Source organism: Streptomyces sp. NPDC127100 (genome assembly GCF_042724095.1).
Taxonomy (GTDB): Bacteria; Actinomycetota; Actinomycetes; order Streptomycetales; family Streptomycetaceae; genus Streptomyces.
The window spans coordinates 1-48,450 of sequence record NZ_JBHXFL010000023.1 but is presented as its reverse complement, the minus strand read 5'-3'; the positions used below and the strand labels follow the sequence as shown (position 1 = coordinate 48,450).

The following is a 48,450-nucleotide window of genomic DNA, read 5'->3' as shown; positions in this document are numbered from 1 at the left end:
GGTCTCTAGGGGGCGGCGCGCACCCGCCCCCACGGCGGGGGGGCGCCGCCCCCGTCGCGCCCCCCCGCCCCGGTGTGCGGTGCGAGGGGGCCGACGCCCCCGTGGGGCGCGTCAGCCGAGCCGGACGCGGGCCAGCTGGCGGGACTGGGCCACCAGGCGGTCGGTGCTGTCCCAGACCTCGGCGTCCTCCTCGAGGAAGCCGCCGGCGAGGTTGCGGGTGGTGATGGAGACGCGCAGCGGACCCGGCGCCGGGCGGCAGCGCACGTGCACGGTCAGCTCGACCGTCGGCACCCAGCCCTTCAGCCCGAGCTCGAAGGCGGTCGGCGGCAGCGCGTCCACCGCGAGGAGCAGGGAGAGGGGATCGGAGTCGCGGCCGTCGGCGAGCCCGAACCAGGCCCGCATCTCCCCCTTGCCCGAGGGCTGCCCGAGGGCCCAGCCCAGGGTGGCGGGGTCCAGCTTGAGCATCAGCCGGTCGGCGATGGCGGAGCTGCCCTCCACCGGGGCGGGGCCGTCCTCCGGGCCGAAGCACTCGCTCACCGGCGGGAACACGGGCGCCTTCGCGGACGTGCGGACGTCGTCGGGCAGCGTGTCGAGGTCGCCGTACGAGGCGAGCACGCGGATGCGCTCGACCTCGTTGCCCTCGTCGTCGTACTGGAAGAGGGACGCCTGCCCGGTGGAGAGCGTGCGGCCGGTGCGGACCGTCTCCGTGCGGACGACCGCCGGGCCCGGCTGGGACGCGGTGAGGTAGTGCGCCGAGACGGTGAAGGGGTCGGGGTGCGGCAGGGCGTCCCCGAGGGCGCGACCCAGGACGGCCAGCAGGTAGCCGCCGTTGACGGCGTTGATGATCGTCCAGCCGGCGGAGAGGTCGATGTCGTAGACACCGGGTGCGCGCCGGGTGACGCGGGTGTCCCGGTCGAACTCGCTGTCGCCGATGGTGGCCCGAGTGGCCGGTGCGGAGGCTGCTTCTGGCATGGCTGCACGGTACAACAGGAAACTACTAAGCGGTAGCTTTTCCGAGGTCCCGGGCGCGGACGGTGGCGAGAGACCTCTCACTCCCCCTCGACGACCGTCGACCGCCGGTTCCACGCGCGCGGTGCCCGCCAGTGGTAGCGCAGGGCCAGCAGCCGCAGGACGAAGGCGGTGACCACCGCGAAACCGCTCGTGAACGGGCTCAGCGCGTCGAAGCGGATGCACAGGACGACCATGGTGGCGCCGACGATGGCCGGGACGGCGTACAGGTCGCGGTCCCAGCGCAGCAGCGAGGGCACCTCGTTGGCCAGCACGTCGCGCAGCACACCGCCGCCCACCGCGGTGGCCATGCCCAGACAGGCGGAGGCGGTCAGGCCGAGCCCGTAGTCGTACGCCTTGGTCGTGCCGGCGACGCAGAACAGGCCGAGGCCGGCCGCGTCGAAGACGTTGACGCCGGTCTGGAGGCGCTCGACGTGGGGGTGCAGGAAGAAGACCAGCGCGGTGGCGAGCAGCGGGGTCAGGAAGTAGCCCAGGTCCGAGAACGCGGCGGGCGGCACCGCGCCGATGACCAGGTCCCGGAAGAGCCCGCCGCCCAGCGCGGTGACCTCGGCGAGCACGGCGATGCCGAAGACGTCGAAGTTCTTGCGGACGGCCAGCAGGGCGCCCGAGATGGCGAAGACGAAGATGCCGATCAGGTCGAGCGTGTGCTGCACGGTGGGGCTGAAGAGTTGCTCGTACACCCTGCCATTCTCACCTGCCCGTGAGCCCCCGCCTTACAAACGAAGGCGGGGGCTCACGGGCCGGGCCGGGCTACTTCTTCTTCTTGGCCGGGGGCTCGGCGTCGCCGTCCGTCTCCGCCGCACCGGACGCGGCGGCCTCGGGCTCGTCCGAACCGGCCTCGTCCGCCTCGGGCTCGTCCACCGCCGGCGCCTCGGGAGTGGCCGTGGCCTCGGGAGCGGCCTTCGCCTTGGCGTCGGCCTCCGGCTCGGCGTCGGTCTCCGGCTTCGAGCCGGCTTCCGCCTCCGAGCCGGCCTCCGCTTCGGGAGCGGCCGCCTCGGGCTTCTCGTCCGCGGCCTCCGCCTCCGCGGCCTTCGCCTCCGCGACCACCGCCGCCGAGGCCTCCGCCTTCGCGGCGACCGCGTCGGCGGACTCCGGCTCGGCGCGCTCCGCGTCGGCGGACTCCGGCTCCGTGGCGACCGCCGCCGGGGCTTCCGCCTCCGATGCCTCCGCCTCGGCGGTCTCCGCCTTCACGGGGTCCGCCTTCGTTCCCTCCACCTCCGCGGCCACCGCCGCGGAGGTCTTCGCGGACTCCGCCAGGGCCTCGTCCGGGACCGACTCCGCCGCCTCCTTGGCCGCGGTGAGCAGGACGACGTCCTGCGGGGCCTGGTCCTCGAAGTTCTCCGGGTGGTGGCAGGCCACCTGCTGGCCCGGACGCAGCTCCTTCAGCGGCGGCTCCGTGGTCTTGCAGATCTGCGTCGCCTTCCAGCACCGCGTGTGGAAGCGGCAGCCGCTCGGCGGGGAGATCGGCGAGGGCACGTCGCCGCGCAGCAGGATCCGCTCGCTCTTGGCGCCCCGGCGCTTCGGGTCCGGCACCGGCACCGCCGACATCAGCGCCTTGGTGTACGGGTGCATCGGCGCCTCGTACAGCGAGGTGCGGTCGGCGAGCTCGACGATCTTGCCCAGGTACATCACCGCGATCCGGTCCGAGACGTGCCGGACGACGGACAGGTCGTGCGCGATGATCACGTACGTCAGGCCGAGCTCCTGCTGGAGGTCGTCCATGAGGTTGACGACCTGCGCCTGGATGGACACGTCCAGCGCGGAGACCGGCTCGTCCGCCACGACCAGCTTCGGCTTCAGCGCGAGCGCGCGGGCGATGCCGATGCGCTGGCGCTGACCGCCGGAGAACTCGTGCGGGTAGCGGTTGTAGTGCTCGGGGCTGAGACCCACCAGCTCCAGGAGCCGCTGGACCTCCTTCTTCACCCCGCCCTCGGGCTCCACGCCCTGGAGGCGGAACGGCGCCGAGACGATGCCGCCGATGGTGTGGCGCGGGTTCAGCGAGCCGTACGGGTCCTGGAAGATCATCTGGATGTCCCGCCGCAGCGGGCGCATCCCGGCCGTGTTCAGCCGCGTGATGTCCTTGCCCTCGAAGTGGATCGAGCCGCCCGTCGGGTCCTGGAGCCGGGTGATGACCCGGCCCATGGTCGACTTGCCGCAGCCCGACTCGCCGACCACGCCGAGGGTCTCGCCCTTGCGCACCTCGAAGTCGATGCCGTCGACGGCCTTGACCGCGCCGGCCTGGCGCCGGAGAACGCCCTTGTGGATCGGGAAGTGCTTCTGCAGGCCCTCGACCTTCAGCAGCACCTCACGCTCCTCGGGTGAGGACGCCTGGGCCGGGACCGTCTTCGCGTCCGTCTTCTTCGTATCGCTCACAGCTTCGGCGCAATCTCTTCGGTCCAGATCCGCGTGCGGTCCTCCGGCGAGAGGTGACAGGCGGAGAAGTGCCCGCTGCCGACCACCTCGAGTTCCGGCCGCACGGTACGGGTGACATCGCCCTTGGGGATGTCCGCGTACGGGCAGCGGGGGTGGAAGGCGCAGCCCGAGGGGACGTTGATGAGGCTCGGCGGGGAACCCTTGACCGGGATGAGCCGCTCGGAGGTGTCGCGGTCGATGCGCGGCATCGAGCCGAGCAGGCCCCAGGTGTACGGGTGCTGCGGCCGCTCGAAGACGTCGTCGACCGAACCGCGCTCCACGCACCGGCCGCCGTACATCACCAGGACGTCGTCGGCGATCTCGGCGACCACGCCCAGGTCGTGGGTGATGAGGACGACCGCGGAGCCGAACTCCTTCTGCAGGTCGCGGATGAGGTCGAGGATCTGCGCCTGGACGGTCACGTCCAGGGCGGTCGTCGGCTCGTCCGCGATGAGCAGCTCGGGGTTGTTGACCAGCGCCATGGCGATCATGGCGCGCTGGCGCATACCGCCCGAGAACTCGTGCGGGTAGCTGTCGACCCGCTTGCCGGGCTCGGGGATGCCGACCCGGTCGAGCATCTCGATCGCCCGCTTGCGCGCGGTCTTCCTGTTGACGTCGTGGTGGACCCGGTACGCCTCCACGATCTGGTTGCCGATCGTGTAGTACGGGTGCATCGCGGACAGCGGGTCCTGGAAGATCATCGCCATCTCGCGGCCGCGCAGCCGGCGGACCTCGTCCGGGTCGGCGGAGACGAGCTCCTTGCCGCCGAGCCAGATCTCCCCTGACATCTGCACGTTCTTGCCGCGCGAGCCGAGCCGGTGCAGGCCCATGATCGCCAGCGAGGTGACGGACTTGCCCGATCCCGACTCGCCGACGATGCAGAGGGTCTTGCCCTTCTCCACCTGGAAGCTGAGCCCGTCGACGGACTTGACCAGGCCGTCGTCGGTGGGGAAGTGCACCTTGAGGTCACGGACCGCGAGGAACGCGTCGGGCGCGTTCGACGGCGGGGTCGTGGGCTCACCCACGGCGGCCCCGGTCTTGGAGAGTTCGGTCACGAGAGCCTCACGCGTGGGTCGGCGGCGGCGTACAGCAGGTCCACCAGGAGATTGGCGATCACGACGAAGAAGGCTGCGAGCAGGGTGACGCCGAGGATCGGGGGCAGGTCGTTGTCGGTGATGCCCTGCACCGCGTACTGGCCGATGCCGGGCAGCGAGAACACCTTCTCGGTGATCACGGCGCCGCCGAGCAGCAGGCCGAGGTCCATGCCGAAGACGGTGATGATCGGCGTCAGCGCGGCCCGCAGCCCGTGCCGGGCCACGACTCTGCGCTCCCGCAGGCCCTTGGCGCGGGCCGTGCGGATGAAGTCCTCGTTCATCGTCTCCAGCATGCCGGAGCGGGTGAGCCGCGCGTAGATGGCGGAGTACAGCAGGGCCAGCGAGCACCAGGCCGGGAAGAGCGTGTTGGCCCACTGGGCCGGGTTCTCCGTGAGCGGCACGTAGGTGCGTCCGAAGATCGGCCACTGGAAGGTGAACAGCAGGAGCAGCAGGTTGCCCGTGAAGAACATGGGCAGCGACACACCGGCGAGCGCGACGCCCATGAAGGTGCGGTCGAAGACGCTGCGGGGCTTGAGCGCCGAGATGACGCCGATCAGGACACCGGAGACCAGCCACAGCACGGCGGCGCCGCCGGCCAGCGAGAGGGTCACCGGGAGGCGGGAGGTGAGCTGCGGCCACACCTCGACGTGGTTCTTGAAGGAGTAGCCGAAGCAGGGCGCGTCGCACTGCGCCGTGGTGGGGCCCAGGTTGTAGGTGGCGCCGCTGACGATCCCCTTGATGAAGTGCCAGTACTGGACGTACAGGGGCTCGTCCAGACCGAGGTTCTGCTTGACCGCGAGGATGTCCGCCTTCGTCGGGCTCTTTCCGATGTACTGCTGCGCGAGCTGGTCGGCGGTCTGACCGGCGAGCCGCGGCAGCAGGAAGAAGATCGCGAAGGTGACCGCGGTGACGACCAGCAGCAGGATCACTGCCGCGAACGTCCGACGGAGGATGTACGAGATCACGGGGACCGGCGCTGGTGCCCGCGGGCCGCGAAGCCCGCGGGCACCAATGCCTTCACCTGCCTTCCGGGGCTACTTCTTGGTCGTGCCGATGTTGAGGTAGTCGTACTGACCGCTGAAGGCCGCCGTGGACACCAGGTTGGTGAAGTTGGACGGGCGGTACAGCAGGACCTTGAAGTAGGTCAGCGGGACCATGGTGGCCAGGTCCATCGCACGCTTGTCGATCTGGCCGTACAGCGCGTTGCGCTCGCTGTCGCTCTCGGTGGCGATGGCCTTCTCGAGCGTCTCGTTGATCTGCTTGTCGTTGATGTACGACAGGTTGGTGTTGCCCGAGGCGCCGATGGCGTCACCGTGCAGGATCTGCTGCAGGAAGCCGTAGCCGGACGGCCAGTCGGCACCCCACTGCATCATGTGCAGGCCGATGTTCTGCTTCTTGTCGAACGTCGGCACACCCGCGTAGTCGGTGAAGTACTTGCCCGACGGGTACTGCTTCAGGCTGGCGTTGATGCCGACCTTCTTCAGCGAGGCGATGATCGCGGTGGCCGCGTCGATCTCCTGCGGGCGGTCGCTGCGCGCCGAGATGTTGGTGTTGATGCTGGTCTTGCCGCAGGCCTTCAGCTGCTCCTTGGCCTTGGCGACGTCGCCCTTGTTGCCGTCCGTCGCGTAGGTGTCGGCCTTCGCGTAGCCGGTGATGTCCGGCGGGAGGACGGTGGTGGCGATCTCACCGCGGATCGGGCCGCCGAGGGCGGTCTGCACGGAGACCTTGTCGATGGCGTACTCGACGGCCTTGCGGCACTCGACCTTGTCGAACGGCGCGACCTGCGAGTTGATCGCCATGTAGACCAGGCGGCCACCGTAGGTGTTGTCGGTGTTGGCCTTCAGGGTGGTGTCGTTGACGACCTTCGCCTGCGTCGCGGCCTGGACACCGGTGCCGCCGAGGTCGATCGCGGTGCCGGCCTGGACGTCCTGGTCGATCGTCTCGGCGTTGACCTTGAGCTTGACGACGATCTTCTCCGGGTACTGCTTGCGCAGCGGGTCCGTCTTCGGGTCCCAGTTCTCGTTGCGGACGAGGACGGCCTGCTTGCCCTCCTCGTAGCTCTCGAACTTGTACGAGCCGGAGGACACGATGCTCTTGACGTAGTCGATGCCCTTGTCCTTGGACTGGGGCACCGGCGCGGTCTGCGGAGTGGCGACCAGGTAGTCGAACTCCTGGAAGGACCGGTTGAGGTGGAAGACGATCGTGGTGTCGTCCGGCGTCTGGATGGACTTCAGGCCCTCGGGGCTCTTGTCCTTGTACGGGCCCTTGTACTTGTCGCCGTCCTGCATGAACTGCTGGAAGTAGTTCGGACCGAGGGAGAGCACGTCACGCGCGAAGTTGGAGCGCTCGACCGCGTACTTGACGTCCTTCGCGGTGATCGGGGTGCCGTCCTGGTACTTCAGGCCCGGACGCAGCTTGTACGTCCAGGTCTTGCCGCCGTCGCTCGGCACGCCCTTGCTGGCGGCGAGGTCCGGGACCAGGGTGTTGCCCTTCTCGCCCGCGCCGGGCTGGAAGGTCATCAGCGGGCGGGCGTACAGCCGGCTGAGGTTGTACATGTACGCGTAGTACGTGTTGCCGGGGTCGAAGGAGTCCGGCACGTCCGAGTACTCGTACGTGACCGTTCCACCCTTCTGGGTGGAGGCGTTGACGACACCCTTGGTCGCTGCGTTGGCCTCAGCCGACTTCTTACCGTTGTTGTCCGAGTTGTCATCGGCCTTGCTGCAAGCCGAAAGCAGCAAGCTCGCACTGCCGATGGCCGCGACCGCGGCCAGCGCTGACCTTCGCATGATGGTCTGCTTCCCCTCCATTGTTGGCAAAATCTTTGGGACTCTCGCGGCAGTCGCCGGTCAGCGGCTGCGCGGGTCGAGAGCGTCACGGAGACCGTCGCCGAGCAGGTTGAACGCCAGGACGGTCACGAAGATGGCGAGACCAGGAACGATCATGAACTGGGGGTCGACCTGGTAGAAGGCGACCGCCTGGTTGATCATGCCGCCCCACGAGGCCTGCGGGGGCTGGATGCCGACGCCGAGGAAGCTCAGGGACGCCTCGAAGATGATGTTGGTCGGGATGAGCAGCGTCGAGTAGACGATGATCGGGCCGACGAGGTTCGGCAGCAGCTCCCGGAAGAGGATGTACGGGCCCTTGGCGCCCATCCCCCGGGAGGCGTCGACGAACTCCCGTTCACGCAGGGCCAGCGTCTGGCCGCGGACGATGCGGCCCAGATAGGGCCAGTTGAAGAAGCCGATGACGAAGACCAGCACCATGATGTGCAGCGGCAGGCCCTCCAGTCCGAAGGCGCCGCCCTGCAGGGTCGCCGAGATGGCGATCGCGAACAGCAGGAGGGGGAAGGCCAGGAAGGTGTCCATCAGCCGGCTGATGATCGTGTCGACGCGTCCGCCGTAGTAGCCGGCCACCACGCCGAGGACCGCGCCGATGGTGTTGGACAGGATCGTGGCGCCGAAGGCGACGACCAGCGAGACCCAGGAGCCCTCGAGGATGCGGGTGGCGATGTCCCGGCCGAACTTCGGCTCCACACCGAGCGGGTGGTCCCAGCTCATGCCGCCGAAGTCGCCCTTGGGCAGCGAGGTGTTGGGGTCGATCAGGTCCTGGTTGAGGGCGTTGGGGTCCAGGCCGAAGATCGCCTGGATGGGGCGGGAGAGGATCGCGAGGAGGATCAGCAGGATCACGACGACCCCGCCGGCCATGGCGACCTTGTCCTTCTTGAAACGGGACCAGGCGATCTGCCCCAGGGAACGGCCCTCGATCTGCCCCTTATCGGCACCGGCGAGGACAGCCTCGGGCTGTGCCTCGGCTTGCGCCCCGGTGGTCTCGATCGGTGCGGTCACAGTGACCCGACCCCTCTCGCCGGTGGTGACCGGCCTACACCCGCCGTGGATTACGGCTTTGTCGACTTGCTCTCGAGCACGGGATCGAACGATCCGGTGTCTGTCTCGGGAGTCTTCAGCGTCGTCACGATCACCCGCCAGGCCTGACCGGGAAAGTATGCGCAACCGTGATGCACTGCTAGGGATTCCGTTATCCGAACAGTGGGTAACGGCCTTCGGACGAAGGACAGTTGGGACAGAACGGCGAAATCGCCGACCTTCGCGACCTTCCGTCGCCGTCTACGCGCGAAGAAATGTGTTCGTGACGTGAAGAGCACGGAGCGTCGCCGGCACCGGCGGCGCGACCCGACGCTCCGTCAGAAGGCCCCGCGAGCGGGAGGGTAGCCGTACCCGGCGCCGGGCGCCTGGGCGGGGGCCGCGTGGGCCTCGCGGTCGTAGAAGGGGCGGGCGTTGACGCGCAGCCACATGGCGACCGGGTCGTGCGCGTCGGTCATCGCGACCGTCGACACCGGCAGGCCCTCCGGTACCGCGGCGACGGACTGCTGCATCATCGCGCGCACGGCGTCCACGGCCGGCGGCGACGTGTCGTAGACGTCGAGGCCGATGGCGAGGTACGGGGCGCCCAGCGACGGCTGCACCCAGGCGCGGCGCAGCGCGCGCACCGCCGGGGTGCGGTGGGCGTTCTGCGCGAGCAGGGCGTAGAACTGCGGGATCTCGATGGCCGGTTCGGACAGGCGCAGCGGCCCGGCGGGCTGGCGGTCGAGACCGGAGGCGATGCGGCGCAGATCGAGCCAGGGGATGCCGACCCCGCCGCCGGGGGCGTGCGGGTTGAGCCAGAGGCCGAAGTGGTCCGGGTAGAGGGCGCGGGCCACCTCCAGACCGTCGACCACCTCGTACGACCGGTTCCAGCCGCTGGCGGAGAGCTCCTGGGCGGAGGTGACGCAGGGCGCGTAGCCGAACCCGTCGACCTCCATGCTCCCGTACTGGGCGTCCGGGGAGCCGGCCTGACCGTGCCACAGCAGCATCCAGACCTGGCCGGAGGCGGGGGCGGCGAGCGCGCGGAGCAGGGCCTCGTAGGCGTCGTAGCGTCCGGGCGTCACCTGGCGCAGCATGTGCTCGACCTGCCCGGTCGCGGCGGTACCGCTCGCGCTCACCTTTTACCGACCCTTCGAGAATCGTCCCCTGTTGTGACACCAGCTTAGGGCTCCGCCGGCGGCGGCGGTTCGGAGCGCGGGGCTCGTCGTCCGCCGGCGGGTGCGGGTGCCTCCCGGCCTGTCGCGCTCCCGCGGCGGCGCCGTCCGGGTCACGGCCCCGCGCCCCGACGGGGCGCTCCCCCCGCGGGCGCTCACAAGGCCTGGTCGTAGAAGGGGCGTACGTGCGCCCGCATCCAGTCGCAGACCGGGTCCTGGGCCGCCTCCAGGAGGACCAGGTTGACCGGCCACGCGACCGGGACCGCGCCGAGGGCGCGGCCGAGGGCGTCGAGGGGGAGCGCCTGGGCGTCGCCCTCCCAGTGGGAGAGTTCCACGCCGACGAACATCACCGGGTCGGCGGTCTCGACGGCGGCCAGGCAGCGGCGGGCGGTGCGGACCACGCCGGTGGCGGCGAACTCGGCGGAGGCCGCGGCCAGGAAGTCCACCGGGTCGTCCTGCCAGTCGGGTTCGAAGAGGCGGACCCGGCCGCCGGACGCGGGCCCGTCCAGCGGGGTGCGTCCGGCCCGGCACAGCTCGGCCACGGCGGCCGGCGGCAGCGGGACGCCGACGACGCCGTCCGGGTTCACGGCGATACCGACCTGCGGGGGCAGACCGCGGGCGAACTCGACGGCGGGGGCGACGGTGTACGCCATGTGGGGGCCGGCGACCAGGCGGAGCTGCTCCTCGGAGCTGAACACCGGCACATGGGCCTGGCCGTCGATCTCCACCGTGGGCAGGTCGAGGGGGCCGCTGTCCGGGCCGCCGCCGTTCGGCAGCGGGACCCAGACGAAGCTGCGGCCGAGCACCTCCGTGATCCGGCCGCCGGCGCCCGGCACGCCGAGGGAGGCCGACAGCACCTCCTCCAGCTCGTTGCCGGGCCATCCGCCGTGCGGGTGGGGATGCGGCCGCGCCGGGAACTCCGGTGAGAGGTCCGCCGGGAAGTCCGCTGGGAAGTCCATCTGCCTACCGCCTGCCTGGGTACCGCTGCTGTGGCTGAAAGGCTAACCCGTTCGGCCCCACCGGCCCACGGTGCGTCACCTCAGCCGGTGAAGGCGATCCGGTGCAGCGTGTCCGCCGCCGCCCGGTCGAGGAGGACCGCCGAGGCGCACCCGGCGGGCAGGGTGGCCCCGGTCACGGCGGCCAGCAGGCGCCGGGTGGCCGCGCGGTGCCGCAGGAACGCGTACCGCGACACGCCCCGGCCCCGCTCGCGCTGGCCGGCCAGGGCGTCGTCGGCGCCGACGTCGAGGAGCAGCAGGTGCAGGGTGCCGCCGCGCCGGCGCGCCTCGCGGGCCAGCCAGCCGCGCACCCAGGCCTGCGTGCCGCAGTCGTGCACGACGACGCCCTCGCCGGAGCGCAGGGCGCGGCGCAGCCCGGCGTAGTGGGCGAGGCGGACGAGGGGCCGGTAGAGGGCGTACGGGAGGAGGCGCGGCATGCGGCGGTCCCAGCGGTCCCGGGTGTCCTGCGAGTCGACGCGCAGGCCGCGCACCGTGCGCCGCATGAGGGTGGACTTGCCGCTGCCGGGCAGGCCGGTGATCACCACCACGTCCCGGGGCCCGAAGAGCAGGGCGTGCGGGCTGCGGCCGTCGCGGTCCCGCAGATCGCGGACGACGGGTGCGGCGGGTGCGGCGCACGCCGTCCCGGCCGGGGTGGGCCGCTTCGGCAGCGCGATGCCCGAGGTCGTTGCGTACGCCGTGGTCCTGTTCACCGTGATCGTCCTCCCCTGGGGCGGTTCACGAGTTCCCGTCCCCGTCGAGTGTAAAGAGAAGGTAATGCGGCGGTCTCGCGTTTTCGTGCGCTTACTGCCACAAGCCGGTTACAGATCACGGTCTGCCACGAACGGGCCCGGCGTGCAATGATGGCGGCGCCAACTGCATACCGGCCGTTTGAATCCGCGCGGGAGAGTCCCCGGCCTTCGCCGGGGCGCCGAAGGAGCAAGTCCCTCCCTTGAATCTCTCAGGCCCCGTTACCGCGCGGGCGAGGCACATCTGAAAAGCGGGCCGCCGACCGACGGCTGCCCCACCCAAGGTGCAAGTCCTGATCGCCGCACTCCGGTGGTCATGGCGAACCTCTCAGGTTCCGATGACAGATGGGGAGGACCGCCCTCGCCCGTCCAGTCCTGTCCTGGGAGACGAACGACCGATGAGCAGTACCGAACTGCGCCGTACCGCGCTCGATGCCACGCATCGCGCGCTGGGCGCGACGATGACCGACTTCGCCGGCTGGGACATGCCCCTGCGCTACGGCTCCGAGCGCGACGAGCACGTGGCGGTGCGCACCCGGGCCGGGCTCTTCGACCTCTCCCACATGGGTGAGATCACGGTCACCGGCCCGCAGGCCGCCGACCTGCTGGACCACGCGCTGGTCGGGAACATCGGCACCGTGAAGCCGGGCCGGGCCCGCTACACCATGATCTGCCGCGAGGACGGCGGCATCCTGGACGACCTGATCGTCTACCGCCTGGGCGAGACCGAGTACCTGGTCGTCGCCAACGCCTCCAACGCCCAGGTGGTGCTGGACGCGCTCACCGAGCGGGCCGTCGGCTTCGACGCCGAGGTCCGTGACGACCGCGACGCCTACGCGCTGCTGGCCGTGCAGGGGCCCGAGTCCCCGGGCATCCTGGCCTCGCTCACCGACGCCGACCTGGACGGCCTGAAGTACTACGCGGGCCTGCCGGGCACGGTCGCCGGCGTGCCGGCGCTCATCGCGCGCACCGGTTACACCGGCGAGGACGGCTTCGAGCTGTTCGTGAAGCCGGAGCACGCCGTGGAGCTGTGGCAGGCGCTGACCAAGGCGGGCGAGGGCGCCGGGCTGGTGCCGTGCGGCCTGTCCTGCCGGGACACGCTCCGCCTGGAGGCGGGCATGCCGCTGTACGGGCACGAGCTGACGACCGCGCTGACGCCCTTCGACGCCGGCCTCGGCCGGGTGGTGAAGTTCGAGAAGGAGGGCGACTTCGTGGGCCGGGCCGCGCTCCGGGAGGCCGCCTCGCGGGCCGAGACGAACCCGCCCCGCGTCCTGGTCGGCCTGGTCGCCGAGGGCCGCCGGGTCCCGCGCGCCGGGTACGCGGTCGTCGCCGGCGGCGAGGTGGTCGGCGAGGTCACTTCCGGCGCCCCCTCCCCCACGCTGGGCAGGCCGATCGCCATGGCGTACGTCGACGCGGCGCACGCCGCTCCGGGCACCGCCGGCGTCGGCGTGGACATCCGGGGCACCCACGAGCCGTACGAGGTCGTGGCGCTGCCGTTCTACAAGCGCCAGAAGTAGACACCGGGCGTGCGGGGCGCTTCGCCGCCCCCGTGCGCGTCCGGCGCCTCCCATCAGCAGGTTCCGCAGTCCCCCCGTCACCACCACTCCCCCGCGTACAGGAGAATTCAGGCCATGAGCAACCCCCAGCAGCTGCGCTACAGCAAGGAGCACGAGTGGCTGTCGGCCGCCGAGGACGGCGTCTCGACGGTCGGCATCACGGAGCACGCGGCCAACGCGCTCGGTGACGTCGTCTTCGTCCAGCTCCCCGATGTCGGCGCCACCGTGGCCGCGGGCGAGACCTGCGGCGAACTGGAGTCGACCAAGTCGGTCTCCGACCTGTACTCCCCCGTCTCCGGCGAGGTCACCGAGGTCAACGACGACGTCGTCGGCGACCCGTCGCTGGTGAACTCGGCCCCCTTCGAGGGCGGCTGGCTGTTCAAGGTGCGCGTCAGCGAGGAGCCGGGCGACCTGCTCTCCGCCGACGAGTACACCGAGTTCGCCGGCGCCTGAGGAGACACGGACGCATGTCGCTTCTGAACACCCCCCTGCACGAGCTCGACCCCGACGTCGCCGCCGCCGTCGACGCCGAGCTGGACCGCCAGCAGTCCACCCTCGAGATGATCGCCTCCGAGAACTTCGCGCCGGTCGCGGTCATGGAGGCACAGGGCTCGGTCCTCACCAACAAGTACGCCGAGGGCTACCCGGGCCGCCGCTACTACGGCGGCTGCGAGCACGTCGACGTGATCGAGCAGATCGCCATCGACCGGGTCAAGGCGCTGTTCGGTGCCGAGCACGCCAACGTGCAGCCGCACTCGGGCGCCCAGGCCAACGCGGCGGCGATGTTCGCGCTGCTCAAGCCGGGCGACACGATCATGGGTCTGAACCTCGCCCACGGCGGGCACCTGACCCACGGCATGAAGATCAACTTCTCCGGCAAGCTCTACAACGTCGTCGCCTACCACGTCGGCGACGACGGCCAGGTCGACATGGCCGAGGTGGAGCGCCTCGCCAGGGAGAACCGGCCGAAGCTGATCGTGGCCGGTTGGTCGGCCTACCCGCGGCAGCTGGACTTCGCCGCGTTCCGCAAGGTCGCCGACGAGGTCGGCGCGTACCTGATGGTCGACATGGCGCACTTCGCCGGTCTGGTCGCGGCGGGCCTGCACCCGAACCCGGTCCCGCACGCCCACGTGGTGACCACCACGACCCACAAGACGCTGGGCGGCCCGCGCGGCGGTGTGATCCTCTCCACGGCCGAACTCGCCAAGAAGATCAACTCCGCCGTCTTCCCCGGTCAGCAGGGCGGCCCGCTGGAGCACGTGGTGGCCGCCAAGGCCGTCGCCTTCAAGGTCGCGGCGAGCGACGACTTCAAGGAGCGCCAGCGTCGTACGCTGGAAGGCGCCCGGATCCTGGCCGAGCGCCTGGTGAAGGACGACGCGAAGGCGGCGGGCGTCTCCGTCCTGACCGGCGGCACGGACGTCCACCTGGTCCTGGTGGACCTGCGCGACTCCGAGCTGGACGGCCAGCAGGCCGAGGACCGTCTGCACGAGGTCGGCATCACGGTCAACCGCAACGCCGTCCCGAACGACCCGCGCCCGCCGATGGTGACGTCCGGTCTGCGCATCGGTACGCCGGCCCTGGCGACCCGCGGCTTCACGGCCGAGGACTTCGCCGAGGTGGCGGACGTGATCGCCGAGGCGCTCAAGCCGTCGTACGACGCGGAGGCGCTGAAGGCCCGGGTGAAGGCCCTGGCGGACAAGCACCCGCTGTACCCGGGTCTGAACAAGTAACCGACGGCATCACCCGGGGGCGCCGCGTCCGCCACGAGCGGGCACGGCGCCCCACCCCCTCCGCACCACCCCCGTTATGAGGAGTCCCCGTGGCCATCTCGGTCTTCGACCTGTTCTCGGTCGGCATCGGCCCGTCGAGCTCGCACACGGTCGGCCCGATGCGCGCGGCGCGCATGTTCGCCCTGCGCCTGCGCAACGAGGAACTGCTGGACTCCGTGACCTCGGTCCGGGCCGAGCTGTACGGCTCGCTCGGCGCCACCGGCCACGGCCACGGCACGCCCAAGGCGGTGCTGCTCGGCCTGGAGGGCGAGTCCCCGCGCACGGTGGACGTGGAGACCGCGGACGACCGCGTCGAGACGATCAGGACCTCGGGCCGCATCCGCCTCCTCGGCGACCACGAGATCGCCTTCTCCTACGACGACGACATGGTCCTGCACCGCCGCAAGGCCCTCCCCTACCACGCCAACGGCATGACGCTGTGGGCGTACGACGCGGCGGGCGCCGAGGTGCTCTCGAAGACGTACTACTCGGTCGGCGGCGGCTTCGTCGTGGACGAGGACGCGGTGGGCGCGGACCGCATCAAGCTCGACGACACCGTGCTGAAGTACCCCTTCCGCACCGGTGACGAGCTGCTGCGCCTGACCGAGGAGACGGGCCTGTCGATCTCCGCGCTGATGCTGGAGAACGAGCGGGCCTGGCGCGACGAGGACGAGATCCGCGAGGGTCTGCTGGAGATATGGCGCGTGATGCAGGCCTGCGTGGCGCGCGGCATGTCCCGCGAGGGCATCCTGCCCGGCGGCCTGAAGGTCCGCCGACGCGCCGCGAACACGGCGCGCAAGCTGCGCTCGGAGGGCGACCCGCAGGCCCTGGCCATGGAGTGGATCACGCTCTACGCGATGGCCGTGAACGAGGAGAACGCCGCCGGCGGCCGGGTCGTCACCGCACCGACGAACGGCGCGGCGGGCATCATCCCGGCGGTCCTGCACTACTATATGAACTTCGTCCCCGGCGCCGACGAGGAGGGCGTGGTCCGCTTCCTCCTGGCGGCCGGCGCGATCGGCATGCTCTTCAAGGAGAACGCCTCCATCTCCGGCGCCGAGGTCGGCTGCCAGGGCGAGGTCGGCTCCGCCTGCTCGATGGCGGCGGGCGCGCTCGCCGAGGTGCTGGGCGGCTCCCCGGAGCAGGTCGAGAACGCCGCCGAGATCGGCATGGAGCACAACCTCGGCCTCACCTGCGACCCCGTCGGCGGCCTCGTCCAGATCCCCTGCATCGAGCGCAACGGCATGGCCGCGGTGAAGGCGGTCACGGCGGCCCGGATGGCGATGCGCGGCGACGGCTCGCACAAGGTGTCCCTCGACAAGGTCATCAAGACCATGAAGGAGACGGGCGCCGACATGTCGGTCAAGTACAAGGAGACGGCGCGGGGCGGACTCGCGGTCAACATCATCGAGTGCTGAGGCCCCCGGCCACCCCACCGTCTCCCCCCGGCTCCCGCACATCTGTGAAGGGACGGAGCACGATTCGCTCGCGCCGCTTCCGTCGCACCCGCACATGGTAGGAAGGTACGACCGCGTGGCCGGCCATGCCCCGGAGCAGGCACCACCCTCCAGCGGCTGGTCACCATCGTGAACGGGGAAGGCGCGACCGCATGGCGTGGGACGAGTGGGAACAGCTCAAGGCCGATACCGCCGGGGGGCGGCAGACGCACCTGCGCCTGAACCAGCTCCCGGCCGAGTCCGGCGGCGGGGACGCGAACCTCGTCGTCCACGACGACGAACTCGGCAAGCTCGGCAACATGGCGTACGACCTGCGCGAACGGCTCCACGTGGACGGCGACTTCGCCCGTCCGAGCACGTTCACCGCGTCCAACGACCTCTTCAACGACGGCCTCGACATGGGTTCGGCGCTCCTCGAGGTGCACGACGCGTGGAACACCCAGCTCCAGACGCTGAACGAGGCCTGCGCCCACATCTCCAACCACCTCGACTACAGCCGCGCCCGCCACGCGAAGGACGAGGCGCACATCGTCACCGGCATGCGGAACGCCACCGGCGACCTGATGACGACCTCGCGCATCAACGACTACTTCCAGTAACGGCCGCCGGCCGGGCACCGGCGGCGAACAACGGGGACTGATACACACGTGGCGGACACGCTGACGGCTCAGGAGCTGACCGATCTGCGCCTGGGCACACTCAAGACGGCGGTGGACGACTGGGCGACCATGTACGGCCGCCTGCAGAAGCTCGCCGACGGCGGGAACGGGGACGTCAACGCCTCGGACCTGCGGACGAAGGCGGACGCCGCGAACTGGAAGGGCGCGAACGCGACCGTCTCCCGCCAGTTCGTGACCAGGACGGCGGCCCAGTTCGCGGACGCGGCCGCCGAGGCCAGGAGCGTCCACGGTCTGCTGCGCGACGCCCATACCGACCTCACCAAACGCAAGGGCGAACTGCGCACCGCCATCGACGACCTGGCGAAACGGAACATCTACGTCAACGGCAGCGGCAAGGTCAGCGCCTCGGTGCCGTCCGGCGCCGCGGCCGGAGACGGCAAGGGCATCCACCAGCCGACCGACGAGGAACTCGACGGCGCACAGCAGCGGATCACCAGGATCCTCTGGGAGGCCTCCGAGACCGACCGCATCGTCGCGCGGGCCCTGCGCGCCCTGGTGAAGAACAAGTACGACTTCACCGACACGGGGGCGGACTCCGTGAAGGAGGCCGACCGCGAGCAGGGCGAGGCCGACGCCGAGTACTGGGAGAAGGAGATCGCCAAGGGGAACGTCGACGAGTGGAGCAAGGAGAAGCTGGCCCGCTTCAACGGGACGCTGGAGGACCAACGGGACAATCCGGGCTTCACCGAGACCTTCGCCACCGGGCTGGGCGCGCAGGACACGCTGCAGTTCTGGCGTGATCTGGCCGCGCCGCCCGGCGGTGCCGTCGAGGGCGACAAGGCGAAGCTGCTGGCGCACGTCCAGGACAACCTCGGCATGGCCCTCGCCAACGCCTCCCACGGCGACAGCCCCGCGATGGAGGCCTGGAAGAAGGACCTCATCGCCTCCGGCACGAAGATCTTCCCCGTCGACCCGGCCATGCCCATGGGGCCGAACGGCTTCCAGGTCATGAGCAGTCTGATGCACAAGGGAAAGTTCGACTCGGACTTCCTGCACGACTACGGGCAGGCCGTGGTGAAGTACGAGCGCGACTACCCGGGCGACCCCGGGGTGGCATGGCGCGACACGGCCGACCTGAACTACCCGCCCACCGGCGAGGCCAACGACCCGCTCGCCGGCTTCATGGACGCGCTCGGACACAACCCCGAGGCCTCGCTGGACTTCTTCGACGCCTCCACCGGCCAGGGCGACGACAGGATGAGCAACTTCGACTACCTCGCCGGCCACGAGAAGGGCGCCCGCCAGTGGCCCGAGGGCGAGGACGGGAAGCCGATCGGCTACGACAACCTCGGCCACGCACTGGAGTCGGCCACCCTGGGATACGCCTACGACGACCCGAGCCCCGAGGTGCCGCCGCTCAGGACGGAGGCGCAGATCGCGGCGCGGGAAGCCCGTCTGGACCTCGTCTCCGAGGTCATGGAGAACTACAACGAGGCCGACGTCATCGACGCGCAGCCGGGCGTCAGGGACAGCCTCGCGAAGATCGCGGCCGGCCACGTCGACAGCCTCAACTACTCCATGGCCGACTGGGGCGGCAGCGGAGAACTGGCGGACCGGGACGGCCTCTTCCACGCCGACTCGCATCACCTGCGCGACCTCGGCAGTTCGGACACGACCAACTTCCTGCGCGCCCTGGCGTCCGACGAGGACTCGTACGCGACCGTCTCGACGGCCCAGCAGATCTACGGTTCGAGCCTCATGGCCGCGCAGGGCGGCAACCACGACAACACCCTGGACGCGGGGATGCAGAGCGTGACGATGCACGGCCTGCTGGACCAGGCCCGCACCGAGGCCATCGGGCACCAGTACGCCGACGACGAGGACGCCCGGAACCAGGCGCTGGAGAAGCAGGGCGAGTGGCGCAAGTTCGCCGCGGGTGCGGTGATCGGAGTCGGTGTGGGGGTGGCCTCGGAAGTCGTCGTCCCCGCCGGAGTCGCGGCCGCCGTCGCCGTACCTCTCGGCTTCGACACGCTGGGCAAGGCCGGTGAGACGGTCATGGGGACGCAGACGATCGACTGGCTCAAGGAGAACGAGTACAGCAACGACCAGGAATCCATCGACTCGATCCAGAAGGCGAAGGAGCAGGGATCGAATCGCGCGATGACACCGCTCCTGAACTACGCGGAGGACCACCACATGACGCCGACCGAGGTCAGGGCGATGACCGAGCGGGCGAGGAACGTGTACGCGCAGGGCGGCGACTACAGCGACACCGACGACGCCCGGGGCTGGTGACCTTGAACAGGGCCAGGGCCGTCGCCGCCCCCGTACTCTTCACGATGCTTCTCGCATCGACCGCGTGCAGTTCCGCCGAGACGACCGACAGCGCGCCGGAGCCCTGTGCGGAACTGCTCGGACCGGCCGGGGTCGACTGGGTCAGGAACAGTGGCACACCGAACGGGCCGGCCGGGACTTCGGACCTGGAAGGCGCCAGGAAGTACTTCTACGAGAAGGCCGGCGAGTGGGAACCGGGCGACGAGGCGGTCCCCACCTACAGCCGTACCGAGGTGTGCAAGGTCCTCGCGACCGAGAAGGAGTCACCGAGGAAGCACCTCACTCTCGGCTACGGCCCCTCTCTCTTCCCGTTCGACTTCCCGTTCGCCGAGGACAAGGGCGTCTACGACTCGGTGTCCGTGGTGCCGGTCAACTCGGACGTCGAGCTGGTGACCCGCAAGGACGACGACTCGGTCGACTACTCCGTCTACGTCAAGTGCCGCGTCCCCGGCGCGCCCGCGGGACAGGAGACGGGGATGCCGATCGAGGGGACCATGACCGACACCCTCACCGGTGACACCGACGTCGGCACGCACCTGACCCACCTGCTGCACTCCGCGCGTGTGGTCGTGAAGGAGTTCGACTGCCGGAACAAGCCCTCGGTCCCCACGCGGCTGCCCGCCGGCTGACCGACACGCGTCTCACATAGTGGCCCGGTCTTTCCGTCAGGCAAGACACCTGGAATGGTTGCAACGCACACACATGTTCCACGCGTGAAAGACCGAGCCATGCCCGCACCAGCCACCACCGCAGCCGAGGCACCCGTCAATCCGCGGTCACGTGTCCTCATCGCCAGCCTCATCGGCACGACGATCGAGTTCTACGACTTCTACATCTACGCGACCGCCGCCGTCCTGGTCTTCCCGTCGCTCTTCTTCCCGAACAGCGACCCGACCACCGCACTGCTGTCCTCCTTCGCCGTCTTCGGCGCCGCGATGGTCGCCCGCCCCATCGGAGCCGTCTTCTTCGGGCACCTCGGTGACCGGCTCGGCCGCAAGAAGACCCTGGTGGTCTCGCTCCTCACCATGGGCATCGCCACCTTCCTCATCGGCGCGCTGCCCACCTACGCGCAGGCCGGCTGGGTCGCCACCGCGCTGCTCGTGCTGATGCGGCTCGCGCAGGGCTTCGCGCTCGGCGGCGAGTGGAGCGGCGCCGCCCTGGTCGCGACCGAGAACGCCCCCCGCGGCAAGCGCGCCCTGTACGGCACCTTCCCGCAGCTCGGCGCCCCGCTCGGCTTCATCATCGGCAACGGCCTGTTCCTGATCATCGGGGCACTGCTGCCGTCCGCGGCCGGCGCCGACCCCACCCAGCCCTCCGAGGCCTTCGCGAGCTGGGGCTGGCGCATCCCGTTCCTCTTCTCCGCCGTCATGGTCGCGATCGGACTCTGGGTGCGGTCGCGGCTGGTGGAGTCGGCGGTGTTCGCCAAGACCCGCGAGGCCGGCAAGGTGCGGAAACTGCCGCTGGCCACCGTGGTCCAGGGCCACTGGAAGCAGCTCGTCCTGGGCACCTTCATCATGCTGGCGACGTACGTGCTCTTCTACCTGATGACCACGTTCTCACTGAGCTACGGCCGCACCGCCAAGGACGCCGCCGTCCCCGGCCTGGGGTACAGCTACACCACGTTCGTCCTGATGATGATCTTCGGCGTGCTGTTCTTCGCCGTGTTCACCCTGGTCTCCGGTCCGCTCGCCGACAAGTACGGGCGGCGCACCACCCTGATCTGGATCACCGCCGCGATCGTGGTCTTCGGCCTGGTCTGGGTGCCCCTGATCGGCCTCGGCACGCTCGGCGTGGTCCTGTGGCTCGTGCTCGGCTTCACGCTGATGGGCATGACGTTCGGCCCGATGGGCGCGCTGCTGCCCGAGCTGTTCCCGACGAGCGTGCGCTACACCGGCTCCGGCATCTCCTACAACGTCAGTTCGATCCTCGGCGCGGCCGTCGCGCCGTTCATCGCGGTCGCGCTGTGGGAGACCGGCGACGGCTCGCCGTGGCTGGTCGGCGTCTACCTGTCCGTGATGGCGGTGCTGACGCTGACGGCACTGCTCATCTGCAAGGAGACCAAGGACGTCTCCCTGGAGGACGGCGAGACCGCCGCCGCCGACGACACCGCCCCGGCGGTCCCGGCCGCCTCCTCCGCCTCCTGATCCGACCGGCGCGCACCGGCACCGTACGCCGAGCATCCGCACGCCCGGCGTACGGCCGCCGATCCCGGGCATAACAACAACCTCCGCCACCGGGGCACCACAGCCCCAACGGCATCCGAGGGAGTCCTCATGCTGCGCGGGATCGACGTGAGCGCGTACCAGTCGTCCAGCTACGACACGGACGGCCTGTCCTTCGTCTTCGTCAAGGCGACGGAAGGCCGTTCGTACGTGAGTCCCAGACTCGCGGCCCAGACGAACCGGGCGCGCGACGCGGGGCTCGTCGTCGGCTTCTACCACTTCCTGTGGCCGGGCAACATCACCGCCCAGGCCGAGTACTTCCTGTCCAAGGCACCGGAGAGGAAGGGCGACATCCTCGCCGTCGACTGGGAGTCGACCGGCGAGGGCACCCATGCGAGCAACGCCGAGAAGGACCGCTTCATCCGCAAGCTGAAGGAACTGCGACCGGACAACCGGATCGTCCTGTACTGCAACCGCCATTTCTGGCTGAACGTCGACACCACCTCGTACGCCGGTGACGGCCTCTGGATCGCCGACTACGTCTCGGCGGGCAAGCCGCGCATCCAGGCGAAGTGGCGCTTCCACCAGTACACCGACGATCCGGTCGACACGAACGTCGCGGACTTCGCGAGCAAGGCCACGCTGCAGAAGTGGGCGCAGGGCGCCTGAGCGCCGGTCAGCCCCGGAAGTCCGCGGTGCGCTCCGGGGACGCCTCCGCCAGGGCCTTGGTGACGGCGTCCACGCCCGCGCGCAGGCCGTACACCGGGGTGCCGGGCTGCTGGCGCCAGGAGTCGTCGATGCCGCCGGCGTCCACGGTGTCGAAGCCGAGCTCGTCGATCAGGGCCCGGACCTTCGCCTTGGCCTCCTCGTCGTCGCCGGCCACCGGGAGGGCCGTGCGCCCGGGGTCGCCGGCCGGGCGCGGGCGGTCCAGGATGTCCTGGGCGTAGGTGCCGTTGAATGCCTTGATCACCGGGTGGCCGAGATGGCGTTCGGTCCAGCGGCTCTCGGTGAGGCCGTCGTCCTCGATGCCGCCGATCCGGCCGTCGCGCTGCCGCGGGTAGTAGTTGCCGGTGTCGATGACCGCGACGTCGTCGGCGGCCCCGTCCAGGACCCCGGAGGGCAGGTCGGGAATCGCCTTGAGCGGGATCGTGACGACCACGATCCCGGCGCCGCGCGCCGCCTCCCCGACCGGCACGGGGGTCGCCCCGGTCTCCTCGGCCAGCGCGGTGAGCGTGTGGGGGCCGCGGGAGTTGGCGACGGAGACGTCGTGCCCGAGGGCGGTCAGCCGCCGGGTGAGGTTGCCGCCGATGTTGCCCGCGCCGATGATGCCGATCTTCATGGTCCTGACTCGCCTTCCGGAGGTCGTGTCCTGCGGGGCCGGCGCGTCGACCGCGCCGGTGCGCATCGGCAACCTCCGGGCGAAGCGGGCTATTCCGCCGCCGTCCCGCCTTCACTCCTCCGGGCGAGCCGGTGAGCGCCCGCGCCGAGTACCGGACGGGCGCCACGGGGGCATCGCCTACTTGTTCAGGTGGGCCCAGAACTCGTCGAACGACAGGACCTTGTCGCCATTGAGGTCGCGGCTGGCGATGACGGCCTCCGCCACCGACTCGGTGACGTTCCAGTCGCCGCCCTGGGCCAGAGCGGCCTTGAACTCCGCGGCGGTGATGAATCCGTCGCCGTCCGTGTCGATCCGCTCGAACTGCTTGCGCGCTTCCTCGATGTCCGCCACCGATCCGCCCCTCATTCCGTGCTCCGGTCGTGCTCTCGCACACCACTGACGCAGGTCAGATTAGCTTCCCGCCCGGGCCTCCAGTGCGGCGACCACCCACCCGAACTCCTGCTCGTACATCGGCTGGGGCCCGAGGCCGTTGACGACGGCCGACAGTTCGCGGAAACGGCCGACCCGGCTGTTCGTCATCGCGGTCAGGCGTTCCAGCACGGCGGCGGGGTCGGCGTCACCGAGCAGCGGGCGCAGGACGTCGCCGGCCTCGGGCGCCCCGGGCGCGATGCCCCGGCGCAGCGCGTCACCCGCGAGCCGCACGAGACGGCTGACGAACCACAGGGACGTGCCGCCGGGGACGTCCGGCCCCCGGTCGGCCGCGTTGAACTCCACCATCCTGCGCATCAGCGTCCGGAAGCCGGGGTCCTGGATCAGCTCGGCCAGCTCCACCCAGGCGTCCACCTGCTCCGGTGTCGGGTCGTCGGGCAGGGTGGCGGCGGTGAAGCGCAGCCGGGTGCGGACGTCGGGGTCCGCCGTGTCGATGCCGTCGAAGAGTTCCGCCATGAAGTCGTCGACGATCCGCTTGCGTTCCGCCGCGGACAGCCGCGCCAGTCTGTTCATCAGGGTCATCTCCTCCGCGGTCGAGCCGCGTCGCGCCACGGTCGACAGCACCGCGCGGGTCACTTTCAGCGAGTCGATCTGTGCGTCCAGCGCGCTGACGTGCGCCGCCGCGACCTGCGCGACCGTCGCCTCGCCGGACAGGATCCGGCGTACGTCGTCGAGGCCGAGGCCCAGTTCGCGCAGGGTGCGGATCAGCTCCAGGCGGGCGGCGGACGCGGCGTCGTAGAGCCGGTAGCCGCCCGCGGAGCGGGCGACCGGGGGCAGCGCGCCCTCGTCGGACCAGTACCGGATGGTGCGCACGGACAGTCCGGTGGTCCGCGCCAGCTCGCCGATGGTCATCAGACCGGTGCCGTCGTCGATCATGTCTGGGAGTCTGGGCCTTCCAGTGGGTGGAGACTCAAGGGGGGCACGGTGACGGAGAGCCTGCGCGGGATTCTGGACGCTGCGGCGCGGGGGGTCTTTCCCCCGCCGGACGGCGGGACGACGGTGGTCGCGCAGCCCGGTCCCCGGGACGCGGGTGTCATCGCCTTCACGGCGCACTCGGTCGTCTTCACGGACGAGGACGAGGGGTGGGTGCGCGGGACGCTGGCCTCCCTGGAGTGCGACGCGTTCGCCGCGACGATGCACGCCCGGTTCCTGACGGCCCTCATGGAGCGGACCGGGCGGACGACGGACACGGTCGACGTGCTGCTGACCGGTGCGCCGCTCGCGGGGGGTCCCGGGGTCGCGCTGACGGAGGTCGCCGATCCCGGGCATCCGCGGGTGGTCTCGGCGCGGCGGCGGCGCGACGGGGTGCGGGTGTGGGCGGCGGACGGCGGGGTGCTGGTGCTGGGGCGCGGGGTGGCCGGGCGGCTGGAGGTGGCCGTGGAGGTGGCGGAGGAGGCGCGGCACCGGGGGCTGGGGCGGCGGCTGGTGACGGCGGCGCGGCAGCTGGCCGGGGGCGAGCCGGTGTGGGCCCAGGTGTCGCCGGGGAACGCCCGCAGTCTGCGGGCGTTCCAGGCGGCGGGTTACCGGCCGGTGGGCTCGGAGGCGCTGTTCCTGCCGGCCGGGGGGCGGGAGGTCAGTGCCAGGGCTTGTAGTGCGGGTTGCTCTCGCACTCGTTCATGATCTCGGTCTTGGTCCGCTTGTCGACCGGGCAGACGCCGATGACGTACTGGCGCTTGATGCCGCCCGGGAAGGCGACCTCGACCTGGTCGGCCCATTTGTGGGTGTCGCCGATGGTCCTGTTGACGTCGATGCCGCCGGGCGCGTCGATGTAGTAGTTGTAGCCGGACTTGTACCAGGTCTTGTACAGGTCGTGGTCGTAGGTCGTCGACACGTACGGCGAGGGCTGGTTGACCAGGACGTACTGCTCGAGGTCGTACTGGCCGTCGCGTACGTCCCTGGCGTGGAAGCCCTCCTCGAAGACGACCTGCGGGCCCCGGCTGTCGCTGCGGTAGAGGGTGCCGCAGGTGGTGCGCCAGACCGGTCGGGGCGTGATGCGGGTGATGTCGACGTCCGGGTCGGCGGCGGCCTCGGTCCTGTCGTCGGACAGGGGGCAGGCGGGGGCGGCCTTCGCGGGTGCCGTCGCCGGGACCGCCGCGCCGGGTTGGGCGGCGGCGGAGGTGGCGAGGACGGCGGAGAGGGAGAGGACGACGGCGGCGGCCCGGCGCCGAGGGCGAGTGGTGGTCATGGGCGTACGATCGCGGCTGCGCGGGGGCGGGCCGCGGATCGTCACTCGATGGTGGCGTGTTGGGCGAATTCCCCTGCGGTCAGCGGAAGATGCCGGTGTGGCCGAGGGAGTAGCGGCCGGGCTGGGGGTAGACGGCGAGGCCGTGGGGGCCGTTGCCGACCTTGACGCGGGCGAGCTGTTCGCCGGTGCGGGTGTCGATGGCGTACACCTCGGCGTCGTAGCGGCCGGAGAGCCACAGGACCTTGCCGTCGGCGGAGACGCCGCCCATGTCGGGGCTGCCGCCGCCGGGCAGGCGCCACTTGCCGGTGAGCTTGTTCCGGGTGAAGTCGAAGACGGAGACGGTGCCCTCGCCGCGGTTGGAGACGTACATCGTGCGGGAGTCGCGGCCGACGTAGAGGCCGTGGGCGCCCTTGCCGGTGGGCAGGAGGGTGGGTGTGGCGAACGTGTCGCCGTCGAGGACCCACACGCCGTCGGCCTTCATGTCGGCGATGTAGAACCGCTTCCCGTCGGGCGAGACCTTGACGTCCTGCGGCATCGCGCCGTCGAGGGGGAGTCTCTGCTGTGCGACGACCTCCATCCTGCGGGTGTCGACCTTGAGCAGTTCGCCGCTGAACTCGCAGGAGACGATGAAGTAGCGCCCGTCGAGGGAGAAGTCGGCGTGGTTGACGCCGTAGCAGATGACGGGGACGGTCTTCTCGACCTTCATGGTGTGCGGGTCGCGGAAGACCAGTTCGCGGTCGAGGGAGGCCATGACGACCGCGTACTTGCCGTCGGGCGTGAAATAAAGGTTGTAGGGGTCGTGGACGTCGACCGGTTCGCCCGCCCGGCCCGTTCTCGGGTCGATGGGGGTGAGGGTGTTGCCCCGGTCGTTGTTGACCCAGAGGGTCTTCAGGTCCCAGGAGGGCACCACGTGCTGGGGCTGCCGGCCGACCGGGATGGTCTCGACGACCTCGTAGGTCTTCGGGTCGATGACCGTGACGGTGTCGGACTCGGTGTTGGGGACGTAGACGCGGGAGGGGAAGTCCTTGACCACCGGGGAGAGCTTGTTCGGGCGGTCGGCGGCGTAGACGTCCTTCGGGTCGAGGACGGGCGGCATGCCGGGGAGGCCGTCGACGGCGGGTTTCTTCTGGGCGGGGGTGGCCCGGGCGGCACGGGCGCTCGGGTGTGTCCCGCCGGACTGCTGTTCGGCGCCGCAGGCGGCGAGGGCGGTGAGGGCGAGGCCCGCGAGCAGGGTGCGGGTGAGGGTTCTGGCGTGCATCAGCCGATCAGCTCCGTGGTGGTCACCGCGTCGAGTCCGCGGCGGTCGAGTTCTTCCAGCAGGGCGGGGAGCGCGGCGACCGTGTCCGCGTAGCCGAAGTGCAGGCTCACCACGGACCCGCCGCGGACCGCGCCGAGCACGGTGCGGGTGACGGCGGGGGCGCCGGGCGAGGTGAAGTCGAGGGAGTCGACGTCGTAGGAGAGGACGTGCGGGTAGCCGGCGCGGACGGCCAGCCGTTCGACGAGCGGGGAGGCGCGGGCGGCGCGGGAGGGCCGGAACCAGGTGCCGATGGAGCCGGTGAGGCGTTCCAGGCGCCGGGCGCAGCCGGTGATCTCGGCGTATGCCTCCGCCTCGGTCATGGCGTTGACGTCCAGGTGGCGCTGGGTGTGGTTGCCGAGGTCGTGGCCGCCGTCGAGGACGCGGCGGGCCAGGTCCGGGTGGGCGTCCAGCCAGGTGCCGACGGCGAGGACGGTGACGTGGGCGCCGTGCCGTTCGGCCTCGGTCAGGATGGCGCGGGCGGTGGCGGGGTCGCCCTGGCCGTGGAAGGTGAGGGCGACGCGGGGCCGGTCGCGGGGGCCGTGGGCGACCTGGACGGGGCGGCCGGGGAAGCGGCGGGGCGCGGGCGCGGTGGGGGCGCCGGGTGTGCGGGGCGGGGCCGGCGTGGAGCCGGAGGGGTGCGCGGCGGGGCGGGCGGCGGCGCCCTTGGTGCCGCATCCGGTCAGCGCTCCCGCGGCGACGAGTCCGGCGCCCGCGGCCAGTGCGGTTCGGCGGTCGGTCGTGGTCACCGCACCATTTAAGGGGCGCCGCGCCCAAAATCGGGTGATTCGCCCGAACGGTGGCCGGTCCCGAGGCGGCCGGTGCCCCGGCGGGCGATCCGGCGGCGGGCGGCGCGGGGCGGGGTCAGCGTTCCGTCACCCGCAGCTCGAACCAGGTGGTCTTCCCGCGCGGCAGCAAGTCCACCCCCCAGCGGTCGGACAGCTTGTCGACCAGGAAGAGTCCGCGTCCGCTGATGTCCGTCTCCTGGACCGGCATGAGGCACGGCAGCCCCCGGGAGGGGTCGCGTACCTCGACGCGGATCCAGCCGGGGCGGCGGCGCATGTGGAGGCCGAAGACGCGGGCGCCGGTGTGGCGTACGGCGTTGCCCACCAGTTCGGAGACGAGCAGGACGGTGTCCTCGGTGATCCTCGGGGGCACCTTCCAGTGGCGCAGGGTCACGACCTGGGCCAGCCGGCGGGCGGTGGCGGCGGACTCGGGGCGGGACGGCAACGCCACTTCGCGTTCCGTGGGATCGCCGTACAGCTCCAGCGCCCTGAGCGCGTGTTCGTCCTCGACCGCCGGCGACCAGCGCGCCGCGGTCGCACGTCCGGATCCCCGCGGCCGCCGAGTGTCCTCCAGCCCCGCCATGCCCCCATCATGGCCGCCACCGACGGGCTCCGGGGCGGTTCCCGGTGAATGCGCCGGCGCAAAGCCGGGGCGCCGTGAGGGGTGCGGGGCATGTACCAGGGGCAGTTCGGGACCGCAAACGGCGTCGCCGACCTGCGCGGACTGCTCGGCCGGAGACAAGCGGCGGACTCCCCTCGGCAAGGCGCGCTCAACGGTGCGTCAAGGCTGCCACAGAGCGCCCCGCCGAGGGGGCCGGATGAGACATCACGTCAATTGCGAGGGGTGGGACCGGGGTCAGACGAACTTCGCCTTGCCGGGGCCCTCCTCCACGAAGCTGCGCATGCCGCGCTCGCGGTCCTCGGTGGCGAACAGGCCCGCGAACCAGTTCCTTTCGACGGCGAGGCCGGTCTCGATGTCCGTCTCCAGTCCGGTGTCGATTGCCTCCTTCGCCGCGCGGAGCGCGATCGCGGGGCCCTTCGCGAGGCGGGCGGCCCAGGCGTGCGCCTGCTCGTAGACCTCGGCGGCGGGCACCACGCGGTCCGCCAGGCCGATCGTCAGCGCCTCGTCGGCCCTCACCTGGCGGCCGGTGAAGATCAGGTCCTTGGCCTTGGAGGGGCCGACCAGCCGGGACAGGCGCTGGGTGCCGCCCGCGCCCGGGATCAGGCCGAGCAGGATCTCGGGCTGGCCGAACTTGGCGTTGTCGGCGGCGATGCGGAAGTCGGCGCAGAGGGCGAGTTCGCATCCGCCGCCCAGCGCGTAGCCCGTCACCGCGGCGACGACCGGCTTGGGGATGCGGGCCACCGCGGTGAAGGAGTCCTGCAGGGCACGGGCGCGCAGGATCATCGCTGCGTGGTCCATCACCTGCATCTCCTTGATGTCCGCGCCGGCCGCGAACACCTTCTCGCCGCCGTAGATCACCACGGCGCGCACGTCCTCGCGCCGGGTGGCCTCCTCGGCGAGCTCCTTGAGCCGGTCCTGCGTGGCGACGTCCAGCGCGTTCATGGGCGGGCGGTCCAGGCGCAGCGTGCCGACGCCGTCCGCGACTTCGAGATGTACGGTCATGCTCCGCAGGTTAGTGGGCGTTCACTCGCCGCGGCACTCGCGGGTGCGTCGCCGGGGCGGGGCAGTGGTGGGTTGCTCGCGCGGTTCCCCGCGCCCCTGGGGGCGCGGGGCGAGCTGTGCCCTGTTACGCCTTCCACTGCTCCCACGACATGTTCCAGCCGTTGAGTCCGTTGTCGGGGGCGATGGTGGCGTCGTCGGAGTTCTTGACGACCACCACGTCGCCGATGAGCGAGTTGTCGAAGAACCAGGCGGCCGGCGCCTTGCCGTCCCAGCCGCCCCGCACGTCGCGCAGGCCGACGCAGCCGTGGCTGGCGTTGCGGTTGCCGAAGGCGTCACCGCCCCAGTAGTTGCCGTGGATGAAGGTGCCCGAGGTGGACAGGCGCATGGCGTGCGGGACGTCCTTGATGTCGTACTCGCCGCCGTAGCCGACCGTGTCGCCGTTCATGCGGGTCACGGCGAGCTTCTCGGTGATGACCATCTGGCCGTTCCAGGTCTCGTACCCGGGGGCGCCCGTGGTGACCGGGACGGTCCTGAGGACCTTGTCGTCCCGCACGACCTGCATCGTGTGCTTCTTGGCGTCCACGACGGAGACCTGCTTGCGGCCGACGGTGAAGGAGACGGTCTTGGTCTGCTCGCCGTAGACGCCCTCGCGGCCCTCGACGCCGTCGAGGGCGAGGTCGACGGTGACCTTGGTGCCGGCCTGCCAGTACTTCTCCGGGCGGAAGTCCAGGCGGTCGTTGCCGAACCAGTGGCCCTCGACCTCGACGGCCGGCTCGGTCCTGATGCGGATGGCCTTCTCGACGTCCGCGGGGTTGGTGATGCCCCGGGTGAAGCGGATCGAGAACGGCATCCCGACGCCGACCTTCGAGCCGTCCTCGGGAGTGAAGGTGCCGATGAAGGTCTTCTCCGGCGTCAGGGTGGTGAAACGGGAGTCCGCGGCCGCGGTGCGGCCTTCGGAGTCCCGGGCGACCGCGTGCACCGTGTACGCGGTGGAGGCGGCCAGGTGGGTGGACGGCGTCCAGGTGGCGCCGTCCCCGGATATCCGGCCCTCGACCGGGTCGCCCCCGGCGTTCTTGACCACGACCTCGGTCAGTTTGCCCTTGGCGGCACCGACCTTGAGGGCGCCGCTGGTGTCGACGGCCTTGGCGCCGTCGGCCGGGGCGATGGTGACGACCGCCTCGGACTGCTTGCTCTGTGCCGCGGTGGCGTCCTTGGCGCGGTCCCCCTTGCCGTCCCCGGCCCCCGGGTCCGCGCCACCCCCGCCGCACGCACCGGCCGTCAGCAGCACGCCGAGCATCAGCGCCGGCAGTCCCCTGCGCGCTCTTCTGCCGCTCCGCCCCCGGATGCCGGCCGACGACGTCCCCGATATCGGACGCACGTTCACCTTGTCTCCCCTCGCCGAGCCTGGTCCGGCCCGCGCCCCAGTGCGCACCTTCGCGCACCGGCGCATCGTAACCGCAGGCCAGGGACGTTGCGGCCAAGGGAATTGTCACTGTTCCGTACCGAGTTGGCGCCGTGGGGCCCCGCGTCACCGCACCGCGCCGCCCGCCTTCCACGCCTTCCAGCCCATGTTCCACCCGCCGAGCCCGTTGTCGGGGGCGACCGTCCGGTCCTTGCTGTTGACGACCTCGACGACGTCGCCGATCAGGCTGCGGTCGAAGAACCAGCCCGCCGGGGTGCCGGTCCCGCCGCCCTTGACGTCGCGCAGGCCGACGCAGCCGTGGCTGACGTTGGCCCGGCCGAAGGTGTCGGCGGGCGCCCAGTAGTTGCCGTGCAGGAAGGTGCCGGAGCTGGTCAGGCGGATGGCGTGCGGGACGTCGGGGATGTCGTACTCGCCGCCGAAGCCGACCGTGCGGCTGTTCATGCGGGTGACGTCGAGCAGCTCGGTCACCACCATCCTGCCGTTGTAGGTGGGCGTGGTCGGTGCGCCCGCGGTGATCGGCACGGTGGCCAGCAGGGTGCCGTCCCGGCGCACCTCCATGGTCCGCTCGGCCGCGTCGACGAGCGAGACCTGGCTGCGGCCGACGGTGAAGGAGAACGTGCGGTGCTGGAGCCCGTACACCCCCGGCGCGCCCTCGACGTCCCGCAGCCTCAGGGCGACGGTGACCCGGGTGCCGGGCTTCCAGTAGGCCTCGGGCCGGAAGTCGAGGCGGTCCTTGCCGAACCAGTGGGGGCGGACCTCGACGGCGGGCTTCGCGGTCACGGAGACGGCGCGTTCCACGGCGGCGCGGTCGGTGACCTCCCGGTTGAACTCCAGCGAGACGATCATTCCGGTGCCGACGACCGAGCGGTTCTCGGGGGCGACGTACGCGATGAAACGTTCCTCGGGGACGTAGGTGGTGAAGGTGGTGTGCCGGGCCGAGCGGCGCCCGTGGCCGTCGAGGGCCACGGCGTCGACGGTGTACTTCGCGGCCAGCGCGAGCCGGTCGCCGGTGGGCCTCCAGCTCAGGCCGTCGGCGGAGATCCGGCCGGGCACCGGGGTCTCCCGCGCGTCCTGCGACCTGACGACCCGCACCGATTCCAGCCGCCCGTCGGGCACCCGCACCGACAGTCCCGTCTCCGGCCGCACGCCTTCGCTCGCGTCGTCCGGGGTGACGCGGATGGCCTCTCCGGGCGCGGGCGGCTTGCCGAACACGCCCCCGAAGCCGGAGCCGCCGCCGCTGGTGCCCGAGGTGCATCCGGCGGCCCCGGCCAGCAGTCCTGCCCATGTCATTACGGCGGCCAGCGCGGCCCCCGCGCGCCGTGCGCGCCCATGTACGTGCCTCACATCCACCCGTAACGACCGGCCGGCCCTGGGGAAACGTGAGTGCGAGCCACCGGGTGGGCAGAACAGTGGGGAGGACGACGCGACGGGGAGCGGCGGTCGGGACACCGTGCGCCCTTTTTCCCGTCTCTGCGACGTCGTTCCACGAGCCGCAGGAGGCTGACAGGTGTCCAGCGCAGCCGAGCAGGAGGCGGTGGCCGGCAAGCGGGCCGCCGAGGACGGGCGCCCCGCCGTCGTGGTGAACGGCGCGCGGCGTGCCGCGCCGCCGCCCGCCGTGCCGGCCTGGCCCGGCACGCCGGTGCCGCTGGGCGCCCGGTTCCGGACGGGGCCGGACGGGGTGCCGGGGACGAACTTCGCGCTGTGGGCGGGCGGCGCGGAGGCGGTGGAGCTGTGCCTGTTCGACGAGCGGGGCGGGGCGGAGCGGCGGGTGCGGCTGACCGAGCTGACGCACGAGGTCTGGCACGGCTTCGTGCCGGGCGTGCTGCCCGGGCAGCGGTACGGCTACCGGGTGCACGGCCGCTGGGACCCGTGGACCGGCGCCCGCTGGAACCCGGCGAAGCTGCTGCTGGACCCGTACGCCCGGGCGGTGGACGGCGAGTTCGGGCTGCCGCCCGAGGTGTACGGGCACGTCCGCGACTGGCCCGAGCAGCACGTGGCGGACACCGTGCGCGACGACCGGGACTCGGCGCCGTACGTCCCCAAGGGCGTCGTCGTCCACGACGACGACGACTGGTCGGACGACCACCGGCCCAAGACGCCGTGGGCCGACTCGGTGATCTACGAGCTGCACGTGCGCGGTTTCACCAGGCTGCACCCCGGCGTTCCCGAGGAGCTGCGCGGCACCTACGCGGGCCTGGCGCACCCTGCGGCGACGGAACACCTGGTGAAGCTGGGCGTGACCGCGGTCGAGCTGCTGCCGGTGCACCAGTTCGCGCACGAGGACCACCTGCTGAGGCGGGGCCTGCGGAACTACTGGGGCTACAACTCGATCGGCTACTTCGCCCCGCACGCGGGTTACGCGGCGTCGGGGACGAGGGGGCAGCAGGTCGGCGAGTTCAAGCGGATGGTGCGGGCCCTGCACGCGGCGGGCATCGAGGTGATCCTCGACGTGGTCTACAACCACACGGCGGAGGCGGGCGAGCTGGGTCCGACGCTGTCCCTGAAGGGCATCGACAACCGCGGCTACTACCGCCTCCAGCCGGACGCGCGCCGGTACGCCGACTACACCGGCTGCGGCAACACCCTGCACGTCGTGCAGCCGCACGTGCTGCGGCTGATCACCGACTCGCTGCGGTACTGGGTGACGGAGATGGGGGTGGACGGCTTCCGCTTCGACCTGGCGGCGGCGCTGGCCCGCTCGATGCACGACGTCGACATGCTCTCCCCGTTCCTCGCGGTGATCGCGCAGGACCCGGTGCTGCGCCGGGTGAAGCTGATCGCCGAGCCGTGGGACGTCGGCTCGGGCGGCTACCAGGTGGGCGCGTTCCCGCCGCTGTGGACGGAGTGGAACGACCGCTACCGGGGTGCCGTGCGGGACTTCTGGCGGCACGCCCTGCCGGACGTGCGGGAGATGGGCTACCGCCTGTCCGGCTCCAGCGACCTGTACGCCTGGGGCGGGCGGCGGCCGTACGCGTCGGTCAACTTCGTCACCGCGCACGACGGGTTCACGCTCCGCGACCTGGTCTCGTACGAGCGCAAGCACAACGAGGCCAACGGCGAGGGCAACCGGGACGGCGCGGACGACAACCGGTCCTGGAACTGCGGCGCGGAGGGCGAGACGGACGACGAGGACGTCCGCGCGCTCAGACGGCGCCAGCTGCGCAACCTGCTGACCACGCTGCTGCTGTCGACCGGCGTGCCCATGCTGGTCGCGGGCGACGAGATGGGACGCACCCAGCGCGGCAGCAACAACGCCTACTGCCAGGACAACGAGGTCGGCTGGGTGGACTGGAGCCTGCTGGAAGATCCGGACTGGCGGCCCCTGTTCGAGCTGGCCTCCCGGCTGATCGCGCTGCGCCACCGGCACCCGGTGCTGCGCCGCCGGGCCTTCTTCTCCGGCCGGGCGCACTCCGCGGACGGCCTGCGCGACCTGGCCTGGTTCACCGCCCGGGGCACGGAGATGACGGAGGCCGACTGGTACGCCCCCGCCGCCACCCTGGGCATGTACCTGTCCGGGCGGGACATACCCGGCCGCGACGAGCGCGGGGATCCGGTCACCGACGACAGCTTCCTGGCCGTGCTGCACGCCGGTGACCGGCCGGTGGACTTCGTGCTGCCGGGGGCGCCGTGGGCGGAGCGGTACGAGGTGGTCGTGGACACCGGCAGGGAGGAGCAGTCGCGGGCGCCGGACGAGGAGTACGCGGCCGGGGGCCCGGTCACCGTGCCGGCCCGGACGGTGCTGCTGCTCAGGGCGGGCTGAGCCGGGCCGCCCGGGGGCGGGGCGGCGTCCGGGTCACCGCTTGAGGAACTCCAGCAGGTCGGCGTTGAAGCGGTCGCGGTGGGTGATGAACAGGCCGTGCCCGGCGTTCGGGTACTCGATCAGCTCCGCGCCCGGCACGATCCGGGCGGTGCGCCGGCCGGTGCGCTCGATCTGGGCCGAGGCGTCGGCGGCGCCGTGCACGACGAGGGTGGGCACGTCGACGGCGGCCAGCGCGGCGCGGTGGTCGTACCGGAACGCCGCCTCGAACAGCTGCGCCAGCGCCCAGGGCGCGGTGGACAGGCACTGCCTCATGGTCCAGTCGATCAGCGCGGGCGAGACGTCGTTGCCGAGGTGGGTGGCGAACCAGGGCTGGGCCCGGTCGGCGAACCACTTGGGCCGGTCGGTGCGGAAGGCGTGCAGCGTCGCCTCCAGCGCGGCCTCCGGCGCCCCCTCGGGGTTGTCGTCGGTGAGCAGCAGGAACGGCAGCACGGCGGAGACGAACGCCACCCGGGACACCCGCTCCCGCCCGTGCCGGGCGAGGTACCGCGCCACCTCGGCGCCGCCGACCGAGTGGCCGATCATCGTCACGTCGCGCAGGTCGAGGTGGTCGAGCAGCGCCGCGATGTCGTCGGCGGAGGCGTCCAGGTCGTAGCCCTTGGAGGGGCGCTCGGAGCGGCCGTGGCCGCGCCGGTCCAGGGTGACGCAGCGGTAGCCCCGCTCGACGAAGTACGGGATCTGGTACTCCCACATGTCGCCGTTCAGCGCCCAGCTGGCGACGAACAGCAGGGGCTCGCCCTCCCCGTGCTCCTCGTAGGCCAGCCGGGTGCCGTCACGGGTCTCGAAGAACATGAACTCCCCCTCGGTGGTGGTCTCGAACAGGGCCCCAGTCTCCGCGGGCCGGCCCGGACGGGCCATTCCCTCCCGGGTAATGGCCGCGCGGATCCCGGCGCGGACGGCGTCGCGTCCCGGCGTGTTGCGGCTCCTTGTCGGCTTCGTGAACGCGTCGGCGATCTTCTTGACCGGGCCGGGCCCGGCTGACAGCGTCCCAGGTCATGAGGCCCGTCGCCGTTCCCCGGCTCGTGGGTGCCGCGCTCGTCGCGCGCCGCCACGTCGATCTGTGCCGCCAGTCCGGCGCCGTCTGTCGCTGACCCGCGCCCTCGCACGTCCCTTTCCCTGGCTCTCCCTCCCCCTCCTCCCCTGGATCCCCCATGCCCGAGATCTCCCGTCGTGTCTTCGGTGGACTGGTCGGCGGCGGGGCGGTGACGGCCGTGGCCGGTACGTCCGCCACCGCCTCGGCCGCTCCCGCGGAACGCCCGTTCCGCTCCCGTCCCGCCTCCGCCCGCCCGCGCAGGCGCCCCAACATCCTGTTCGTCCTCGGCGACGACCTCGGCTGGGCCGACCTGTCGTCGTACGGCGCCCCGCACATCCGGACGCCCCACCTGGACCGGCTCGCCGCGCAGGGGGTGCGGTTCACCGACGCCTACTCCGGGTCGGCGACCTGCTCGCCGACCCGGTTCAGCCTCTACACGGGCCGCTATCCGGGGCGCACGGAGGGCGGACTCGCCGAGCCCATCGGCGATCGCGCCCAGGGCCTCGACCCGGACCACCCGACCCTCGCCTCACTGCTGCGGCACGCGGGCTACGCGACCGCCCTGATAGGCAAGTGGCACTGCGGATGGCTGCCGGACCACAGCCCCACCAAGTCCGGCTGGGACGAGTTCTTCGGCAACTTCGGCGGCGCCCTGGAGTACTTCTCCAAGCTCGGCCAGCTCGGCGACTACGACCTGTACGAGGGCGACGCCACCTACCGGGACCTGCGGTACTACACCACGGTCCTCACGGAGCGCGCCGTCGAGTACGTCGGCCGCGACCACGACAGGCCCTGGCTGCTCAACCTCAACTACACGACCCCGCACTGGCCGTGGCTCACCGAGGACGACGCGGAGACGGGCGCGGAGATCGCCGCGGAGATCCGCTCCGGGAACGTGCTGGGGGCGCTGCTGCACCGCGACGGCGGCTCGGTGGAGAAGTACCGGGAGATGGTCGAGAACCTGGACGCCTCGGTCGGCCGGGTGCTCGCCGCGCTGCGCCGCTCCGGCCAGGAGGACGACACGGTCGTCGTCTTCGCCAGCGACAACGGCGGCGAGCGCTTCTCCTACCAGTGGCCGCTCAGCGGCGGCAAGTCGGAACTGCTGGAGGGCGGCATCCGGGTGCCGACCGTCCTGCGCTGGCCGGCCGGTGTGGACGCCCGCCAGGTCAGCCACGAGCCCGTCTACTCCCCCGACTGGACGGCCACCCTGCTGGAACTGGGCGGCGCCCGGCCGGACCCGGCGTACCCGCTCGACGGGCACAGTCTCGCCGGGTACCTGCTGCGCGGCGAGAAGGTCCCCGCACGCGACCTGTTCTGGCGGGTGCGGGGCAACCGGGCACTCAGGCGCGGCGACTGGAAGTACTACCGCGACGCGGACGGCCGGGACCACCTGTTCGACCTGGCCGCCGACGCCCGCGAGCAGGCCGACCTCGCCGCCGACCGCCCTGCGCTGCTCGCGGAGCTGAAGGCGGCCTGGGAGAGGGTGGACGGCACCCTGCTGCCGTACCCGGCCGGCTGACGGGGGGGGCACGCCGTATCCGGCCGGTGCGCCGGTGGGTGCGACGGCCGGGGTGGCGTGCCCCCGTACGACTCCGTGCGCGCGGAAAACTCGGTGGGCAGTGTCAGTGGTGAACCGTAGGCTCGCTGCTGATGCCCACGACACCCGCCCCCGCCCCGGACCCCGACGGCAAGCGTTCCGCCGTGCGTTCCCTGCTGCGGCTGTGGCCGTACGTCCGCCCCGTGCGGGCGCGGCTGTCCGTCGCCGCGTTCGTGGCGATCCTCGCCTCCTGCGTGGGGCTGGTGATCCCGCTCGTCCTGAAGTGGATGGTGGACGGGCCCGTCGCCGACCGGGACCCGGCGGGCGTGTGGCTCGGCGCCCTGTACCTGCTGCTCCTGGGGCTGGCGGAGGCACTGCTGTTCGGGCTGCGGCGCCGGCTGGTGGCCCGGCCGCTGGCCGGCGTCGAGGCGGGGATGCGGGCGGACCTCTACCGGCACCTGCAACGGCTGCCGGTGGCCTTCCACGACCGGTGGGCCTCGGGCCAGCTGCTGTCGCGCGGCACGACGGACCTGATGCTGCTGCGCATGTTCCTCGCCTTCCCGCTGACGTTCCTGCTGGTCAACGGCGTCACCATCCTGATCGGCGTGGGCATCATGCTGGTGCAGGACTGGACGCTGGGGCTGGTCGTCCTCGGTCCGGCCGTGCCCGTGATGATCACCTGCGCGTTCTTCGAGAAGAAGTACTCCGAGGTGGCGCGGCGCGCGCAGGACCAGGTCGGGGACCTGACGACCGTGGTCGAGGAGAGCGTGCTCGGCATCCGCGTCGTCAAGGGCTTCGGGCGGCACCGCAGTCAGGCCCGCGCCTTCCACGAGCTGTCGCACACGCTGCGGGGGACGGAGCTGCGCAAGGCGCGGCTGCTGGCGGCGATCTGGGCCGTCATCGTGACGCTGCCGGAGCTGGCGATCGGCGCGGCGCTGGTGGTCGGGGCGGTGCGGGTGGCGGACGGGGCGTTGTCGGCGGGGACGCTGGTGGCGTTCCTGTCGACGGCGCTGGCGCTGCGGTGGCCGGTGGAGTCGATCGGTTTCCTGCTGGCGATGAGTCAGGAGGCGGCGACGGCCACGGACCGGTACTTCGAGGTGATGGACGCGGAGGTCGAGTCGCCGGGAGGTGCCGGTGACCGTGCGCCGGTGCCGGTGAGTGGTGAGCGCGGCCCGGCGGAGCGGGGTGGCGGAGGGTTGCGCTTCGAGAACGTCCGCTTCCGCTACCCCGACGCTCCCCCCGATTCCCCGCCCCTCCTGGACCGCGTCGACCTGCACGTCCGCCCCGGCGAGTCCATGGCCCTGGTCGGCGCGACCGGCAGCGGCAAGACGACGCTGACCGCGCTGATCCCCCGGCTGCACGAGGTGACCGGGGGCCGGATCACGCTGGACGGCGAGGACATCGCCGCCCTGCCCCGCGAGGAGCTGCGCGCCAGGGTCGCCGTGGCCTTCGAGGAGCCCACGCTCTTCTCGGCGAGCGTCGGCGAGAACGTGCTGATGGGGGCCGGCGAGGGCGCCGGCGCCGACGCGCTGGGGCGGGCGCTCGCCGTCGCACAGGCCGACTTCGCGCACGCCCTCCCGCAGGGCACCGGCACCCAGGTCGGCGAGCAGGGCCTGAGCCTGTCCGGCGGGCAGCGGCAGCGCCTCGCGCTCGCCCGGGCCGTGGTCGGCGAACCGCGGTTCCTCGTCCTCGACGACCCGCTGTCCGCGCTGGACGTGCACACGGAGGCCGCCGTGGAGGCAGCCCTGCGCCGGGTGCTCGCGGACACCACCGCGCTGATCGTGGCGCACCGCCCCTCCACGGTCCTGCTCGCCGACCGGGTGGCCCTGCTGTCCGGGGGCCGGATCGCGGCGGTCGGCACCCACCAGGAACTGCTGCGCACGAACGCCGAGTACGCCCATCTGATGTCCGGCGCGGGGGAACAGGAGGAAGACCGGCGATGACGGCCCCCATCACGTCCCCGCCCGCTCCCGGCGAGGCGGAGGATCCGCCCCGGCCCGGGGCCGCGGAGCACACCGGCGACGACTTCGACCGCGACGTGCTGCCCAGCCCGCCGGGCGCCACGGCGGCCCTGCTGCGCTCGCTTCTGGCGCCCATGCGCGCCCGCGTGGCGGTGACGGTCCTGCTCCTACTGCTCCAGCAGGCGGCCGTGCAGGCCGGCCCGCTGCTGGTGGCGTACGCCATCGACCGTGCCGTGCCGGCCTTCCGCGACCGGGACCACGGTCCGCTGATCGCGGTCGGCGCCGGATACCTGCTGTGCTCACTGACCGCCGGCGCCCTGCAGTACGCGTTCATCGCCGCGTCCGCGCGCGTCAACCAGGACGTGCTGCTGGACCTCAGGGGCCGGATCTTCCGGCACGCGCAGGCGCTCAGCGTCGACTTCCACGAGCGCTACACGTCGGGGCGGCTCATCTCCCGCTCCACCACGGACGTCGAGTCGCTGCGGGAGCTGCTCGGCGAGGGGCTCCAGGAACTGGTCGCGGTCGTCCTGTCCTTCGTCTACATCTCGGCGATGCTGCTGTGGCTGGATCTCGGCCTCGGCGCGGTCGCGGTGGCCTCGTTCGTGCCGCTGTACGCGCTGGTGCGGTCGTACCAGCGGCGCGCGGGGCGCGTGTACCGGCAGCGGTCCACGGCGATCGCGGCGGTGATCGTGAAGTTCGTGGAGACGATGAACGGCATCCGGCCGGTGCGGGCCTTCCGCCGCGAGGCCGCCAACGACGCCGACTTCGCCGGGCTGAACCGGCGCCACGAGCGGGCCAACGGCGACGCGCTGCTGGAGATGGCCCGCTACGTCGTCGGCTCCCGCCTGGTCGCCAACACGGCCGTCGCGGGGATCGTGCTGTGGGGCGCCTACCGGGTCGCGGACGGCACGCTGGCGCTCGGCGTGCTGGCGGCGGCCGTGCTGTACCTGCGCCGGCTGTACGACCCGATCGACCGGCTCGGCATGTTCCTGAACTCCTACCAGTCGGCCGCGGCCTCGCTGGAGAAGATCGCCGGGCTGCTGGCCCAGACGCCGTCCGTGCCCGAGCCGGCCGCGCCGAAGGAGCTGCCGCCGCCGGCCTCGGAGCACCCGGGGCGCGAGGTCGTCTTCGACGGGGTCCGCTTCGGCTACCGCACCGGCGGGGAGGTGCTGCCGCGCTTCGACCTGACGGTCCCGGCCGGGCAGACCGTCGCCGTGGTCGGCTCCACGGGCGCGGGCAAGTCGACCCTGGCCAAGCTGCTCGCCCGGTTCTACGACCCCTCCGAGGGGCGGGTCCTGCTGGACGGCACCGACCTGCGCGACCTCGCCGTGCCCGAACTGCGGCGGGGGGTGGTGATGGTGACGCAGGAGGCGTTCCTGTTCTCCGGCACGGTGGCCGAGAACATCGCCATCGGCCGTCCGGAGGCGACGCGGGAGGAGATCGAGCGGGCCGCGAAGGCCATCGGCGCCCACGACTTCATCGCCGCGCTGCCCGACGGCTACGACACCGACGTCCGCAAGCGCGGCGGCCGGATCTCCGCCGGCCAGCGGCAACTGGTGTCCTTCGCCCGGGCGTTGCTCGCAGACCCGGCGGTGCTGATCCTGGACGAGGCGACCAGCTCGCTGGACGTCCCCGGGGAGCGGGCGGTGCAGCGGGCCATGGCGACGGTGCTGAAGGGCCGTACGGCGGTGGTGATCGCGCACCGGCTGTCGACCGTGGAGATCGCCGACCGGGTGCTGGTGATGGAGCACGGCCGCATCGTGGAGGACGGCGACCCGGCCGGGCTGATCGCGGGCACGGGCCGGTTCGCGGACCTGCACCGGGCGTGGCGGGAGAGTCTCGCGTGAGCGGAGCGTGGCGGACGGGCGGCACCTCGATCGACGCCTTCGAGGACCCCGGCACGCCCGACCACCGGGGCGGCTGGCGGTATCTGTGGTGGCTGGTCGGACGGCAGTGGCGGCGCTGCGCGGCGGGGGCCGTGCTGGCCAGCGTGTGGATGGTGCTGCTGGCGGCGACGCCGTACCTGATGGCCCGGGCGGTGGACCACGGGCTGGAGCCCGGTGACCTGGGCGCGCTGGCGGGCTGGACGGGTGCGCTGGCCGCGGCGGGGGTGGTCAACGCCTGGCTGGGCATCCTGCGGCACCGCACGATGACACGGGTCCGGATGGACGCCAACTTCCGCACGGTCAAGATCGTCGTCGGGCACGCGGCGCGGCTCGGCGCCGCGCTGCGACGGCAGGTGGCCGCCGGCGAGGTCGTCACCATCGGGGTGGGCGACGTGCAGACGATCAGCCAGTCGCTGACGGCCGTCGGGCCCGGTGTCGGCGCGGTCGTGGCGTATGCGGCGGTCGGCGGCCTGATGCTGTCGGTGTCGGCACGGCTCGCCCTGGTGGTGCTGCTCGGGGTGCCGGTGCTGGGCGTGCTGCTGGGCCCGCTGATGGGCCGATTGCAGGGCCGGGAGACCGAGTACCGGGAGCGGCAGGGCGTGCTGACGGCGCGGATCGGCGACCTGGCGGGCGGACTGCGGGTGCTGAACGGGCTGGGCGGCAAGGGCCTGGTCGCGGACGCCTTCCGCCGGGACTCGGCGCGGCTGCGTGAGCAGGGCTACCGGGTCGGGTCGGTGACCAGCTGGATCCAGGCCATCGGGGTGGGGCTGCCGATGCTGTTCCTCGGGCTGGTGACCTGGCTGGGCGCCCGGCTGGCCGCGCGCGGGGAGATCAGCGTGGGCGAACTGGTGTCGGTGTACGGCTATGTCGTGGCGCTGGGCTGGCCGGTGGCGTTCCTGATCGAGATGAGCCACCAGCTGAGCCGGGGCGTGGTGGCCGCCCGCCGCGTGGTCGCGTTCCTGCGGCTGGAGCCCGAGCCGGACGAGGGCACGTGCGACGCCCCGGCGGAGCCGTCGGTGCTGTACGACCCGGCGTCCGGGGTGCGGGTGCCGCCGGGGCGGCTGACCGTGCTGGCCGGGGCCCGGCCGGCCGACGCGGCCGACGTGATCGACCGCCTCGGCCGGTACGCCCCCTCCGACGTGACCTGGGGCGGGGTGCGGCTGGCCGACGTGCCGCTCGCGCAGGTCCGGGAGCGCGTCCTGGTCGCCGAGGCGGAGGCCGACCTGTTCGCGGGCACCCTCCGCGACGTGATCGGCGCCGTCGGACCGCACCCGGGGGGCGCGGGCGACGCCGGCGCGTCCGCGGAGGCGCACCTGTCCCGGGCCATCGGCGCGGCCGCCGCCGACGACATCGTCCGGGGGCTGCCCGAGGGACTGGACACGGTCGTCGCCGCGCAGGGCCGCGACCTGTCGGGCGGTCAGCGGCAGCGGGTGCGGCTGGCGCGGGCGCTGGCGGCGGATCCGGAGGTGCTGCTGGCCGTGGAGCCGACGTCGGCGCTGGACGCCCACACCGAGGCCGCGGTGGCGGACCGGCTGCGGGTGGCGCGCCGGGGCCGTACGACCGTGCTGGCCTGCACGTCGCCGCTGGTGCTCGACCGGGCGGACGTCGTGCACTACCTCGTCGACGGCAAGGTCGCGGCCCGCGGGAGCCACCGGGAGCTGCTCGAGGCCGAGCCGGGTTACCGGGAGCTGGTGGCGCGGGACGCCGAGGAAGCGGAGGCCGTGCGATGACCTCGCCGGAGAAGGAGGCGCCGGGGCGGCTCCCCGTCGCCGAGCGGGCCGCCGTGCGACGGGCGATGACGGGTCTGGTGCGGGCCGACGGGCGGGCTTTCGCCGCGCTCCTCTGCCTGAACGCGCTGGCGGCGCTGGCCGGGCTCGCCGGTCCGTGGCTGCTGGGCCGGATCGTCGACGAGGTGCGCGCCGGGGGCGGGGTGGGGGCCGTGGACCGGATGGCGCTCGCCATCCTGGCGTGTTCGGCGGCCCAGTTGCTGCTGGCCCGCTGGGCCCGGTACGTGGGGCACCGCTTCGGTGAGCGCACGCTGGCCCGGGTGCGGGAGCGGTTCGTGGACCGGGCACTGGCGCTGCCCGCGTCCGTGGTGGAACGGGCGGGCACCGGGGACCTGACCACGCGGGGCACGGCCGACGTGACCACCGTCGGCACGACGCTGCGCGACGCCGGGCCGGATCTGCTGGTCAACGCCGTGCAGACGCTGTTCCTCACGGCCGCGCTGTTCGTGATCTCCCCGCCGCTCGGCGTCGTCGCGGTGGTGCTGCTGCTGCCGATCCGGTGGGCGCTGCGCTGGTATCTGCGCCACGCCCGGGACGGCTACCTCGCCGAGGGGGCGGCCAACTCGGACGTCGCCGAGATCGTCGCCTCGACGGTGGCGGGCGCCCGCACGATCGAGGCCTTCCGGCTGGCCGGGCGGCGTGTCGGGGCGAGCCGCCGGGCGCTGGAGGTGTCGCGGCGCGCCCGGTTCCACACGCTGTACCTGCGCAGCGTGCTCTTCCCGGTGATCGAGGTGTCGTACGTCGTGCCGGTGGCGGGCGTGCTGCTGGCGGGCGGGTTCCTGCACGCGCGCGGGATGGTGAGCGTGGGGGCGGTGGTGTCCTGTGCGCTCTACCTCCAGCAGCTGACCGTGCCGCTCGACGAGGTGCTGATGAGGTTCGAGGAACTCCAGCGCAGCGGTGCCTCCTTCGCCCGGGTGGAGGGGCTCGCGCTGGCTCCGCGGGCCGCGGCGGACGACTCGGCGGTTCCCGCGGACGACCGCATCGACGTCTCCGGGGTGCGCTACTCGTACGGCCGGGGCGGCGAGGTGCTGCGGGGCGTGGACCTGACCGTGCGGCCGGGTGAGCGGCTGGCCGTCGTGGGGCCGTCCGGGGCGGGCAAGACCACGCTGAGCCGGCTGCTGGCGGGGGTCGACGCACCGGACGAGGGTTCGGTGACGGTGGGCGGGGTGCCCGTGGTGGCGCTCGCTCCGGAGCGGCTGCGCCGTCAGGTCGTGCTGGTCACCCAGGAGCACCACGTCTTCCTGGGCACGGTCCGCGACAACCTGCTCATCGCCGAGCCCGGGGCGGCCGACGACGCGCTGTGGGCGGCCCTCGCCGCGGTCGGCGCCGAGGAGTGGGTGCGGGAGCTGCCGGACGGCCTGGACACCGAGCTGGGCGGTGACGGCAGCCGTGCCGACGGTCCCCGGGCGCAGCAACTCGCCCTCGCCCGGGTGGTACTGGCCGATCCGCACACGCTGATCCTGGACGAGGCCACCGCCCTGCTGGATCCGACGACGGCCCGGCACACCGAGCGGGCGCTCGCCGCCGTGCTGGAGGGCCGTACGGTCATCGCCATCGCGCACCGGCTGCACACCGCGCACGACGCCGACCGCGTGGCCGTGATGGAGGACGGCCGGCTGACCGAACTCGGCACGCACGACGAGCTGGTGAAGGCGGGCGGCGCCTACGCGGCGCTGTGGGGGTCGTGGCACGGGGAGTCCCCCTCGCCGGACGGCACGGCGGCGACCGGCTGACTGAGCGGGGAGTCAGTAGCGGCGCTCACGGCAACCAATCCGTATATCGAACATGAACGCCCGGACAACGAACGATTTCCGGCCAACTTGCTGACGCGGTCCTGACAAGGGGGGAGATCCCCTGTCACTCTTCCCACGGCCGCTCCACAGCGTCCCCACAGCGTTCACGTCAGCGCTGTGCCGCGGCCGGCTTCTTGCACGTGGTTTCTGCGTACCGCCTAGCTCTGCCCGGCCGGCTCACCCGCCGTCCGGTCTCCCCTGGCCGCGCAACCCGCGGCCACGCAGAAGGAGTCAGTGTTGAGCAGCAACACTCCGCACAGACGCACCTCCCACACCACGCACCGCCGCGCGGCGGGCGTCGCCCTCGCCGGTGTCGCCGCGCTGATCGCCACGGCCTTCCAGGCCGGCGGCGCCACCGCCGCCCCGCGGCCGGCCCCGGCGCCCGGCGCCGAGTCCGTCAAACTCACCCCGGCCCAGCGCGCGGAGCTGATCCGGGAAGCCGACGCCACCAAGGCCGAGACGGCCGACGGCCTCGGTCTGGGAGCCAAGGAGAAGCTGGTCGTCCGGGACGTGGTCAAGGACCGCGACGGCACCCTGCACACCCGCTACGAGCGCACCTACGACGGACTGCCCGTCCTCGGCGGCGACCTGGTCGTCACCACCGCCGAGTCGGGCCGGACCGAGCAGGTCGTGAAGGCCACGGCCAAGGCCATCAAGCCGGCCACCGTGACGCCGAAGATCACCGCCGCGAAGGCCGAGCAGCAGGCGGTCTCCGCCGCGAAGGCCGCCGGCGCCGCACAGCCGGACGCCGACCGCGCCCCGCGCAAGGTGATCTGGGCGGGCAACGGCACGCCGGTCCTGGCGTACGAGACGGTCGTGGGCGGCCTCCAGGAGGACGGCACGCCGAACGAGCTGCACGTCGTCACCGACGCGGCCACCGGCGCCAAGCTGTACGAGTACCAGGCGATCCACGAGGGCACCGGCAACACGATGTACAGCGGCACGGTGACGCTGGGCACCGCGCAGTCCGGGTCGTCGTACACGCTGACCGACACGGCGCGCGGCAACCACAAGACGTACAACCTCAACCGGGGCACCTCCGGCACGGGCACGCTGTACTCCGGCTCCGACGACACCTGGGGCGACGGCAGCGCGACCAACACGGAGACCGCCGCCGCCGACGCCCACTACGGGGCCGCGCTGACCTGGGACTACTACAAGAACGTCCAGGGCCGCTCCGGCATCCGCGGCGACGGCGTGGGCGCCTACTCCCGGGTCCACTACGGCAACAACTACGTCAACGCCTTCTGGTCGGACAGCTGCTTCTGCATGACGTACGGCGACGGGTCGGGCAACACCCACCCGCTGACGTCCATCGACGTGGCCGCGCACGAGATGACCCACGGCGTCACGTCCAACACCGCGGGCCTCAACTACAGCGGCGAGTCCGGCGGCCTCAACGAGGCCACCTCGGACATCTTCGGCTCCTCGGTCGAGTTCTATGCGAACAACTCCTCGGACGTCGGTGACTACCTCATCGGCGAGGAGATCGACATCAACGGGGACGGCAGCCCGCTGCGCTACATGGACAAGCCGAGCAAGGACGGCGCGTCCAAGGACGCCTGGTACTCCGGCCTCGGCGGGATCGACGTCCACTACTCGTCGGGACCGGCGAACCACTTCTTCTACCTGCTGAGCGAGGGCAGCGGCACCAAGACCATCAACGGTGTCACCTACAACTCGCCCACCTCGGACGGCCTCCCGGTCACCGGCATCGGCCGCGCGAAGGCGGAGAAGATCTGGTTCCGCGCGCTGACCACGAAGTTCACGTCGACCACCAACTACGCGGGCGCCCGCACCGGCACCCTGGCGGCGACCGGCGAGCTGTACGGCACCGACAGCGCCGAGTACAAGGCGGTGCAGGACGCCTGGGCGGGCATCAACGTCGGCTCGCGTTCGGGCGGCGGCGGCGGAGGCGGCACGACCGTCGAGAACACCGCCAACGTGAACATCCCCGACTACGGGGCCGCGGTGACCTCCTCGATCACGGTCTCCGGCCGCACCGGCAACGCGCCGAGCAACCTCCAGGTGGGCGTGGACATCGTGCACACCTGGCGCGGTGACCTCCAGATCGACCTGGTCGCCCCGGACGGATCGACGTACCGCCTGAAGAACAGCGGCTACGACTCGGCCGACGACGTGCACGAGACCTACACGGTCAACGCCTCGTCCGAAGCGGCCAACGGCACCTGGAAGCTGCGCGTCCAGGACCTGGGCCGGCTGGACACCGGCTACATCGACGCCTGGCGGCTCACCTTCCCGTAAACCCCACGGGCCTTGAGGCCCAAGGCCCCCACGATCAGGGCGCCGTCCCCGGAGGTTCGACTCCCGGGGCCGGCGCCCTCCCCACGACCGGCCTCTTTTTGCCAAGCCCATACACGGGCAGGGTTGCGACTTTGCCGAGGTCACACGGGTTCACGTTCCCGCAACATTCACCCGCACGTCGATTTTCGGCCAACATCATTCGACCCTCCTGACATGTACGCGGCGTGGGTGCCACTCTTCCCTCACCCGCCGCACAACCTCGCAGCAACGCCGGCCGGCCACCCCACGCCGACCGGACTCCCCCACCGAAGGAGCTTGTGTGTCCTCCCTCTTCGCGCGCCACAAGCGCAGCACCCTGGCCGTCGCCACCGCCGTCGCGGCCGGTGCCCTGCTCACCACCGGCCTGACCGCCGGCGGCGCCGCCGCCGACACCTCCGCGCCGCGTGTCCTGCCCGGCGCCCCGGTGCTGCTGTCGGACTCCGCCCGCACCGCGCTCATCCAGGAGCAGCAGCAGTCCGCGGCCGCGACGGCCCGGCAGATAGGCCTCGGCGCCCAGGAGAAGCTCGTCGTCAAGGACGTCGTCCGGGACGTCGACGGCGCCGTCCACACCCGCTACGAGCGCACCTACCAGGGACTGCCCGTCCTCGGCGGCGACCTCGTGGTGCACCAGGCGAAGTCCGGCGCGGCCCAGGGCGTGACCAGAGCGACCAACGCCACCATCAAGGTCGCCACCGTGACGCCGAAGGTCGCCGCGGCCAAGGCCGAGCAGCAGGCGCTGAGCGCCGCGAAGGACGCCGGGTCCTCGCAGACCGCGGCCGACTCCGCGCCCCGCAAGGTGATCTGGGCGGCCGACGGCAAGCCGGTCCTCGCCTACGAGACCGTCGTCGGCGGCCTCCAGGACGACGGCACCCCCAACGAGCTCCACGTCATCACCGACGCCGCCACCGGCGCCAAGCTGCACGAGTACCAGGGCATCGAGACGGGCTCCGGCAAGAGCCTGTACTCGGGCACGGTGACGCTCGGCACCTACAAGTCGGGCTCCACCTACCAGCTGTACGACACCGGGCGCGGTGGTCACAAGACGTACAACCTGGCCCGCAAGACCAGCGGCACCGGCACCCTGTTCACCGACGCCGACGACGTGTGGGGCACCGGCACCGCCTCCAGCTCCTCCACCGACCAGACGGCGGCCGTGGACGCCGCCTACGGCGCGCAGGTGACGTGGGACTTCTACAAGAACACCTTCGGCCGCAGCGGCATCAAGAACGACGGCAAGGCCGCCTACTCCCGCGTCCACTACGGCAACGCGTACGTCAACGCCTTCTGGTCCGACAGCTGCTTCTGCATGACCTACGGCGACGGCTACGGCAACACCAACCCGCTGACCTCGCTGGACGTGGCGGGGCACGAGATGAGCCACGGCGTCACCTCCAACACCGCCGGCCTCAACTACAGCGGTGAGTCCGGTGGCCTCAACGAGGCGACCAGCGACATCTTCGGCACCGGCGTGGAGTACTACGCCGCCAACTCCGCCGACAAGGGCGACTACCTCATCGGCGAGAAGATCGACATCAACGGCGACGGCACCCCGCTGCGCTACATGGACAAGCCCAGCAAGGACGGGGCGTCCAAGGACTACTGGTCCTCCAGCCTCGGCAGCGTCGACGTGCACTACTCGTCGGGCCCGGCCAACCACTTCTTCTTCCTGCTCGCCGAGGGCAGCGGGGCGAGGACGGTCGACGGGGTCAGCTACAACTCCCCGACGTACAACGGCTCCACCGTCACCGGCATCGGCCGCGCCAAGGCGCTGCAGATCTGGTACAAGGCGCTGACCACCTACATGACGTCGACGACCAACTACAAGGCCGCCCGCACGGCGACCCTGAACGCGGCGTCGGCCCTGTACGGCTCGACCAGCACCGAGTACAAGGCGGTGGCCGCGGCCTGGACCGCGATCAACGTGAGCTGACCGCACGAGCGGCGACACACTGGGGGCGGCCCCCGGGAACCACCGGTTCCCGGG

40 protein-coding genes and 1 riboswitch are annotated in these 48,450 nt (G+C 71.9%); of the genes, 19 read left to right on the top strand and 21 right to left on the bottom strand.

Annotated elements, in window-relative coordinates:
- Positions 1–111: 111 nt before the first annotated feature.
- From ACFWJB_RS21080 to ACFWJB_RS21035, 10 genes are all read right to left on the bottom strand, one after another.
- A complete protein-coding gene (locus ACFWJB_RS21080; protein ID WP_386923974.1) occupies positions 112–972 on the bottom strand; it encodes a thioesterase family protein in 861 nt (286 codons plus the stop codon).
- A 77-nt stretch (positions 973–1,049) separates the two neighbouring features.
- Complete coding sequence (locus ACFWJB_RS21075) at positions 1,050–1,709, bottom strand: trimeric intracellular cation channel family protein (protein WP_385463374.1); 660 nt, start codon at positions 1,707–1,709, stop codon at positions 1,050–1,052.
- Between the two features lie 70 nt (positions 1,710–1,779).
- A complete protein-coding gene (locus tag ACFWJB_RS21070) occupies positions 1,780–3,402 on the bottom strand; it encodes a dipeptide ABC transporter ATP-binding protein (RefSeq protein WP_386923971.1) in 1,623 nt (540 codons plus the stop codon).
- Entirely contained in the window at positions 3,399–4,496 is a 1,098-nt protein-coding gene (locus tag ACFWJB_RS21065; protein ID WP_385463368.1) for an ABC transporter ATP-binding protein, read from the bottom strand. The genes ACFWJB_RS21070 and ACFWJB_RS21065 overlap by 4 nt, the downstream gene beginning before the upstream one ends.
- Positions 4,493–5,500: an ABC transporter permease gene (locus ACFWJB_RS21060; protein ID WP_161163154.1), complete on the bottom strand. Its 1,008-nt coding sequence runs from the start codon at positions 5,498–5,500 to the stop codon at positions 4,493–4,495. The genes ACFWJB_RS21065 and ACFWJB_RS21060 overlap by 4 nt, the downstream gene beginning before the upstream one ends.
- A 69-nt stretch (positions 5,501–5,569) precedes the next feature.
- On the bottom strand, positions 5,570–7,342 hold the full coding sequence (locus tag ACFWJB_RS21055) for an ABC transporter substrate-binding protein (protein ID WP_385463365.1): 1,773 nt from the start codon (positions 7,340–7,342) through the stop codon (positions 5,570–5,572).
- Positions 7,343–7,381: 39 nt separating this feature from the next.
- Complete coding sequence (locus ACFWJB_RS21050; protein ID WP_385463362.1) at positions 7,382–8,380, bottom strand: ABC transporter permease; 999 nt, start codon at positions 8,378–8,380, stop codon at positions 7,382–7,384.
- Between the two features lie 356 nt (positions 8,381–8,736).
- Positions 8,737–9,534, bottom strand: a complete 798-nt coding sequence (locus tag ACFWJB_RS21045) for an enhanced serine sensitivity protein SseB C-terminal domain-containing protein (protein ID WP_385463359.1) — start codon at positions 9,532–9,534, stop codon at positions 8,737–8,739.
- Between the two features lie 191 nt (positions 9,535–9,725).
- Positions 9,726–10,529 (bottom strand): enhanced serine sensitivity protein SseB, encoded by an 804-nt coding sequence (locus tag ACFWJB_RS21040; protein WP_385463356.1) that lies wholly within the window; start codon positions 10,527–10,529, stop codon positions 9,726–9,728.
- 80 nt (positions 10,530–10,609) lie between these two features.
- Complete coding sequence (locus ACFWJB_RS21035) at positions 10,610–11,275, bottom strand: AAA family ATPase (RefSeq protein ID WP_386923967.1); 666 nt, start codon at positions 11,273–11,275, stop codon at positions 10,610–10,612.
- Between the two features lie 179 nt (positions 11,276–11,454).
- Positions 11,455–11,549: riboswitch (glycine riboswitch) on the top strand.
- Between the two features lie 160 nt (positions 11,550–11,709).
- Here ACFWJB_RS21035 and gcvT point away from each other — a divergent pair.
- From gcvT to ACFWJB_RS20990, 9 genes are all read left to right on the top strand, one after another.
- Complete coding sequence (gene gcvT, locus ACFWJB_RS21030) at positions 11,710–12,828, top strand: glycine cleavage system aminomethyltransferase GcvT (protein WP_386923965.1); 1,119 nt, start codon at positions 11,710–11,712, stop codon at positions 12,826–12,828.
- Between the two features lie 114 nt (positions 12,829–12,942).
- Complete coding sequence (gene gcvH, locus ACFWJB_RS21025; protein ID WP_386923963.1) at positions 12,943–13,320, top strand: glycine cleavage system protein GcvH; 378 nt, start codon at positions 12,943–12,945, stop codon at positions 13,318–13,320.
- A 14-nt stretch (positions 13,321–13,334) separates the two neighbouring features.
- Complete coding sequence (glyA, locus tag ACFWJB_RS21020) at positions 13,335–14,597, top strand: serine hydroxymethyltransferase (RefSeq protein ID WP_386923961.1); 1,263 nt, start codon at positions 13,335–13,337, stop codon at positions 14,595–14,597.
- Positions 14,598–14,686: 89 nt separating this feature from the next.
- Positions 14,687–16,054: an L-serine ammonia-lyase gene (locus ACFWJB_RS21015; RefSeq protein WP_386923959.1), complete on the top strand. Its 1,368-nt coding sequence runs from the start codon at positions 14,687–14,689 to the stop codon at positions 16,052–16,054.
- 191 nt (positions 16,055–16,245) lie between these two features.
- Positions 16,246–16,692 (top strand): hypothetical protein, encoded by a 447-nt coding sequence (locus ACFWJB_RS21010; protein WP_385463338.1) that lies wholly within the window; start codon positions 16,246–16,248, stop codon positions 16,690–16,692.
- Positions 16,693–16,740: 48 nt separating this feature from the next.
- Positions 16,741–19,008, top strand: a complete 2,268-nt coding sequence (locus ACFWJB_RS21005; RefSeq protein ID WP_386923956.1) for a DUF6571 family protein — start codon at positions 16,741–16,743, stop codon at positions 19,006–19,008.
- A gap of 44 nt (positions 19,009–19,052) precedes the next feature.
- Positions 19,053–19,676 (top strand): hypothetical protein, encoded by a 624-nt coding sequence (locus ACFWJB_RS21000; protein ID WP_386923954.1) that lies wholly within the window; start codon positions 19,053–19,055, stop codon positions 19,674–19,676.
- A gap of 99 nt (positions 19,677–19,775) precedes the next feature.
- A complete protein-coding gene (locus ACFWJB_RS20995) occupies positions 19,776–21,191 on the top strand; it encodes an MFS transporter (protein WP_385463329.1) in 1,416 nt (471 codons plus the stop codon).
- 129 nt (positions 21,192–21,320) lie between these two features.
- The gene (locus ACFWJB_RS20990; protein ID WP_385463327.1) at positions 21,321–21,878 is read left to right on the top strand and encodes a glycoside hydrolase family 25 protein; all 558 of its coding nucleotides are present in this window, start codon (positions 21,321–21,323) and stop codon (positions 21,876–21,878) included.
- 7 nt (positions 21,879–21,885) lie between these two features.
- On the opposite strand, the gene ACFWJB_RS20985 is transcribed toward ACFWJB_RS20990, so the two are convergent.
- From ACFWJB_RS20985 to ACFWJB_RS20975, 3 genes are all read right to left on the bottom strand, one after another.
- Positions 21,886–22,614, bottom strand: coding sequence for an NADPH-dependent F420 reductase (locus ACFWJB_RS20985; protein WP_386923952.1), 729 nt, complete (start codon positions 22,612–22,614; stop codon positions 21,886–21,888).
- A gap of 111 nt (positions 22,615–22,725) precedes the next feature.
- A complete protein-coding gene (locus ACFWJB_RS20980) occupies positions 22,726–22,938 on the bottom strand; it encodes an EF-hand domain-containing protein (RefSeq protein WP_328671521.1) in 213 nt (70 codons plus the stop codon).
- A 60-nt stretch (positions 22,939–22,998) separates the two neighbouring features.
- Positions 22,999–23,913 carry a MerR family transcriptional regulator gene (locus tag ACFWJB_RS20975; protein WP_385463322.1) on the bottom strand — a complete coding sequence of 305 codons (915 nt, stop codon included), beginning with the start codon at positions 23,911–23,913 and terminating at the stop codon, positions 22,999–23,001.
- Between the two features lie 48 nt (positions 23,914–23,961).
- Here ACFWJB_RS20975 and ACFWJB_RS20970 point away from each other — a divergent pair, with 48 nt between their 5' ends.
- Positions 23,962–24,657, top strand: a complete 696-nt coding sequence (locus ACFWJB_RS20970; protein ID WP_385463319.1) for a GNAT family N-acetyltransferase — start codon at positions 23,962–23,964, stop codon at positions 24,655–24,657.
- Here the strand turns inward: ACFWJB_RS20970 and ACFWJB_RS20965 are convergent.
- The 7 genes from ACFWJB_RS20965 to ACFWJB_RS20935 form a co-directional block, all read right to left on the bottom strand.
- The gene (locus ACFWJB_RS20965; protein WP_386923949.1) at positions 24,611–25,222 is read right to left on the bottom strand and encodes an ADP-ribosyltransferase; all 612 of its coding nucleotides are present in this window, start codon (positions 25,220–25,222) and stop codon (positions 24,611–24,613) included. The two genes, ACFWJB_RS20970 and ACFWJB_RS20965, sit on opposite strands and share 47 nt — an antisense overlap.
- A 79-nt stretch (positions 25,223–25,301) precedes the next feature.
- The gene (locus ACFWJB_RS20960) at positions 25,302–26,480 is read right to left on the bottom strand and encodes a YncE family protein (protein ID WP_386923947.1); all 1,179 of its coding nucleotides are present in this window, start codon (positions 26,478–26,480) and stop codon (positions 25,302–25,304) included.
- Positions 26,480–27,265, bottom strand: coding sequence for a polysaccharide deacetylase family protein (locus ACFWJB_RS20955; RefSeq protein WP_386923945.1), 786 nt, complete (start codon positions 27,263–27,265; stop codon positions 26,480–26,482). The genes ACFWJB_RS20960 and ACFWJB_RS20955 overlap by 1 nt, the downstream gene beginning before the upstream one ends.
- Positions 27,266–27,380: 115 nt before the next feature.
- Positions 27,381–27,884 (bottom strand): ATP-binding protein, encoded by a 504-nt coding sequence (locus ACFWJB_RS20950; RefSeq protein ID WP_386923943.1) that lies wholly within the window; start codon positions 27,882–27,884, stop codon positions 27,381–27,383.
- Positions 27,885–28,157: 273 nt separating this feature from the next.
- Positions 28,158–28,925, bottom strand: a complete 768-nt coding sequence (locus tag ACFWJB_RS20945) for an enoyl-CoA hydratase/isomerase family protein (protein WP_385463304.1) — start codon at positions 28,923–28,925, stop codon at positions 28,158–28,160.
- Positions 28,926–29,049: 124 nt separating this feature from the next.
- Complete coding sequence (locus tag ACFWJB_RS20940; RefSeq protein WP_385463301.1) at positions 29,050–30,309, bottom strand: Ig-like domain-containing protein; 1,260 nt, start codon at positions 30,307–30,309, stop codon at positions 29,050–29,052.
- Positions 30,310–30,453: 144 nt separating this feature from the next.
- Positions 30,454–31,692, bottom strand: coding sequence for an Ig-like domain-containing protein (locus tag ACFWJB_RS20935; protein WP_385463298.1), 1,239 nt, complete (start codon positions 31,690–31,692; stop codon positions 30,454–30,456).
- 163 nt (positions 31,693–31,855) lie between these two features.
- Here ACFWJB_RS20935 and glgX point away from each other — a divergent pair, with 163 nt between their 5' ends.
- Positions 31,856–34,108: a glycogen debranching protein GlgX gene (gene glgX / locus ACFWJB_RS20930; RefSeq protein ID WP_386923940.1), complete on the top strand. Its 2,253-nt coding sequence runs from the start codon at positions 31,856–31,858 to the stop codon at positions 34,106–34,108.
- A gap of 33 nt (positions 34,109–34,141) precedes the next feature.
- Here the strand turns inward: glgX and ACFWJB_RS20925 are convergent, their stop codons facing one another.
- Positions 34,142–35,023, bottom strand: coding sequence for an alpha/beta fold hydrolase (locus tag ACFWJB_RS20925; RefSeq protein ID WP_386923938.1), 882 nt, complete (start codon positions 35,021–35,023; stop codon positions 34,142–34,144).
- Between the two features lie 137 nt (positions 35,024–35,160).
- On the opposite strand from ACFWJB_RS20925, the gene ACFWJB_RS20920 reads away from it, so the two are divergent.
- From ACFWJB_RS20920 to ACFWJB_RS20885, 8 genes are all read left to right on the top strand, one after another.
- Positions 35,161–35,256, top strand: a complete 96-nt coding sequence (locus ACFWJB_RS20920) for a putative leader peptide (protein WP_386923936.1) — start codon at positions 35,161–35,163, stop codon at positions 35,254–35,256.
- A gap of 60 nt (positions 35,257–35,316) precedes the next feature.
- Complete coding sequence (locus ACFWJB_RS20915; RefSeq protein WP_386923934.1) at positions 35,317–36,717, top strand: sulfatase; 1,401 nt, start codon at positions 35,317–35,319, stop codon at positions 36,715–36,717.
- A gap of 131 nt (positions 36,718–36,848) precedes the next feature.
- Positions 36,849–38,678: an ABC transporter ATP-binding protein gene (locus ACFWJB_RS20910; RefSeq protein ID WP_386923932.1), complete on the top strand. Its 1,830-nt coding sequence runs from the start codon at positions 36,849–36,851 to the stop codon at positions 38,676–38,678.
- Positions 38,675–40,543 (top strand): ABC transporter ATP-binding protein, encoded by a 1,869-nt coding sequence (locus ACFWJB_RS20905; RefSeq protein ID WP_385463283.1) that lies wholly within the window; start codon positions 38,675–38,677, stop codon positions 40,541–40,543. The genes ACFWJB_RS20910 and ACFWJB_RS20905 overlap by 4 nt, the downstream gene beginning before the upstream one ends.
- The gene (locus ACFWJB_RS20900; protein ID WP_385463280.1) at positions 40,540–42,312 is read left to right on the top strand and encodes an ABC transporter transmembrane domain-containing protein; all 1,773 of its coding nucleotides are present in this window, start codon (positions 40,540–40,542) and stop codon (positions 42,310–42,312) included. Before ACFWJB_RS20905 ends, ACFWJB_RS20900 begins: the two co-directional genes overlap by 4 nt.
- Positions 42,309–44,102: an ABC transporter ATP-binding protein gene (locus ACFWJB_RS20895; protein ID WP_385463277.1), complete on the top strand. Its 1,794-nt coding sequence runs from the start codon at positions 42,309–42,311 to the stop codon at positions 44,100–44,102. Before ACFWJB_RS20900 ends, ACFWJB_RS20895 begins: the two co-directional genes overlap by 4 nt.
- 297 nt (positions 44,103–44,399) lie before the next feature.
- Positions 44,400–46,427 carry a M4 family metallopeptidase gene (locus ACFWJB_RS20890; RefSeq protein WP_386923929.1) on the top strand — a complete coding sequence of 676 codons (2,028 nt, stop codon included), beginning with the start codon at positions 44,400–44,402 and terminating at the stop codon, positions 46,425–46,427.
- A 319-nt stretch (positions 46,428–46,746) separates the two neighbouring features.
- The gene (locus ACFWJB_RS20885) at positions 46,747–48,396 is read left to right on the top strand and encodes a M4 family metallopeptidase (RefSeq protein ID WP_385463271.1); all 1,650 of its coding nucleotides are present in this window, start codon (positions 46,747–46,749) and stop codon (positions 48,394–48,396) included.
- Positions 48,397–48,450: the final 54 nt, after the last annotated feature.

What these genes read in the sequence shown, in the direction of transcription:
- ACFWJB_RS21080 (WP_386923974.1), bottom strand. Translation starts at nt 972, where the DNA reads ATGCCAGAAGCAGCCTCCGCACCGGCCACTCGGGCCACCATCGGCGAC.
- ACFWJB_RS21055 (WP_385463365.1), bottom strand. Translation starts at nt 7,342, where the DNA reads ATGGAGGGGAAGCAGACCATCATGCGAAGGTCAGCGCTGGCCGCGGTC.
- ACFWJB_RS21040 (WP_385463356.1), bottom strand. Translation starts at nt 10,529, where the DNA reads ATGGACTTCCCAGCGGACTTCCCGGCGGACCTCTCACCGGAGTTCCCG.
- gcvT (WP_386923965.1), top strand. Translation starts at nt 11,710, where the DNA reads ATGAGCAGTACCGAACTGCGCCGTACCGCGCTCGATGCCACGCATCGC.
- gcvH (WP_386923963.1), top strand. Translation starts at nt 12,943, where the DNA reads ATGAGCAACCCCCAGCAGCTGCGCTACAGCAAGGAGCACGAGTGGCTG.
- glyA (WP_386923961.1), top strand. Translation starts at nt 13,335, where the DNA reads ATGTCGCTTCTGAACACCCCCCTGCACGAGCTCGACCCCGACGTCGCC.
- ACFWJB_RS21010 (WP_385463338.1), top strand. Translation starts at nt 16,246, where the DNA reads ATGGCGTGGGACGAGTGGGAACAGCTCAAGGCCGATACCGCCGGGGGG.
- ACFWJB_RS21000 (WP_386923954.1), top strand. Translation starts at nt 19,053, where the DNA reads ATGCTTCTCGCATCGACCGCGTGCAGTTCCGCCGAGACGACCGACAGC.
- ACFWJB_RS20995 (WP_385463329.1), top strand. Translation starts at nt 19,776, where the DNA reads ATGCCCGCACCAGCCACCACCGCAGCCGAGGCACCCGTCAATCCGCGG.
- ACFWJB_RS20990 (WP_385463327.1), top strand. Translation starts at nt 21,321, where the DNA reads ATGCTGCGCGGGATCGACGTGAGCGCGTACCAGTCGTCCAGCTACGAC.
- ACFWJB_RS20985 (WP_386923952.1), bottom strand. Translation starts at nt 22,614, where the DNA reads ATGCGCACCGGCGCGGTCGACGCGCCGGCCCCGCAGGACACGACCTCC.
- ACFWJB_RS20975 (WP_385463322.1), bottom strand. Translation starts at nt 23,913, where the DNA reads ATGATCGACGACGGCACCGGTCTGATGACCATCGGCGAGCTGGCGCGG.
- ACFWJB_RS20965 (WP_386923949.1), bottom strand. Translation starts at nt 25,222, where the DNA reads ATGACCACCACTCGCCCTCGGCGCCGGGCCGCCGCCGTCGTCCTCTCC.
- ACFWJB_RS20960 (WP_386923947.1), bottom strand. Translation starts at nt 26,480, where the DNA reads ATGCACGCCAGAACCCTCACCCGCACCCTGCTCGCGGGCCTCGCCCTC.
- ACFWJB_RS20950 (WP_386923943.1), bottom strand. Translation starts at nt 27,884, where the DNA reads ATGGCGGGGCTGGAGGACACTCGGCGGCCGCGGGGATCCGGACGTGCG.
- ACFWJB_RS20945 (WP_385463304.1), bottom strand. Translation starts at nt 28,925, where the DNA reads ATGACCGTACATCTCGAAGTCGCGGACGGCGTCGGCACGCTGCGCCTG.
- ACFWJB_RS20925 (WP_386923938.1), bottom strand. Translation starts at nt 35,023, where the DNA reads ATGGCCCGTCCGGGCCGGCCCGCGGAGACTGGGGCCCTGTTCGAGACC.
- ACFWJB_RS20920 (WP_386923936.1), top strand. Translation starts at nt 35,161, where the DNA reads ATGAGGCCCGTCGCCGTTCCCCGGCTCGTGGGTGCCGCGCTCGTCGCG.
- ACFWJB_RS20915 (WP_386923934.1), top strand. Translation starts at nt 35,317, where the DNA reads ATGCCCGAGATCTCCCGTCGTGTCTTCGGTGGACTGGTCGGCGGCGGG.
- ACFWJB_RS20910 (WP_386923932.1), top strand. Translation starts at nt 36,849, where the DNA reads ATGCCCACGACACCCGCCCCCGCCCCGGACCCCGACGGCAAGCGTTCC.
- ACFWJB_RS20905 (WP_385463283.1), top strand. Translation starts at nt 38,675, where the DNA reads ATGACGGCCCCCATCACGTCCCCGCCCGCTCCCGGCGAGGCGGAGGAT.
- ACFWJB_RS20895 (WP_385463277.1), top strand. Translation starts at nt 42,309, where the DNA reads ATGACCTCGCCGGAGAAGGAGGCGCCGGGGCGGCTCCCCGTCGCCGAG.